Raw genomic sequence first — 57,671 nt, 5'->3', positions numbered from 1 at the left:
ACGGCGCCGTCGAGTTCAGCAGCGACGGCTCGCGCTACGCCTACTACACGACGGCCCGCAACGGCCGCGACTGGGACATCCACCTGGCCGACCTCGCCACCGGCGAGGACCAGCCCATCCTCCAGCGCGAGGGCACCTGGTATCCCTACGACTTCGACCCTGCGGACGAGAAGCTCCTCGTGGGCCAGTACGTCTCCATCACCGAGTCCCGCGCCCTCGCCATCGACCTCGCCACGGGCCTGACCACGCCCATCGCTGCGAGTGAGGAGGCGACCTCTATCGGCCAGGCCATGTGGACGGCAAACGGCCGCGTCCTCCTCACCTCGGATGCGGACAGCGAGGTGCGTCGCCTCCGCCTCTACGACCCGGTCACCGGCGGCGAGCGCGTGCTGAGCGACGACATCGCCTGGAACGTCACGGGCATGGCCCTCGATCCGAAGCGAGAGCGCCTGGCCTTCGTGGTCAACGAGGACGGCATCGATCGCCTCTACCTGCTCGACCTCGCCACCCTGATCCGACAGGCTATCACCCAAGTGCCGACGGGCACCGTCGACAACATGGTGTTCGATCCCTCCGGTGAGCGACTGGCGATGCAGATCAACACGGCTAAGTCGCCGAGCGACGTTTACGTGCTCGCGCTGGACTCCGGCCAGATCACCCAGTGGACCTTCAGTGAAGTCGGCGGCCTCGACCCCGAGGGCTTCGCGGCGCCGACGCTCGTGCGCTTCCCCACCTTCGACCAGGTGGGCGACGCCCCGCGCACCATCCCGGCCTTCTACTACCGCCCGCCGGGCGACGGCCCCTTCCCCGTGCTCATCTCTATTCACGGCGGGCCCGAGGGGCAGTACCGGCCGCGCTTCTCGTCGACCTTCCAGTACTTTGTGAATGAGTTAGGCATCGCGGTGATCGCGCCCAACGTGCGCGGCTCCTCGGGCTACGGCAAGACCTACGTGAAGCTCGACAACGGCTACCTGCGCGAAGACTCGGTCAAGGACATCGGCGCGCTCCTCGATTGGGTCGCCACCCAACCGGAGCTCGACAGCGCGCGCGTGGCCGTGCGCGGCGGCTCCTACGGCGGCTACATGAGCCTGGCGTCGATGATCCACTTCAACGACCGCCTGGCCTGCGGCGTCGACGTGGTGGGCATCAGTAACTTCGTGACCTTCCTCGAGAACACCAAGCCCTATCGCCAGGACCTGCGCCGCCCCGAGTACGGCGACGAGCGCGACCCCGCCATGCGCGCCTTCCTCGAGCGCATCTCACCGACGGCGCGGGCGGAGGAGATCACCCGGCCCATGTACATCGCCCAGGGCCTGAACGACCCCCGCGTGCCGGCGAGTGAGTCGGAGCAGATGCTGGAGCGCATCCGCTCGAACGGCCAGGAAGTGTGGTACTTCCTGGCCAAGGATGAGGGGCACGGCTTTAAGAAGAAGCGCAACCGCGACTTCTACCTGGCCTCCCAGGCGTACTTCCTGGAGCGCTGCCTACTCGGCGCCGACGAGGCGGATAAGGCTGCGCGCTAAGGGATGACTTAGTCGGCGACGTGCTTGCCGCCGGTCCAGTGGGTCTTGCCCTTGAGCAGGCGATCGCCGAGGGACTTCGGTCCGTCTTCGAGATCCGTCGCCATGCTGTCGTTCCAGCGGTTAAGGAATCCGTAAAGACAGATGGCGGCGAGCATCTCGACGATCTGGTCGTCGTCCCAGTGTTTGCGTAGGGGCTCCATCACGGATTCGTCCACGCCGTTCGGCACGGCGCCTGCGGCCATGGCGTAGTCGAGGGCCGCGCGTTCGGCCTCGGAGAAGAGCGGGCTCGTGCGGTACTCCCACACGGCGGCCACCTTCTCGTCGGGGATGCCCTTAAGGCCCGCGGCGATCAGCGAGTGCGCCTCACAGTACTGGCAGCCAGCGGCGTGGGAGGCCATGTGGGCGAGGAGGCGCTTGAAGCCCGGATCGACGGTTCCCGAAGGATCCATCACGGCGCGGGTCAGGTCGCCGAAGCCCTTCACGATGGCGGGGCGACGCTGCATCGTCAGCAGGCTGTTCGGCACGAAGCCGAGGATGGTCACGAAGTGGTCGAACTCGTCGGCCAGCTCCGGGGTGGTGTCGGCGGGGAGGGGCTTCATGTGTGCCATCGTCGTGCGGCTCCTGCTTGAGTGCGCTTTAGCGGGGCCGGGAGTGTAGCAGTCGGTCGGGACGGGCCCTAGGCGTCTTCGGCGTGGAGCCTCGCGTGGGCGCGCAGCAGGGCGATCACCGTCTTTGCGTCGCTGATCTCGCCGCGCAGGGCGCGCTCCACCGCATCGTCGAGGGCGAGCCAGTGGATCTCCATCACCTCGCCGGGCTCGGGATGGCGCTCGCCCTGGTCCAGATCGCGCGCAAGGTACAGGTGGATCTGCTCGGTGAAGATGCCCGGCGAGCTATAGATGGTGCCCAGGGATTGCCAGTGGCGGGCGCTGAGGCCGGTCTCCTCGGCGAGTTCGATGTGGGCCGTGCGGTCCGGGGCGCCGTGATCCAGCTTGCCGGCGGGAATCTCCCAGAGCCACGCGTCTGCCACGGGGCGGTAGTGGCGCAGGAGGCACACGCGCTGTTGTGCATCGACGGCGACCACGCCCGCGCCGCCCGGGTGCTGGACGATTTCGAAGGGGATGATCTGCCCGTCGGGCATCTGCACGTCTTCGAGGACCACGGAGATGATCCCGCCCTCGAAGGCGGTGCGGGGGCCGCGCCGCGGCGAGTCGCTCACCGTCCGCTGCTGCTGGCGGCGCCGTCCGACACGACCACTTCGAACAGGTGGTAATCGAGCACGTTGCCGGCGTCATCGAGCAGCTCGATGCGCCAGTCGCCGGCGCTCGCCGTGTTGAGGAGCATGCTCGAGTGCAGCGGGTACTCGTATTCGTTCGGCTCGGCGAGGGCGAAGGAGGCGACCTCGCGGCGCTCGTGACGCCAGCGGTGAGTGAGGCGGCGGCCGATCATGTTGCGCACTTCGGTGAAGTAGTAGATCTGGCGGGTCTCGTTGCCGAGCAGCTCGATCGTGTCGGGCAGCTCGGTTTCGGGCTCGCCGTTGACGACGTTGCTCGCCAGCATCTCGCGTGAGACGGCCATGAGCGCGGCTTCCAGGGCGAGCTGCTCGGCGGACGGCGGCGCGGCCGCGGCGGGCGTCTCCGTCGTGGCGGCGGAATTTTCTGCTGGCGGTGTCTCGGACTCGCTCGTATCGCCCGTGGGCGCGGGTGTTTGCGCACTGGCTACTGCCGGGGTGGTCGCCGACGCGGCCGGGCGACTGGCCACGGGCGGCGCCGGGGCGTGCTGGGTGGTGAGCGTGGCGTAGGCGAACATGCCGCCGATGGCGAGGGCCGCACCGGCCGCGCCGGTGGCGAGCGTACGCGTTGCGCGAATCGCCAGGGACGGCTGCTGGGTGGGAGTCGTTGGTGCCGCGGCGACCCGCTCGCGGCGCTCCCCGTCGTCGTCGCTGCCGCCGCGCAGGACGGCCTCCGTCAGGCCGCGGGCGATGAGGTCGTCTTCGGCCTGCTGCAGCTTGCGGGCGGAGAATAGGGCCTCCCGCGCGTCCGTGAGGCTCATCTCCGGGTAGGTGCCGAGCGTGCGTCGGCGCCGGTAGCCCTCCACCTCGTACACGAACAGCCAGGTTTTCAGCCCGTTCGGGAAGGTGCACACGTAGAAATCATCGCCGAGGCGCGTGTCGTAGCGATCGTCCCGGGGCACCAGGGACTCTACGTACTGCTCGGCGAATTCCTGTACGGAATGCTGTTCTTCTTCTTGAGACGCGCTACTCACGTGGCCTCACTCCGCGTTGAACGCTCGATTATGGAGCAGCGGAGGCGAAGACGGCACCTACCGGTTATCGGTTTTCACAGTGTCGCTGGCGTTGTCCGGCGGACAAGGCGCCAAGGGGCAAGGGCGAGCCCGGAGGGCACGGTTCCCATGATAACGGTCACAAGGGGGGTACACCGGGGCTTGAATCGCGCGGATGCGAGGTCGCCGCCGCTGCGGCTGGCCAGTGAGGGGCCGCAGGGGCACTAGCGGCCGCGGGACGCCAACTTGTCCGCGAGGCGGGTCGTCTCCGGCAGGCGGTAGCGCGTGCAGCAGGCGAGGGTGAGGGAGAGCGCGCGGGCGTGGCTCATGAGGTGGCCGGGCGAGACGTAGAGCGGGTTCACCCCGTCGCGCGTGCGCAGCACCGAACCGATCCGTTCGCCTTTGTGGCGCAGGGGCGTGTGGTCGCCCCGGGCGGGCCCCGGTTCGCCGTGTTCGCCCACCAGGCGCGACTTGGCCACACCGATCGCCGGGATGCCCGTGAGCAAGCCGAGGTGGCAGGCGAGGCCGAAGCGGCGCGGGTGGGCGAGGCCCTGGCCGTCACACAGGAGCACGTCGGGCGTGATGCGCAGGGCGCCGAGGGCCGCTAGCAACACGGGCGCTTCGCGAAAGGAGAGCAGGCCCGGCACGTAGGGGAAGCGCGTAGGGATCTCCACCACCGCTTCGTCCACGAGTTCGAGCGCGGGGAAGCTCAACACGACCAGCGCACCGCGCGTCACGCGACCCTTCTCCGGGAAGCCAACGTCGGTGCCGGCGACAAAGCGCGGCGTCTTGCGCGAGGCGCGCAGCACGATCTGTTCGCGCAGCTCGCCTTGCAGGGCGATGGCTTCGCGCGGCGTGATGTCCCACCGATGGCTGACGGCGGGGGAGGGCTCGCTCACCCGCCGGCCACCGCCCGCAGCATCAGCCCGCAGATCCACGCCGCGTAAGTGCCGAGGGCGTAACCGAGCACGGCCAGCAACACGCCCACCGGCGCCAGGGATGGGTGGAAGGCGGCCGCGATGATCGGCGCCGAGGCGGCCCCGCCCACGTTGGCCTGGCTGCCGACCGCCGCGAAGAACACGGGGGCGCGGATCAGCCGTGCCACCAGCAGCAGCAACCCGCCGTGGATGGCGATCCAGATCAGGCCCACCACGAAGAGCCCCGGGTTGGTCACCACCGAGCGCACGTCCATCTGCAGGCCGATCGTGGCGATGAGCACGTACAGCAGCAGCGACCCGGCCCGCGACGCACCCGCCCCTTCCAGTTGACGCGCCTTGGTGAAGGAAAGCACTAGGCCGCCGGTGGTGGCGACGACGACGATCCAGAAGAAGGTGCTGGTGAGGCTGAGGCGCGCCGTCCAGGGCGCGTGCTGCTCCAGCGTGGGCACGATCACGCCCGCCAGGAAGTGGCCAAGGCCCGTCATGCCGAAGCCCAGGGCCAGCATGAAGATGAGGTCGTGGAAGGTGGTGTGGCGCGCGTGCTTCTTCTCGAAGGCCGTGACGCGCTCTTTCAGATCTTCGATGGCCGAGGTGTCCGCGCCCGTGCGCGCGTCAATGGCGTTGGCGCGGGTGGCCGTGAACAGCAGGAGGGCCAGCCACAGGTTTGCGCACAGCACGTCGACGGCCACCATCGTGCCGAACACCTCGTTGCCGGCGTCGAACACCTCTTTCATGGCCGCCTGGTTGGCGCCGCCGCCGATCCAGCTGCCGGCGAGCGTCGACATGCCGCGCCACACCGCGTCCGGCCCGTCACCGCCCACTGTTTCCGGGCTCACGGTGCCGACGATCAGCAGCGCCACGGGGCCCCCGATCACAACGCCGACGGTGCCCGTGAGGAACATCACGATGGCCCGATAGCCGAGGCGCATGATGCCCTGGAAGTCGACGCTCAAGGTCATCAAGACCAGGCACGCGGGCAGCAGGTAGCGCGAGGCCACGTAGTAGAGGCGGGACTGCTCCGGGTCCACCACGTTGAAGGTGTTCAGCAGCGAGGGCACGAAGTAGCACAGGAGGATCACCGGCACGTAGCGGTAGAAGCGCTGCCAGAAGGGGTTCTCGCTCGCCGCCGTGTAGAAGATGCCGCCGAGGATGAGGCTCAGGAGGCCGAGGGTGACGGCGTCGTCGGTGATCAGAGGTGCTGCTTCCATGGTGCCCGTGGCTCTGCCTTAAGCGTTTGACGCCCCGGATGGTAGCAGGGCTGCGATCTCGCGCTACGGGGGTCGAGTGCGCGCTGGCGGTGCCACGGATACTATGGGGCGTTATCGGTGCCAGAACGCACCGTGCTCGTTGGATTGATCAGGACGATGTACGCATGGCCATTTCCGCCAACCCCTTCGCCGGTGAGCTGCTGGAGGTAGGGGCCCAGGGCTACGCGGCCCAGGCCGCCGAGGAACTGCTCGCGGCCCATCCCGACGTCAAGGCCACCTTCGCGCCGCGGGCCGAGATGCGTTGGCGCGACAACCTGCAGCTGCGCGTGCGCGAGCTGGCGGCGGCCGTGGCCACGGGGCAGGCCGATCTGTTCTTGAGTCGCGTCGTCTGGTCCTGGCAGTCCTTCGATGTACGTGGGGTGAACGCCAAGGCGGTTCGCGCCAGCCTGGTCGCCTTGCGGCACGTGCTGGAGGCGCGACTCCCGGACAACGCGCGCGCCGAACCCGTGGCCTTGCTCGAAGAGGCGTCGGTGCTGATGGAGGGCAGCGGCCCCGAGCAGCCCGAGAGCCACGTCGATCTGCACTCGCCCCTCGGTGCGCTCGCCATCGAGTACCTGCAGCGCGCGCTCGAGGGTGATGTGCGCGACGCCATCGCCGTGCTCACCAAGGCCGTCGCCGATGGCGTGGACCCCCGGGTGATCATCGGCGAGGTGCTGATGGCCGCCCAGATCGAAGCCGGCCGCCTGTGGCACCTCAACCAGCTCACCGTGGCCGAAGAGCACCTGATTACCAGCACCACCCAGCGCGCCATGAGCGTGGTGGCCGACCACGCCACCCCCGAGGTGTCCGCCAACGAGCGCTCCGTGCTCGCCGCCACCATCCCCGAGGATCACCACGACCTCGGCATGCGCGCGATCGCGCATCTTCTGGAGCTCGACGGCTGGCGGGTCTACTTCCTCGGCAAGGACGTGCCTGTGGACGACCTCGTCTCCGCCGCCAGCTACTTCTCCGTGGACGTAGTGATGCTCGCCGCGTCCATGAGCATCCAGCTGCGCACCCTGCGCGAGGCCGTTGGCGCCCTGCAGCAGCACGGCGGCGTGCGGGCCAAGGTGCTGGTGGGCGGCCACGCCTTCGCCGCCGCCCCCGGGGCCTGGAAGACCTGTGGCGCCGACGGTTTCGCCGGGTCCGCGCGCGAGGCCGTGAGCGCCGCGGCAGATCTCCTCGAGAAGCGCTAGACCTCAGGCGCCTGCGCCCCCATTCGGCCTGCGCGCCGCCCGCGCGCCCCGCCATGTTTCGGCCGCGGCGCGAGCGTGATCGTCGTCGCATTCCTGGCCCCTCCGGCACCTTTCCGGCAGGGCTGGGGCATCGGCTGTCGGTTTCAAGGGGTTGACAGTGAAAACCGCGGGCCTATCATCGCTGGCACTCACTCAGGCAGAGTGCTAACAGCTGGTTCGAGCCACCGCTCCGCCAGCCCCAAATTCCCAGAATGAAGGAGACGTTCACCATGAACCTTCGTCCCCTGCACGATCGCGTCATCGTGAAGCGGCAGCCCGAGGAAACCACCTCTGCGGGCGGCATCGTGATCCCCGACTCCGCCGCCGAGAAGCCCATCAAGGGCGAGGTGATCGCGGTCGGCAACGGCAAGCAGCTCGATAGCGGCGACGTGCGCGCGATCGACGTCAAGGTCGGCGACACGGTGCTGTTCGGCAAGTACTCCGGCACCGAGGTCAAGGTGGATGGCGAGGATTACCTCGTTATGCGCGAAGACGACATCATGGCTGTTTTCAGTTGATCACTGCGCCGTAAAACGCTTCTAGATCAGTTAGTTATTTCGGAGGAATGCAGTAATGGCTGCTAAGCAGATCATCTTCTCTGAGGAAGCTCGTCAGGAGATCCTCAAGGGCGTGAACATTCTCGCCAACGCCGTGCGCGAGACGCTCGGCCCCAAGGGTCGCAACGTGATCCTCGACAAGAGCTTCGGCGCTCCCACCGTGACCAAGGACGGCGTGTCCGTGGCCAAGGAGATCGAGCTCGAGGACAAGTTCCAGAACATGGGCGCACAGATGGTGAAGGAAGTCGCTTCCAAGACTTCTGACATCGCCGGTGACGGCACCACCACCGCCACCGTGCTGGCCCAGGCCATTCTGCGCGAAGGCCTGAAGTCGGTCACCGCCGGCATCAACCCCATGGACATCAAGCGCGGCATCGACGCTGGCGTCGCCGCTGCCACCGCAGCGCTGAAGGATCTGTCCGTGCCCTGCAGTGACCGCAAGGCCATCGCCCAGGTCGGCACCATCTCCGCCAACTCTGACAATGACATCGGCGACATCATCGCCGACGCCATGGAGAAGGTCGGTAAGGAAGGCGTGATCACCGTCGAGGAAGGCTCCGGTCTCGAGAACGAGCTGGACGTCGTCGAGGGTATGGAGTTCGATCGCGGCTACCTGAGCCCCTACTTCATCAACAACCAGCAGAACATGAGCGTTGAACTGGAGAACCCGTTCATCCTCGTGTACGACAAGAAGATCTCCAACGTGCGTGATCTCCTGCCGACGCTGGAAGGCGTGGCCAAGAGCGGCCGCAGCCTGCTGATCATCGCCGAAGACGTCGAGGGCGAAGCCCTGGCCACGCTGGTGGTGAACACCATGCGCGGCATCGTGAAGGTTGCTGCCGTGAAGGCACCGGGCTTCGGCGACCGTCGTAAGGCCATGCTGCAGGACATCGCCGTCCTGACCGGCGGCCAGGTGATCGCCGAAGAAGTTGGCCTCTCCCTGGAGAAGGTCACCTTGGACGACCTCGGTTCTGCCAAGAAGATCCAGATCACCAAGGAGAACACCACGGTGATCGACGGTGCCGGCGCCCACGCTGACATCGAAGCTCGCGTGACCCAGATCCGCCAGCAGATCGAAGAGACCAGCTCCGACTACGATCGCGAGAAGCTGCAGGAACGCGTGGCCAAGCTGGCCGGCGGTGTGGCCGTGATCAAGGTGGGCGCTGCCACTGAGATCGAGATGAAGGAAAAGAAGGCTCGCGTGGAAGATGCTCTGCACGCTACGCGCGCTGCTGTTGAGGAAGGCATCGTTCCTGGCGGTGGCGTGGCCCTGCTGCGTGTTCGCGAGCAGGTCGCTGGCGTGAGCGTGGCTAACGATGATCAGGGCGTGGGTGTTCGCATCCTGGCCCGTGCCATCGAGGAGCCGCTGCGTCAGATCGCTCGCAACGCGGGTGAAGAGCCTTCGATCGTGCTGAACAAGGTGGTTGAGGCGTCCGGCAACAACGGCTGGAATGCTGCGACCAACGAGTTCGGCGATATGCTCGAGTTCGGCATCCTGGATCCGACCAAGGTGACCCGTTCGGCTCTGCAGCACGCGGCATCCGTCTCCGGTCTGCTCCTCACCACTGAGGCGATGATCGCTGAGATTCCGAAGGATGATGCGCCTGCCATGCCTGGCGGCGGCATGCCCGACATGGGCGGCATGATGTAAGGATTGCTTGGCCTACCGTCGCTGAAAGGTGGCGAGGTTGAGTGCTAAGGCGGGGGCTCCGGGTTCGGGGCCCCCGCTTTTTTTGCTCCGTTAGCCTGAAATCGCGGAGCCGCGGCGGCACACGCTAACCGCAGGCGAGATTTCCGGGAAAGCCCTCATGGTCGAAGTCTGACGGAAGCGATTCGAAGGCCTGCTCGTAGTAGTACCGCCAGTGCTGCCATTGCCGTGCGTAGTGCTTAGGGTCGCCGAGCATGCTGCAAGGGGTGTGATGGATGAACCGACCCACCACCTCCGTACAGAACTCGGCGTACGCGCGGGTATGGAGTATGTGCGTATGCCAGATCGCATCCGCGCGTTCGGAGTACATGCCCCAGAGCCTGTCTGGGTCATAGTCTCGGCGCGGGTGATGAAAGCGTCCTTTGAAGAACAGAAATCTCCGGTACGCAAGGAGGTACTCCGCGAGCGAGTCCTCACTTTCGAACAGCCCTGTCTCCATCACTTTCGGGGTCAGGAACTCGAGGGGCCAGACCTCCAGCGCCTCGAGCAGACGTATGTCTCCTCGCCGCAGGCTCGACGAGAAGCGTGGACTCATCCCGAGGGGGAGCGGTTCGTTATCGAGCGAGGCGGACATGGCTTCCTTGCGCAGTTCTCGCTGGTGAGCGGCAAACTCCTTGGCGTCGTCCATCTCCCTGGAGAGTGCATCGACCCGCGCGTCCAGCGTCTTGCACTGAGCTACTGATTCCGCCAATTTTTTCTCGGCTTGCTCGGTCGCTGCGCGCTGTCGTCGCCACTTACCGGAGAAGACGAGGGCGAGAAATGCGTTGGTAACTACAAGCACGTTCACGAGTGCATCAAGGGTCACGGTGTTATCACCACTGGCAGAGGTTATCGATCACTGGCCCTACCAAAAGTCAAAGCCAGCAGCGACAGGCTCCGCCCACTCCACAGTCCCCACCTCATCCAGAGCTTTGCTGAAGAACTTCCGCTGCCCCTTACTACGAGCCCAATTCAGCAATCCCTCCAAAATCACCCGCGCCTGCGCATCCTTCCCCGCCTTGGACAACAACTTCGCCTTGATAAGCGGAATAATCTGAGTATCCGCATTCAGCCCCCGCGCCTGATCGATCGCCAGCAGCGCTCTATCCGACACCTCGATACCCGGCAACAGATGAGCATTGGCGTATCCGGTAAGCGCCGCCGCATCCCCCGGCGCCAGCTCCAACGCCTTCTCGTAATCCTTCAGCACCAACTGCACCTGCGCCCCATCCATGTCTTCACCGCCATCACCGCTCGGCCCACCCAGGCGCACAGCGGCTCGCGTGTAGTAGCTGCTCCCCGCCTGCGGCGCCAGGCGCACCAATGCCTCGGCGTACTCCATGGCTCGCTCTGGGCTTCGACGTGACAAGGCGACACCTGCCAGGTAGCGATGCATATCGTCTTCGCGAATCCCCGCCTTCAAGGCCTTCTTGAAGGCCTTCTCATAGCGAGGCTGTGAGCCCTTCATATTCCCGGACAGAAAACGCGCCTCGAGGGCTTGAAACGCACTTTCCTCAGGATCGAGCGTTCGACGAGTCAGTTCGATCTCCACCTTGGGCATGGTGAGTTGCACGTACTTGAGGCTGCCGCCGTTCCAGTAGTCCTTGAGTTGCTCGTTACACTCGATGCTCCCCCAGCCGAAGGCATCCTCGAAGGCGGCCATGGGATCGACCCCGGGCTTGTTCACAGCGGCGATGAACTCGTTGAGCTTGCCGCCGAGCTCCGGCTTCGAGCTGAACATGTGCGACATCAGCCAGCCTTGGGCGTACTGCATGGAGGTATTCGAGATGCTCATGCGGCTGCCCGCCAGGTACTGCCCGTTGGACTTGACGATCTCGGAGCAGGGGATCCACGGGTAGCCCTGCACGACGGCGGCTCGTGTCGGCAGATCCCCGAGCAACACGAGCCCCTCCTTCTCGCGGAACTGGATAGTGGAGACGTATTCGGCGAAGCCCTCGTCGTACCATACGGGGTAGCGGTAGTTGCTGAAGTGATGCAGCAGGTGATGGGTGTACTCGTGGAACAGGACCGCGCGGGCATCGACGCCACGGCGGGAGATGTCCTCGGCGGCGAGAAACATGCGCGCACCCAGCAGGGGGTTTTGGTAAAAGCCGAGCGTGCCGCCCGCCTGCATCTCCTTCTGGTACTCAGAGACGGTGGTGAACAGGTAGATCAGTAAGGGCGGGGTGGGGTCTTCCATGAGCTCTACACCGGCGAGGAAGGCCATCACAACGCGAAAGCGTTCCAGGTCGCGGATCAGCGTCTGAACGGTATCGAAGTCGGCGTCGCTGCGTACGGTGAAGTTGTCGTTCGAGACCTCTATCCAGGTGGCTCGCTTGGCGAGCGCTGGGGCGCTGGCGGTCGTGATAAGTAGGACGAGAGTAAGAATACGGGGAATCGAATAAAGAATGCGCATGCGTGTAGCTACCTGAACCCTACGCCTATCCAAGGCGTAATGTGCTGATCCGAGGCGTAAGTGGTAGCAGCCAGGTCATCTCATGTCCAGGCTTGGGCGGGCGCCACCGTTATGCTAAATAGTCCGTGCGCCCCGCAACGTCAGCTGGGTGCCTGTGTGCTCGGCCCACGCTCGCATTCCCGCATCTGTCGTGCATCGTGAGCCGAGGCCCGGTTCAGGGTTCCCACTCGGCGTGTCCATCCAGGCGCCGAGCGCCGAGCAGCCTCGGCGGAGAGCGGGTTGCGTTGGAAATCGTTAGTGCTTTCGAGCAGTCGCCGAAGTCGTCCTTTGGCTGGGATCCGCTGGCGCTGGTGCTCACGGTCTCAGATCTCTACTTCGTGCGCTCGATGATGTGGAACCCAAACTCGGTCTCAACCACCTTCCCGTGCACCTCCCCCACCTGCGTTGCCTTCACTGCCGCCTCAAAGGCCGCGACCATCTTGCCCTCTTCGAACTCGCCCAGCGCGCCTCCACGCGGACCGCTCGGCCCGTCGCTGTACTGACGAGCGAGAGACCCGAAGTTCGCCCCCTCGTCTAGCGCCTGCACAAGGATTTCGCTAGCCAGGCGCGCTGCATCCCCTTTGCTCCGCGTCGCCTTGCTACGGCTGGCACCTTCGTAGGCGATCAGGATGTGGTTGGCGCCGAGCGGCTGGGGCAGCGGCATGCGCATGATGAGGTGATACCCGAAGGGGGTCTCGATGGGGGAGCGGGTGAAGTCGCCTATCTCCAGTGACTCCACCGCAGCCTGGAACTGCGGCACCACCTGCCCCGAGCGGAAGCCGCCGAGGTAACCCCCACGCGGGCCGCTGGGGCCGTCGCTGTACTGCCGGGCCAGCTCGGCGAAGTTGCTACCGTCAGCAGCGATTTGCTGCGCGAGCTCTTCCGCCCGGGCGCGCGCCTCTTGGCGGGTGCGTAGCTGAGTGGCCTGGCTAGCATCCGCGTGACTGACGAGGATGTGGGCGGCGGCATACTCCGGCGCCCGGCTGCCACATGCGCTAAGCCACAGTGTGGCGATGATCAGAGGGATTAGTACGAGTCGTTGCATAGCCTTCCGCCTAGCCGAACACATCATTCGGAGAGTAGCAGCTGCAACAGCACGTCGTGCGCGCGGGGTTTGCAAAACCTAAGCCGGCCAATTGCTGATTGGGTGTACCCTTTGCCTGTGGCGTACGGGCGTCACCGAAATTGGACGGCGAGTTTGCGCAACGGGCTACGGCCCACAGCAGGACAGGAGGTCCGCCATGCATTCGACCGATGGGATGTCACGACAGGGTCGCCTCGCAGTGCAGCGTGGGCATGGTCGCCGATTGTTGGCGCGCCTCCTCAGCACGGTGCTCGCGGCGAGTCCGCTCCTAGGCGCCCAAGCCCAACCGTTCCCGGCGGTCATCGAGCTCTCCTCCCTGCTCCCCAACGCGGGCGGCGATGGCTCCGAAGGGTCCGTCGTGTCGGCCGCCGTCCAGGGTGGCGCCCAGAGCCTTGGGGCGTCGGTGGCCTGGGTGGGGGACGTCAACGATGACGGCTTCGACGACGCCCTCATCACCGCGCCGTCGTCGCGGGTCGATGGCCTGCCCGACGCGGGGCAGGTCTACCTGCTCTACGGCACCCCCGACGGCTTGCCAGCGCAGTTCAGCGTTTCCCTGCTGGATCCGGCGGCGGGCGGCGATGGCAGTCGCGGCATGATCATTCCCGGGCTATTGCGCGAGGGGCGCCTGGGCACGGCTGGCCGCATCGGCGATGTCAACGGCGACGGCATCGACGACCTCGCCCTCGGCATGACCGAACCTAACCCAAGCCCTGGTCTGACCTTCGTGATCTACGGGCGTAGCGACTTGCCAGCCGTATTCCCCCTGCGCAGCCTGCTCGTGGGCGACGGTAGCGATGGCGCCGTGTTGGTGGGCGCAGGCATGGCACCGCGTGCGGCCGCGGGTAGCACGGTTGGCGGTGACTGCGACGTCAACGGCGACGGCATCGACGATCTACTCATCGGTGACTTCGACATTGAACCGAGCGGAGTTGCTAACTCTGGTGCAGTGTTCGTGGTCTTTGGTGACGAGAATGGACTCGGCCGCTTTCTGCCCTTGGCCACCCTGTTACCCCAGAACGGTGGCGACGGAAGCCGCGGATTCGTGATCGTCGGGGGCGACGGCGACAGTCTCGGTTTCTGGGGCGGAGCGGCGGGCGATGTCAACGCGGACGGGATCTGCGATCTGCTCTACGGCCCCTACCTCGTGTTCGGCTCCCTGGCACCGTTCCCGCCGCTGCTGGACGCGGTGTCGCTGAACCCGGAAGTCGGCGGCGATGGCAGCGTCGGTGTGGTGTTGGAAGGCCGCATCCGTGCCGGCAGTCGTGCCGGCGACGTCAATCACGATGGCATCGAAGACCTCGTGCTCGGCGACGAACTTGCAGAGGTCGGCGGCCGCACGGAAGTCGGCCAGGCCTTCGTGCTGTACGGTCGCGACACGGGTTGGCCAGCGCGTGTAGATGTCTTGGACGTCACCCCCGAGCAAGGCGGAGATGGCACCATCGGCTTCGTGCTGCGCGGCGCGGCGCGCGCCAACGGTGAGCGCACGGGCGACGCCGTGAGCGCGGCGGGAGATGTCGACGGCGACGGCATCGACGATCTCATGATCGGCGCCAGCGACCTGGGCCCCTTCGGTCGCGCCGGTGGGGTCTATGTGGTGTTCGGTCGCGACGGCGGCCTTCCCGCCGAGTTCGACCTGGGCACCCTGCTGGTCTCCGGCGGGGGTGATGGGTCGCAGGGGGTTGTGCTGCAGGGCTTTCGGGGCGTCAGTGACACGGGTGCTACGCTGGCTGGCACCGGCGATTTCAACGGCGACGGTGTGCCTGATCTGCTCGTCGGTGCAGCAGCGGCGAATACGCAGGTGGGGCAGAACGCGGGTGAGGCCTACATCGTCTACGGGCGGCAAGCACCACCGCCGTAGCTCGCAGCAATGTCGCGCGCGCCCTATCGCCGCTCCTGAGCACCCTGCCTGCTCGTGCCAACTGGCAAGTCCCGCCATTGGTCGAACGCTCCCGCGGCGGGGTCCTCACCACGCAGATGGGCGATGACGTGCGGCACGCTGTCCTGGCCCCAGAACACCTCGTCACCCACGAGGTAGGACGGCACCCCGAACACTCTGTGGCCGATAGCCCAGGCTGTAGCGCCCTTCAGGCGCTGCTTGGTGTCCTCGTTGGTGGTCGCAGTGACGAGCGCTGCGCCGTCGAGGCCCGCCGCCGCCAGCAGATCTCGTACGTTGGCAGCATCCGTGATCGCCTCGCCCCGCTCCCACGCCGCATTGAAGATCGCGTCAATGGCTCGTACACGCTGATCAACGTTTTCGATAGCCGTGACTGCCCGCAGCGCTAGCAATGGGTTGAACGGGTGCGCCGGCGGCGGTTGAATCCGCCTTTTCTGCTCGTGGGCAAGGCGCACTACGTGCTTCCACGTGTAGATGCGCTTGGCGGGAATCTCGGCGGGCCCCTTGGTGGCATTGGCATCGAGCATGGCCGCGAATAGCACCGGGCGCGGCTCAAGCGTCACGCCCAGCGGCATGAGCTCCTGCTGCGCTCGGTGCCAGCCCAGGTATGCGTAGGGGGAGATGAAGTCGAAGACGAATACGACGCGAGCAGTCATTGCGTAGGCGCTCCGTAGGACCCGATCTCGCGAGCGTAGCACCGTACGCTACCGGTGGCACTCGTCGTCGAGTGCGGCCAGCTGCTCGAGTACTGCGACGAATCGCTTGAGTACCTTGGGGCGTGCATCGCCTGCGCAGGCAATCGCTCTAGCGACCTCGCTCGCTTGAGTTCTTCGCCGAACACGCCATTCGCAGTAACCCGTCAATGCACGGTGCGGGGCTCCGCCCGTACGTTACTTCGGTGGCCTGAAGCTGGTTTCGCGCCATGAATGTAATCAATAACTAATAAAAATATTCACCTCTTCGATGGATTCGGATCCGTCGGGGGCAATCACTCGCCCGCGGTACTCCGGATGTGTTGAGCCGAGATCACCGCGACGGTCTTCGCTCTCCAACTCAACCCAGGCGGCCCGGATGCCGCCCGACCGAACAGAGGATGTCTCCATGCACAAGCAACAACTACTAGCCACCACCGTGTGCGCCTGCGCCTTCGTCCTGGCCACCGTGGTCATCGCGGCCACGATCCCCCTGCCGACCAAGAAGCTATCCGGAGGGACCACTTCGGTGGCGAAGCTGGATCCGGCCGCCATCCCCACGTCGGGGCCCGACGCCGCGGGCAAGCTGTGCAACGACCTGCCCGGTGGGGCGGGCATGGACGATGTCACGATCACCATCGACAACGGCACGGCAGGCAACGTAGAGGTTGGCGGTAAGGCAGCTACAGGAACTGACTCCGGCGGCTGGCACGTACAGTTCGACAACAACGTCGATAGCGATGATTGTGTAGACCTCAAGATCACGAACATCCAGCCCGATGACTCGGGCAAGGACGTGGAGATCAAGGCCACCCCGTCGATCGAGTCCTCCGTTGACGGTGTGGTCATCGAGGTGAACCCATTCCCGCGCTTTGGCTTCGAGGCCAACGTCGATCTGATGCGCACCAGCATTACGGCCATGGACCACGGCGGCGGCCTGGCCTTCGTCCACAACGACGACGGGGAACAAGCTATCAACGGTCTGGAAGGCCAGGTCAGCTTCCCTGAGGGGGCCAACCGCTCTCTGCTCATGGTGGAATTGCAGACGCAGCGCGGCGAGAAGTTGCCGGCGGTGATCACCGTCACCGGCAATGGCTTCACCATCGACCGCATGACGCCCATCGCGCGTGGCGAGGGTCGCTTGATCGTGCTGTGGTTCGACAACGGCGCTGGAGATGCGAACGCGCGCCTGCAACTCTCCGCCACCTACGCGCGCTGAGGGTTGGAGGGGCTCGCCCGCCCGGGAGTTAGCGGGCGGGCCCTTCGAACGACCCCCTGACCCCTCCCGGCCTCCAATCGCGCAGGAATAGCCAAGTCGCACTGCGCAAGCACGCGACGACCCTGCACCCGCCGTGACCCGATCACTCGCTGGTGCGATCGACACGCTCTTCCTGGAGAACGACCATGAACCGCCCGACCATCGCCAAGGTGGCTGCGATCGCGGTGCTGTCCCTGGTGGCCCTTGCCGCCCAAGCGCACCACAACGATGAACTGCTCGACGTCCTGAGCACCAACACCTTCGACTACGACATCCGCTTCAGCAGCGACCCGGCCTGGAACTGCGGCGGCACCACCGACATCCCCACCGGGGATGATCCGCGGGGTGATTTCTTCCCGATCAATCAGGTGCTCAACGTCGCCAACGCCCTCGACGACATCGATGGCGTGGGCATGTTCGGCGCTCCCCTGGGTTACCACCCGGGCTACACGGACCTCGGCTTCCGAGCGCCCACGTTCGACGGTCGCGACGACGAGTTCTACATCTGGAACTGCAGCCCCGGCGGCCCCCATGACGATGCTGATTGTGACAATGGCAATGCCGAGAACATCCGCATCAACCTGCCCGCCATCACCTGGTGTGCCAAGCCCGAGAACGACGTGCGGCGGGTGGTGGGTCACGAGCTGTTCCACCACATCCAGTACGAGTACGCCGAGAATCGCATGGCCGACTATCTGCCGTGGGGCCGAACCCTGTGGGAAGGCACGGCGCGCATGATGGAAGACCAGGTCTACCCCGATCTCGACGCTTGGCAGAACTCTGACTTCATGGGGCATGCCCGCTCGGCGCTCGAGGATCCGAACCGCAACTTCTGGAACCTGTCCTACTGGGCCGCCCTCGGCTGGAAACACATGGCGGAGTCCTACGCGCCGACGCCGATGAACACCACGAACGCTGGCTCGGACTTTATCCTCGAACTCTGGAAGGAAGTCTCGCGGCGAGAAAAGCCCGACGTGCCGGGTGTGGTGCAAACCACCATCGCCACCTTCGGCTCCGATGACTCCCTCGAAGACTGGTTCCGAGACTACGTCATCACCAACCTGGTGAAGGATTACGACTACACCAACTACGGCAAGGCCTATCGCTACCTCGACGAGGAGGACAGCAACGGCACGGTGTTCGCCGCAGTCGGCACCATCGAATCTGCAGGCAACGTCATTCCCGTGCACAGCACCAACAACGGCGTCGACGCCTGGTCGTCGCGCTTCGCCAAGATCACCGTGCCGTCCCAGTGCCTGCCCAACGATGTGGTTGGCGTGGCTGTGCGTGAGAACGAGCTGGTGGACATCGCCGTGGTGCCGGTGCTCGCCGACGCCGAGGTGATGGACGTGATCGTACGCGGGGACGAGGACGCGACCGTGTCGTTCCTGCAGCAATCCGGCGCAGCGCGCATCGAGGAGATCGGTATCGCCTTCATCGGCGGCAACGAGACCGACTGGGTGGACTGGGACGTGGTCTGCGGCTCCGCAGGCCTGGCCGTACATCACCCGAACAACGTACAGCAGGAACTCGTAGGCCCGAACGATGCGCCCCGCGCCATGCAGGTGCGCCTCACCGTTTCCGGACCCGAGGAGCTGGGCGGCGCCCTGGTCCGCGGTCTGCGCGCGGAGGAATTCACGGTGTACGTGGGCACCAACCTGTGGTGGGAGGACGAAGCGACCATTCTCGGCGGCGCCTACATGGGCGATGAGTTCTGGCTCACGGTGCTTCCCCCGGAGAAGCCTGACGAGAACACCTACGACTTGCATGTGAATTTCGGCGCCCTCGCCTCCGTGGTGAAGGTGGATGCGGTGAGCTATCAGACGCGTAAGCTGGATCAGATGCTGGTGATCGACACCTCCGGCAGCATGACCAACGGCGATCCGAGCTCCAAGCTCGAGGCGGCCCAGAACGCCGCGTCGCTGATGGCGGACATCACCCGCGAAGATCTCGACTACATGGGCCTCGCGAGCTTCGCCGACGATGCCACCCTGCACGTCGACCTGGGCCAGGCGACAGACGGGCAGCGCGACAGCCTGCAACAAGCCATCAGCAACCTGGGCACGGGCGGCTACACCTCCGTCGGCGACGGCCTGGACATCGCCTGGCCGCAATTCGGTCTGAACGGCTCGGTGGAGGGCGAGGACTGGATCGTGTTGCTGAGCGACGGCGTGGAGACGGCACCGTCCTACTGGGATGACGTGCGAGCCCAGATCGAAGCCCTCGGCACCCGGGTCAACACGATCGCCCTGGGCGACGACGCGGACCAGGTACTGCTGCAGGAGATCGCGAACAGCACCGACGGCGTCTACTACAAGGTGGACGACGAGGACAGCACGGGCAGCAGCGCCCCGGCGCGCTTCGGTCCGATGCAGCAGGGTCAACAGCTCAACCCCTCACGCCTGGCCAACCGCCTTGCGAACACGTTCCTGATCTCGGCCGAGAAGATGCTCGACCACGAACGTTTCTGGCAGGCCAACCCGGTGGTGGATGGGCTCTACAGCGCGGTCTACCGCGTCGAGAGCGAGGGCGTGGAAGAGACTCGCTTCGTCTTCAACTGGGCGAGTGCGGATGACGAACTCGACGTGACCGTGCTGCGCCCCGACGGCAGCATCGTGAGCGACGGTCAGGCCGACGCGGAGATCCTGATCCGTGACACGCACGTGGTGGTCCACGTCGGCGCCATGGAACCGGGCCTGTGGCAGATGCAGGTGCAGTCGAACGGCAACCCGGTGGAACTGCTGGCGGTGCTCGCCGGCGCCGATCGTCGCAGCGCTCAACTCGACCTCGAGTTCGGCCCGAAGGTGGACGACCCGGCGGCGGCATTCTACGGCGCCGACTACCTGCGCGGTCTGCCGATGCCCCTGATCGTGAGCCTGTACGACCAACACGCCTTCATCACCCAGGCGGAGCTGACGGCCAGCGTGCGTCACCCCGACGGCACGGTGATCGAGCTCCCCCTCTACGATGAGGGCAGCAACGGCGACGGCGATGCCAACGACGGCGTATACGCCAACGCCTACCCCCGCACCACGGCCTACAGCCTGGCCGACGGGGCTGACCTGCCGGGCAGCGGCCTCGACGGTTCTTACCAGGTCACCGTGGAGGCGAGCGGTGTCGATAACCTCGGCGTGCCGTTCACCCGTTCGGTCACCCGATCCTTCCAGGTGTTCGAGGTGCCGGCCAACCCGGACTTCCCGCCGGCGGACACGGACGGCGACGGCATGCCGGATCGCTACGAGCACCTGCACGCCTGCCTCGACCCGATGGTGGCCGACGATGGCGAAGACGCCGACGGCAACGGCCTGCGCAACGGCATCGAATGGGAGGCGGGCCTCAACCCCTGCTACCTCGACAGCGATCGCGGCGGCGAGGTCGATACCTCGGAGCTCGACCGCGGAGCCAACCCCTTCGCCCGCGAGGACGACGCGATCCGCCAGCCCATCGACGTGGAGGTGATCAACTACCGTTACGAGCACATGCCCATGCCCGAAGGCATGCTGTTGCCCAACGCCAACCTGCTCCGCTACCAGGTGGCCGAGGCCTACCAGGAGGTGATCTTCCTGCGCAGCCTGAACGAAAACGGTCCCTTCAACGAAGTGGCGCGCGAACCGGCCCTCAATGGCCTGTGGCACGACCTCGGTCTCACCAACGGCCAGACCTACTACTACCGGGTGCAGCCCGTCGGGGCCAACGGTGTGCTGGGGATGCCGAGTCGCGTGGTCTCCGGTACGCCCAACGCGGACCCGATGCCACCCATCGGCAGCGTGCTGATCGAGGCCGGCGCCGATGTGGTGACGAGCGCGAACGTCACCCTGCGCCTCACGGCCAACAGCGACGTGACGCAGGTGCGCATCGGCAATCAGTTCGATCTGTCCGCCGAACCATGGCAGCCCTACAGCCAGGTGCTGCCCTGGGTGCTGGCGCCGGAAGACGGCTACGCCCAGGTCTACGTGGAGTACCAGGACGCCGCCGGTAACCGGTCGTCGTCGATCTACCAGGCCAGCACCCGCGTGGTGGCCGTCAACGAGGTCGCCTACGTGAACGGTTTGGTGACGCTCGAGGACGCAGGGCACCAGGCGGGCGTGATGGTGCAAGTGGCCGGACACTCTTCGGCCGCCCCCGCCTTCACGGGCAACGCAGGCAGCTTCTCGCTCAAGCTCGACCCCGGCACCTACGATCTCGACGTGAGCTATCCCGGCTACGAGTCACTCCACCTGGAGGAGGTAACGGTCGTGATCGGCGATGAAACCTGGTTGGGCGAGATTGAGCTGGCGGCCATCCCGGACGCCGACGGCGACGGGGTGCCCGATGTCCACGACAACTGCACGCTGGTGGCGAACCCGCATCAGCGCGACAGCAACGCGGACGGCTTCGGCAACTACTGCGATGCCGATCTGGACGACAATGGGCTGGTCGAGGCCGCCGACGGGCAGATCCTGCGTGACCGCTACGGCAGCGCCGATCCTGATGCGGATCTCAACGGGGACGGCGTCGTGGGGCGGAAGGACTGGCAGTTGTTCCAGGGCATGCTGGGCGGTGTGCCGGGGCCGGCTGGCGAGTTGTAGGGTTTAAGCGCGAGAACTGGGGCGTCGGCAATCGTCGGCGCCCTTCATATCGCTTCTGGGGCATCAAAAAGTTTCACCGATGCGGCGCAACGTCAGCTCCCATCTTGGGATTCCGAGAGGCCTAGAGCACGGGTTCTGGCAGGGTGGGAAAGACTGGCAGGGGCGGCGGCAACCGCCCCTACCCAGATTGGCGTGCAATCTGCTGTCAGTGTGTATAACGCGCGACACCCCCAAATGTCGCACTTGACATCGAAATTATCCCAGACGTAGTGTTCTAAGGGTTCGGTGCAATGGTGCTAACCCAAGAACCCGACCCAAGCTCTCGCGCGCAGGCGGCAACCTGATCGCGAGAGCGGATTGGCGTGTCGCAGTCTGCTGTCGTTTTCTGCTCCCCGCCTCCCTGGTCTCGGCCACGAACGTTCGGGTATATCCTGCTCGTTCTCTGTGCACTGTTGCGTCTATCTCACGCCGTAGCGAAAGCTGCGGTGAGCGTCGAGGGGCGGGCAGATGAGTGATAAACGCGAGCCTGAGGCCGAACCCGAGTCGACCCGGTCTAGTGCCGAGGTGCTGTGCGACCTCGCCGACCGGATAGCCAGTGGCGATGGTGGAGCCGAGAATCAATTCATTGCGATTGTCTATCGGCCTACTCTGCAACTAGCTCGTCGCTATGCTGGGGACAAAGATCTCTCGGCGGACGATCTCGCCCAAGAAGCGCTAATGCGGGTTCTACAGCGCCTGCGTACCGGGTCGCTCCACAAGGGCTCCAATCTGACTGCCTATGTTGCCGCGGTTGTAAGAAACGTCGCGATCAACCAGCACAGACGACATGCTTCAGCTCAGACATACAGCGATGTCGACGAACAGCTAGATCCTGGTCCCGGTCCTCAAACAACCACAGAGCTGATTGAGGAAGTGGAGCGGTGCCTATCAGCACTTCAAGAAGCGACGTCCCGAGATCGAGAGATTCTCAGGCGCCTTTACCTGCACGAGGAGGGAAAGCAGTCAATCTGCGCATCCTTAGGTGTGACCAGTCGCCAATTCGATCGATTGCTGTACCGGGCCAGGAGTAGGTTTCGGGCCATTTTTGATCGTGCTGTCGGCGAGCCTACACGATGAGTGCGCAGTCTCCGCTCTGGCTCATAGGTGACGTGCTCGTGGACACCGCAGCCATGACCTTGCGGCGACCGGGTGAGCCTGAGCGGCAAATTCCGCTGAAGCCCCTTAAGTTGCTTCAACTCTTGATCGAGTCACCGGGAGAGGTCGTACCATATACGGCGATCGACACTGCCGTTTGGAATCAATCAGCCATGCTAAACAACTCGGTCCACTCGCTGGTCCGTCAGCTACGCAGCTTGTTCCAATGTTCCCGCCAGGCTAGGTACATTCACAACGCTCGAGGCGTTGGTTATCGACTCTGTCAGCCTGTTTCAAGAGTAGAGCGGTCGCCGTTCGAGGAGAGAACAGGGGTTGGGGCGCGGGCAGCGCTGCCCTCGGTATCGGTAGGTCCCATCGAGTCACTATCCCAAAGTGACCAAGTCGTAGACTCACTCGGCAGTCTTCGCGCGCTACTGCTTCACGCGCTCTGGGGTCAGGGCAATTCTCCATTTAGGGTGATTGATAGCGACTCAGCAATAGACCCACAGTCTGACCTTATGATAACGGGAACTGCACTGCTCTCTGAAGAAGGTCTTAGGGTTCTATTCAAGCTTCGGACGCGCGTCGATGGTCACCTGATTGGCTGTTGCGACTTCGAGTTGCCTCTGGACACATGGAAGTCAGTCTTGCGTCAGCAAGAGCTAGCGCAGAAGGCCGCTACCGCGCTGGCTCGGTTTCTCAGTAAACCCCACTAGTGCACCTCGGGCTGCGGTAGCAGTGCGGGTCAGCATCCAACTGTAAGCTCCTCGTCAGACTCTTGTCAGAAAACTCCACTTCGAATGGAGACTCGGTTCAGTTGCCCGTAGTCCCCTGGAGACTGCATGTAGATATCCCATAGAAGATCATCAGCTCATCTCCGCAGCGGTTGGCGAAGATCGTATTCGCTTGATTCACCGCTGATGGAGGACGCGATGGAAGAGAGTTCTAGAGCTGATTACGCGGACGGAAAGGTCCTCGTCGCTGGGTGCGACTCCGCAGGTTCGAGTCGTGCGGGGGAACGAGGAGTATCACCGCATGATCCGTCGGCGACTGGCGGTCCATTCGAGGACGAGGGTGGGCTGTTGAGAGAGCTAATTCCTCGACTCAGAGGGTATCTCAAACGATTTGATTTGGATCCAATGGCCGAGGACGACGTGATGCAGGAGACGCTAGTCGTCACTATCACCAAGCGTCGTGCAGGTGAGATCTCGGGTCCGTGCGTTGCCTATGCGATCGCTGTCGCGAGGAACATGGTCTTCAAGATCTGGAGGAGGCGGGGAAGGGAGAGTCATCTTTCGACTTCGCAGCTAGACCAGCTGGAGTCGAATGCGAGGAGTGCGGAGGATACAGTCTTCCATGAGCAAGTGCATTGCCACCTAAAGTCGCGTATCAGTACTCTAAGAATGGAACGAGACCGACGCCTCCTCATTTCTCAGTTGTTGGATGCCGAGAAGAACGACGTCTGTGAGGAATTGGCACTATCCCCAGATCAATTCGACAAGACTAAGTATCGCGCTATTCGGAGGCTTAGGCTTGCCATGGGCGATCATCAATTGGGTTGAAGGGCTCAAGGGGGGCTCTCCGGTCAACGGTGGTTGACCGGAGAGCCGTTCAGCGATGCAGTGGCGCCCATTCGCGCCGACGACGTCCCTACTCCGGCCTATCCCTAGCGCTACGCACCCGATACGCGGGCGAACTCGACCCAATAGACCACTGCCGCCCGGTTGGATCGAACAGGACGTCCGGGTTGATCAGTCCGAGCACCCCAACGCCCGTCGTCGTATTCAGCGTGGCGAGATGCTCCGCCAACTCCTGCTCGCTGTAGCACCGCTTGCCCGTGGCACTCGGCAGGCAATGCGCACGCGAGACCAACCGGTTCTTGCGCGCGTGTAACGAGGGCACCATGACAGGCAGCTCCAACGCGGCCCCGCTATCGAGATGCCCTGGGATGAAGCGCCCCTGAGCCAGCGCCCGGTAGGCAGCCTCGTCGATAGCGCTGGACGGCTCAGCTGCGCCCCCAAGGAAGTCCGCCACCGCGCCATCACCCGCCACCCGCACGATCGGGCGCATCTGGTAGCCCCGCAGTCCGTCGCAGCCCGGGTCGATACCCTTGTGTATCTGGCACGCCTCACTGCGCAGCAGGCGCTCATACCAGGTCACCGAGTCGATGATCTCCTGGGGTGCCACGTAGGGCTCACCCAACTGCCCGCGGAGCATGCCGAAGTTGGGTGTCACAGTGCGTTCGCAGCGGCCCTTGCGGCACACGACGTGAACGCGCAGGGGCATCGCCACAGACATCGGTGCGCCCTCGATGCTCGCCGGCAGGAACTGCGCGGCGTTCAGCGCGCGCTGCACGGCAAGGGACGGGCTCCAGCTGTTCGGGAAGGTGTTGCCCTGCTCTGTGAAGCACTTGCTGGTCTCGATTCGGCCTTTGGTGTTCACCTCCACCTGGCAGAGCACGCTGGCCTCGCCGTCGCGGGCGTTGCGGATGTCGGGGGTGCCGATCAGCTTCGTCAGCGGTCGCCGGCCGGCATCGGGCATGGCGGGGTAGTAGCAAAGGCCCTCGATTTCGGTGCCGAAGGGGAAGTTGGGACAGGGGCTCGGTCCTGCCGGGGCCGATGGTGGCGCAGGTGCCCCCAGGGTGACGGCGACGGAAGCTTCCCGCGTCGGCTCGTCCATCGCGCTGGGCGGGAGCCGCATCCAGCTCACCAGTTGCTGCTGGTCCTCCAGCGCGACGGGGCCCGTGCGGTCGTAGCAGTCGACGTCGGGCATACGACCCCCGTCCAGGGGCTCCTCGACGCACACTTTAGTGAGGAGTCGTTTCACCGACTTGTGGTGCAACGCCAGCAGTACGCTGCGCGTGCCTAACGCCTTGCCGTCGAGGGTGGCGGGGACAAACTTCGTGCCGAGCAAGCCCCGTGCCGCTTGACCCACCACGTCGGACGGGCGCGCCTCCTGCGCCCGTGCCGCCATGCTGACCGAATCGACCTCGCCCCTCTCGTCCACTTCCACCACGAGGGTCATGCCGTAAGCGAGATCTCCGCGACAGGCCCGTTGCATGTCCTTGCCCTTGCAGGCGGGGGCGCGCAGGAGGCGATCCGCCCAGGTGCTGCCGTCGGGCAGGATCTCCTGGGGTGCGGTGTAGTGCTGGGCCTCGGCGTAGTCCGGATGCAGGCCGAAATTCGGCCGCAGACGCCAGTCGCACTCACCGGCCTCACACGTCGCGTCCAGGCGCAGGGTGGCGACCACGGCGCGATCGTCGCCCAGGAACTTGGCAGGTGTGAAGCGGGCGTGCGCCAGGCCTCGGTGCAGCGCGGCGATCAGCAGCGCGGCGTCGCTGCGCGTGTCGGGGTCGAAGCTCGCGCACTTGGCGGTGCCCGTGCGCCCCGAGGACTTGATCACGACCTGGCAGGCCACGCTGACGTTCGCACTGTAGCCAGGGGGGAGGTTGCGCTCGGTGAGGCGTAGGAGCGTGGCTCCATCATCCACGGGGCGGGCCGGGATGGCGGCATGGCCCACCGGCATGCCGTAAACCATCCCGCATAGCAGGAGCGTTAGGCAGCGCTGAATACTCATAAAATCATCACTCTCGGCTCTTCATCGTCAGCGCGGCGCCGACGATCTAGAGTGAGTATAGCGACTGCCGCGGTACGGTAGCTATTGAATGTGTTGTCGTGGCTACGCCGGGCTAACTTCCCACGCCGTGGCGTCGACGTTCACCAGGCGGCAGAGTCGCCCGAGCTCGGCCTCCAGCTTGTCGAACCGCGCGGAGGTCCACTTGACCCGTGGTTCTGGCCAGAAATTCAGCACGCGCAGCTCACCTGCCTTACGATCCGCCTTGGCTTCGAGCCGCCCTACGAAGCGATCTCCCTCCAGCAGCGGAAACACGTAGTAGCCCCATTGCCGCTTTGCCGCCGGGACGAAGATCTCGATCCGGTAGTCGAAGCCGAATAAGCGCTGTAGGCGAGCGCGATCCCGGATGACAGGGTCGAACGGGTTGAGGATGCGAAGTCGGCTGGTCGGCGCAGGTGCCTCAGCTATGCGTTGTTCGATGTCGGGTAAGGCAAGCGCCTTGTACGCCGAACCATCGGCACACCCGACACTCACCTCCACGAGCTCCGCTCGGTGAGCCTCCACCCACGCCTTCACCTCCGCGGAGGACACCGCATCCCAGAATCGTTGAACATCCCCGGGTGTGCCGAATCCAAGCCTCACCAGCGCTTCGCGGCAAAGCCAGTCGATTTGCTTCTCATCCGACCACGCCTCGCGAAGATGCTCAGACGGGATCACCCGCTCCGTCAGGTCGTAGAACTTCTTGAAGTTCACCCGGTGCGACGTCGAGAGCTCGCCGGCGTACCACATGTAGTCGAGGGCCAGCTTGTGCGGTGGTCGCGACCACATCTCCCTATCACCGCTCGCCTTGGTGTCAAAGGCCTCGGTGGAGAGCGGTCCTTCCGCCGCGATACGATCCCTTAGCGCACGCCGTCCCTTGGCATCGAGCATCGCGCGGTGCCACTCCCAGCCGCGCACCTTCGCTTCCATGCGCCGAAACTGCCGACTCCACGCGGGATAGAAGGCCATTGGTAACACCGACGCATCGTGGGTGAAGTGCTCGAAGATCAGTCGATCGCGGGCGAGGGCGCGATTCAGCATGGGCTCGCGGTAGTGTTGATTTCGACTCCACAGGATGTGGTGATGGGCCCGCGAGACGGCGCGGATGGAGTCGAGCTGCACGAATCCGAGGGAGGTGATCAGTGCGTCGAGGTCGAGCTTACCGGTGGGTGTGCGCGAGAGGCCCTGGGCGTCGAGCCACAGCCGCCGGGCATCGCGATTGGAGATGGTTAGCGCCATTCGGGGGAGCCTAGCATCCAGTCACCGAAAGCCGCTGCTAGTGCTCGGCCCTGTTAGGGGCTGGGCTTTACGCGCGCACCCCGAAGCGCTTCGCCGATCTTGCCCGCGCCTTCGCTGCCTCCACCTCACGATCGCGCGGGGGCTGAGAGGTCACCAGCGCCTCGAGCAGTTCCTTGGCCACCTCCGCCACGCCGTCGACTGCATGCTCGAAGGCCTGCGCGTTGGCTTGGGAGGGGCGGGTACTGCCACTGAGCTTGCGCACGAACTGCAGGGCCGCGGCGCGGATCTCCTCGTCCGTGGCGGGCGGCTCGAAGTTGAACAGGGTCTTGATGTTGCGGCACATCCCTAGGCTCCTTGGGCGGTAGCGCTGTCTGCAGGCTTCAGTCTCCCCCAGCACCGCCGGCCTGTCACGGGATCGCCACTTTCTTCGCGCTGCGATGTCAGGAATTCCTCGCTTCTTGCGTAGTAGGAGATCGAGGGCGTAACGGCGCCCCTAACTCACCACCGCACAGGAGAACAACATCATGGCCCTCTACCCCCGCGCCGCTGCGCCCATCCACCGTCGCCGTCAGGCCGCCGGCTTCACCCTCGTCGAATTGCTCGTCGTGATCGCCGTGGTCGGCGTGGTCGTCGGGCTCCTGCTACCGGCTGTGCAGGCAGCGCGCGAGGCGGCGGCGAGGAGTGACGCCACCACTACCTTGAGAACATTCGTCTGCCCGTCGGACAACTTCGCTCAAGCCTTTGGCCGTGGCCCTAAGGACCTGGCGGAGCTGGCCGAGTGGTGGCGCACCGACGGCGACGGGCTCTGCCCCCTCGACGAGGACGCCCTCGACGGCAGCGACGCCGGCTACTACTTCACCCTCGAGCCCCTGAGCGAGCGCCGCGCCTTCTTCGAAGGTCTCTTCGCCGAGGCGGGCTTGCCGTTCCCGGATCCTGCGCCCTTCGTGGCGATCGTGGCGGAGCCGGCCATCCCGGGCCCGGCTGTCGACACCTTGTTCCAGGTGGGCGAGGCGCTGGTGGAGGTGCAAACCCCCGGGGCACGCGAGCGCCAGGAGGAGGCCACGGCGAGACTGCTACGCGCCTTCGCCGTGGAAGCGGCGGCGGCGGTGCAGGGCACGGGCGTCGACATCGCGGACTTCATTCGCTCGGACGAGTTTCCGGAAACCCGCCAGCTGCTCGGCAACCTGGACCTCGACATCGACGGTCTGATCAGGGGCGACGAGCTCTTCAGCGAGCGCTGGATCGACGGCACCTCCGATGATTTCCTCGGCGGCCTCGGCAGCCGCATGCTGCAGGCGGCCCGTGGCGAGCTCGGCGTCGGTGCCGCCGGTGAGGACGTCAGCGGGTGGTTCCTGGTGGCGGACGATTTCGCCTCGGACGACTGGCGCGATGGGTTCACCTACCTCTCGATTGCCGATGCCGTCTCGGCCATGGGCGATACCGCGGGGGTGCAGAACGCCATCGCCGGTCAGGCGGCGGCCGCCGACCAGGCGCAGCAGGCGGGGGACACCGTGAGCGAGCTCCAGGCGGCCCAGCGGATCCAGCAGATCTCGATTCGAGTCAAAGACTTGTTCATCACCTCGATGGATGTCAACGGCATCGAGTTCCTCCTCGACACGGTGGCCACGGAGCAGTAGCGGCAGCCAGGGTGGGGTGCGTCACCGCGCCCCGCCCTGGCAACAGTCGGTTGTTCTACCCTCAGGAGATATATATGATGAAATGATGAAGTGTTGAAACGTTATGAAGGCGATCCGCTTGCCCACCTCCCCCTCATCTACCCTCCGCGCCCAGTCGGTCCTCGACCGTGCCGCGGGGATGCTCCGCGCGGGCGGTGACCCGGCGCGCCTGCGCATCCTGGAACTGCTCCTGAACGGGGAACACCAGGTGACGGAGATCGCGCAGCTGACCGAGGCCGAGATGTCCACCACTTCACAGCGCTTACGAGTCCTCCTGAAGGAGGAACTCGTCGCCCGCCGCCGCCAAGGCCGGGACATGTTCTACCGGCTGGCGGACTCCCATGTGGAGACCCTGGTTCGGAACGTTCTGGACCACGCGGACCCCGGCGGACACCCCTGATCGAGCAACGCCAGGAGAGACCACAGACCATGGCCCACGACATCCACGAGAACCATCCCCACAAGCACGGCCCCGACTGTGGCCACGTCGCCCTCCAGCACGGTGACCATGTGGGCTACCTCCACGACGGCCACCTTCACTGCGCCCACGAAGACCACTACGACGAGCACGTGATCGAGGTGTCCGATGCCAACCCCGACGGCTGCGCCGCTCACAGCTGCAAGGGCCATGACCCTGACCATGTGCACGGCCCCGGCTGCGGACACCCGGCGGTGCCCCACGGCGATCACGTCGACTACCTGGTGGACGGTCATCTGCACCACCCGCACGGCGATCACTGCGACGACCACGGGCCGGTGGAGCTGGTCTGACGGCAACGATGCTGCCTGACGAGGACATCCCAGGCAGCTAATGAAGGCGTTGCTAGTAGCGGCGATCAGCGCCAGTGCATCCCTATGAGATAGCGATCATCGGCGGCGGCATCGGCGGGCTGGCCTCGGCGATCGCGCTGGCGCGCCGCGGTGCCAAGGTGACGGTCTACGAGCGAGCCGAGTCGCCGGGCCCCGTCGGCGCCGGCTTTCTGCTCCAGCCGCCGGGGCAAGCCGTGCTCGGCAAACTCGGCGTGCTAGATGACGTGCTCACCCACGCCGTGCCCATCACCGGGCTGCAGTCGAAAACCACCGCCGGTTACGCGATCCTCGATCTGGACTACCGTGACCTGAGAGGGCCCCCGCGGCACGGGCTCGGCGTCCAGCGGAGTACGATCTACTCTGCCCTCTACCACGAGGCGCTGCGTTGCGACGACATCGAGTTCCGTTGGGGGCATACCGTCGATACGGTCGCCACCGATGAGGCTGCCGCGTCTGTGCGGGTGGGCGGCGACTCCGCGTCCTACGATCTTTGCGTGTTGAGCGCAGGAGCGAACAGCGACCTCACCGATCAGCTGTTCCATCGGCGAACAAACAAGGCCTACGCGTGGGGCTGTGTCTGGACGACCATCGATCTCCCGTCGGGCTTTGCCCCGGACCTTTTGCACCAACGCTGCCGTCGCGCGGATCGCATGATGGGCATCCTGCCCGTGCTGAAGGAGCACGGTGGCTATAAGGCGGCCCTGTACTGGAGTGTGAAGGTCGCCGACGTTCGCCGAGCAGATGTCGCGCAGTCCGCGCAGATCAAGCGAGCGCTGATTGACTTCTGGCCCGAGGCCGCGTCGTCGATCGAGCCCCTCGAGCAGGGCGATCTCATCTCGGCGACCTACCGCGACGTGTGGACGCCGAAGCCCTACGCCGGGCGCCTGGTCGCCATCGGCGATGCGTGTCACGCGACCAGTCCCCAGTTGGGGCAGGGCTGCACGATGGCGCTGTTGGATGCGTATCTGCTCGCGTGCGGTCTCGAGCAGGGCGCCGGTAACATCGATGCGGCCCTCGAGCGATGGTGGCGTCGCCGGCAGTGGCAGTTGCAGTACGTGCGGCAACTCAGCCGCTTTCTGACGCCGCTCTACCAGTCGGATCACGCCTCCTTCGGAGTATTCCGCAACGCGGTGGTGGCGCCGACGGGGCGACTGCCGGGGTTCTACTCGTTGCAGTTGAAGACGTTGGCGTCCGAGGTGTTCCTGCCGAGTATCGACTAGGCGCTATCGACGGAAGGGGAGCCCTGGTCTCACGGACTCCCCTCCAAAGCGAACACTGTGTTGGATCAGTGCCACGTCCCGAGCAAGGCCTAGTCCTTCCGGCACGCCTGCATTTGTAGATACGGCGCGCGCGCATCGGATGGCAAGGAGTGGTCGTCGTAGGCGTAGGTCTTGTGCTTCGCATAGCCGCCCCCACAGCACCCTCGGATGACGGCAGGCTTGTACTCGTCCGGCTCGAAGGCGCCACTGAAGGCGTGCGTATGTAGCCGCACTTCCTGATTCGCCAGGGCGTCACCGCCGAAGGTGGCGCCGGGTGATCCGCCGGCCGGCAGGCCCACCATGAGGCGTCCCGCCTGCGAGTCGTCGATCACACTCCAACCCGTCGGGCAGCTGCCCACTTCACCCACCGGGAAGAACCCGATCATGCCGCTCGGCAGGGGCGCAGGCGCTGGCGGTCCCGAGCGCAAGCACATCAGCAACTGCACGTAGGGGATGCTGGCGAGCGCGCCTTCGCTCAAGCCGTTGATGCCGACATCGGTCTTACGCGCCAGGGAGTTATTGCAACAGCCGGTGATAGCCGCGTAGCTGCGATCTTCGAGCGAAATCGTGCCTGTGAGGCGATGCTGGTGCTGCGGCACCTCGCCCGACGCCAAGGCCTGTCCACCCGCGGCGCCGAGGTTATTGCCCGCCGACGCCAGGGGCACGATGAAGCGACCGGACGCGGCCTCGAAGGCGGTCCAGCCCGTGGGGCATGAGGTGGCGTTGAAGAAGCTGGCCTGGAAGGGCAGCAGGGCATCGGCGTTGTTGCCGTCATCGGCACGTTCGCAGGCGATGAGTTGGACGAAGGGCAGATCGACGGACTCCGTCGCGGTGTTCCCCTTCAGGGTGTAGGTGCCTCGCTTGGCACCCCCGCTGGTGGAGCCCGCGGCCGCTGAGATCGACTTCGGCGGCAAGCGGATATCGATCTCGTAGTGATGCTCGTGGTGGCGCACTTCGTTCGCGGTCAGGGGATCGCCGACCTGCACACCCACCTCGTCACCCGCGGCACGCGCGACCAGCAGGCGCCCCTTTGCGTACTCAGCTTCCACCCAGCCCGTGGGGCACGTGGAGGTATCGAAGAACGCCACCGTGTGCGCAGGCACGTCGGCATTGGCGGTGGGCGCGGTGACGGCCGCGACGGTGACCGTGAGCAATGCGCCTAGCGTGATTGGTAGGAGGGAGACGGGAGCATTCCCGTTCAGTGGTAACCGTTTCATTAGACACCTTCCAAAGTTGATCGTCGGGGTGCGAGCCCCCGAGTGAGTGAGGATTCGAACGTCGCTGGAACATAGGAAGGTGACGGGAATGTCCGCAATAGGGCGGCAACCAGTCGGCGTGCCTGTTGCTTAAGGCTGTGCTAGCAAGTGCCTGAGTTGTAGGTGGTTTGCAAAAATGTTGTATCCGCATTCATTGCTGAATTCGGCGCTATCGGCTGAGTTCGGGCGCTTGAGAGAGCAATAGCGCGCGTCCCGTCGCTCGTCAGCCAGCAGGCCGCGGATGAGTGCGAATTGGTCAGGCGGTATCTTCTCGGGAGTGGGCGGTTCGACACGTACCTGAGCGTGACGCCCCGTAGACCTACTGCGCCGTCCACCCACCGTCGACGTTGAGCACGGCTCCGTTGATCGACGCCGCCTCGTCGGTGCATAGAAACGCCACCATCGCCGCCACCTGATCGATCGTGACGAAGCGCTTGGTGGGCTGCGCGGCCAGCATGACCTTCTCGACCACCTCGTCCTCGCGCATGCTGCGCGCCTGCGCCGTCGCGCGGATCTGGTTCTCCACCAGCGGTGTCTTCACGTAGCCGGGGGCGACGGCATTGACTGTCACGCCCTTGGTGGCCAACTCCAGGGCGACGGTTTTGGTCAGTCCTGCCACACCGTGCTTGGCTGCCACGTAGGCGGACTTGTAGGGCGAGGCGACGAGCGCGTGGGCGGAGGCGATGTTGACGATGCGGCCCCACCCCGCCGCCAGCAGATGGGGCGTGGCGCAGCGGATCGTGTGGAAGACGGCGGAGAGATTGAGGCCGATGATGGCGTCCCACTTCGCGGTCGGGAACTCCTCCACGGGGGAGACGAACTGCATGCCCGCGTTGTTCACCACGATGTCGAGGCGGCCGTGGGCCTGCACCGTGCGCGCGACGAGTTGCTCGATCTGCTGCGGGTCGAGCAGGTTGGCATCGTCGTAGCGTACGTCCGCCGAGGCGACGCTGCGCACGGCGTCGATCGCGGTATCGATCTGCGCGCGATCGCCGAGGCCGTTCAATACGACGCGGGCTCCGCCGCGGGCCAGGGTGGTCGCGATCCCCAAGCCGATACCACTGGTGGATCCGGTCACGATCGCTACCTTGCCCGAGAGGCTGTCCGTCGAGTCGTTCATCTCAATCCTCCCAATCGCGCGCAAGCGAGCGCGATGCGATGGTGAACAACACGGCGGCGATCAGGTAGAAGCCGGTGCCTGCCAGGATCGCGTAGCGCAGGGACTCATCGCCGAAGCGCACCTGCAGGGCGTCCGAGAGCCATCCGAGGACCGCCGTGCCCGCGCCGATGCCGATGAGGTTGTTTACGAACAGAAACACCGCGGCGGCGGTGGCGCGCATGTTCGCCGGCACCACGTGTTGGATCGCCGAGAGCACCGGCCCCAGCCAGGCGAGGCCGAGGGCGGTGGGTGGCAGCAGGGCGAGAAACGCGATCGCGAGGTTGGGCGCGAGTACGGCGCCCGCGTAGAACGGGATGGCGCCGATGAAGGCCGCCGCGGGGATCAGCACGTACACCGAGCGTCGCCCACCGGCGCCGAAGCGATCCGCCATGGCGCCGCCCAGCCAGGTGCCGATCAAGCCGCCCACCAGGAGAATCGCGCCGAAGAACAAGGATGCGTCGAGCAGCGTCAACCCGAAGCTGCGCACCAGGAACGATGGCAGCCAGAAGAAGATCCCGTAGCCCATCATCGATGAGGCGGAGGCGCCCAGAGACATCCACCAGAAACTCGGCTTGCGCGCCAGCGTGCGAAGGATCTCACCGAGGGGCGCGGGGCGATCGGGCTTACGCGCGTCGTAGGCGCCGCGCTCAGGTTCGCGCACCGTGAGGCGAAACAGGGGGGCGAGCACGATGCCGGCAGCGCCCACTACGAAGAACGCGAAGCGCCAGTGCACGCGCGTGGCGATGAACCCGCCGATGACGATGCCGAGGGCGCTGCCTATCGGAATCCCGAAGGAGTACACGGACAGGGCGCGGGCGCGCTGGTGGGGCGGGAAGTAGTCGCTTATCAGTGAGTACGCCGGGGCCACGCCGCCGGCCTCCCCAACGCCCACGCCCAAGCGGCCCAGAAACAACTGCCAGAAGTTCTGCGCCAGGCCGCAGACCGCGGTCATCGCGCTCCACACGGTGAGCGCCACGGTCATGATCCACGTGCGGCTCTTGCGATCGGCCAGCATGGCCACGGGGATGCCGAGGCCCGTGTAGAACAGGGCGAAGGCGAGGCCGCCCATCAGGCCGAGCTGGGTGTCGGAGAGGCACAGGTCGGCCTTGATGGGCACGGCGAGGATGCCGATGATCTGGCGATCGATGAAGTTGAGGGTGTAGACCACCACCAGGATGAACATCACGTAGGCCCGATAGCCCACGCGCTGCTCCTGCTTCATCGTGTCGCCAGCAGCGCTCATCGGAAGTTGTACTGCACCGTGCCGAGGATCTGGCGCGGGTTGCCGTAGAACGCGGTGACGTTGTTCTCGAGCCCCAGGTCCGGGAAGTTGTAGCCGGCCACGATGTACTCCTCATCGCTCAGGTTCTTGCCGTGCACCCCCAGGCGCCAGCGACCCTCATCGTCTTCCCACACGAGGCTTAGGTCCAGCAGGGTGAAGCCTTCCTGGTCGAGCAGCTCGTTGCGGAACTCGAACTGGCTGGCTTCGCTGCGAAAGGCCGCCTGGGCGATCGTGTAGAAGGTGCCGCGGGTGCCGAACACACTCAAGGGCCACTCGAGCGTAGCACCCACGTTAGCCGTCCACTCGGGGGTGTTCTGGAACACCGCCTCGTCTGAGACGTCCACGCCGGTGGCGTCGATGAACTCGTTGTACTGCGCGTCCAGCCAACCGACCGCCCAGTTGAAGGAGACGTTGTCGCTGGCGCGCAGCAGGCCCTCGAACTCGACCCCGAAGAGGTCCGCCGAGGCGGCGTTGGTGGTGACGCCGGTGAAGGTGTCCTGGATGCCGTCGTTGTCGGTGTCGAGGCCGATGGAGCCGGGGATCTGCACGTCCGAGTAGTCGGCGTGGAACACGGCCAGGCTCGTGACCAGGCGGTCACCGAATAGATTCGATTTCAGGCCCGCTTCATAAGAGGTGACCGTCTCCGGTAGGAAGCGCAGGAATTCGAACACCTCCGCGTCGCTCACCACGCCATCGCCGTCGAGGTCTGGCGCCGCCGTGGTCTGGCCGCGGGGGTCGAAGCTGCCGCCCTTGAAGCCCTCGCTGTAGGAGACGTAGAGGTGCTGGGTCTCGATCGGTCGCCAGCTGAGCGATGCGCGCGGGGAGAAGTCGGTGAAGGTCTCGCTGCCGTCGAAGTCGGAGGTGACGGCGATCTCCGTCGCCGTGCCGCCGAAGGTGGGCGAGATGCCGCCGATGAAGGTCCGGCGCAGCACGCGCGAGCTCCGCTCATCAGACGTGTAGCGGCCGCCCACGGAGAGGGCCACGGTGTCGCTCACGTCGTAGGTGAAGTCGGCGAAGAGGGACCAGGTGCTGGTGTCCACGTCGCCGAGGGTGTTGGCGTTCAGGCCCGGCAGGCCGATGAGGTCGCCCGTTGGCCCCAGCACCACATCGAACTCGTTGAAGGCGTTGGCGTCGAGGTAGTAGAAGCCGATCACGCCGTTGAAGCGCTCGGTCGAGATCAGCAGCTGCAGTTCTTCGGAGAGTTGATCGTTCTGATAGGTGACCGGCACGTCCAGGTCGTCCTGGGGCAGGGCGTCGAAGTCGATGGGCGAGAAGGTCTCATCGTCGCGGTAGGCGAGGATGTTCTTGAGGGTGAGAGCGTTGTTGATCACGTACTCGGCGGTGAGGGCGATGCCGTAGGCCTCCACCTCCTGCTCGGGCACGTTCAGCCCGGCGCGGGTGTCGAACACGTTGTCGAGGATCTCCGCCCCGGAGGCGGCGCCCACCACCAGGCGGTGGCCCGACTTGGGATTGGAGCGATCCTCCGTGTAGTCGCCGGCGAGGCGCAGGAAGAAGTTGTCGGTGACGTCCCACTCGAGGCTCACGCGGCCGCCGAGGATGTTCTTGTCGTACTGGTCGATGCCGAGGTTGAGGTTGGTGCCGAAGCCGTCGCGGGAGAAGCGCGCGATGGAGCCGCCGATGCGAAAGCCCTCGGCGATCGGGGTGGAGCCGGTCATCACCGCATCGATCTGTTTGAAGGAGCCGCCGGTGAGGCGCATGTTCATCTGCGGCGTGTCGTCGAGGCGACGGGTGACGTACTTGATCGCGCCGCCGATGGTGTTGCGTCCGTACAGCGTGCCTTGCGGGCCGCGCAGCACTTCCACGCGCTCCACGTCGTAGAGGTCCAGCACCGCGGCGTGGGGGCGATTGAAGTAGACGTCGTCGACGTAGAGCCCCACGCCCGCTTCGAAGCCCGCCACGGGATCCTGTTGGCCGACCCCGCGAATGAACGCGGTCAGCGTGGTGTTGGTGCCGCGCGAGACCTCCAGGGTGACGTTGGGGCTCTGCTTGGCGATGGAAATGATGTCCGCTTCGCCGAGGCGCGCGAGGGCCTCGCCGCTCACCACCGAGAGGGCGATGGGCACGTCCTGCACCGTCTCCTCGCGACGCCGCGCGGTGACGGTCACCTCTTCCACGGCCCCGGCGCTGCTGCTGTCCTGGGCCATGACCACCTCAGCGGGCCACAAGGCCACGCAGCTGGCGGCGCCCAAGGCGCACAGGGCTGTCGGCGCCGCGCCGAGCGGATTGCGGCGACTCCGCGAGATCCAATACTTCCAAGCGTTCATGACAACTCCTTGCGTGTCGTCTTCGTGCGTCATCCCCGCGGGGTGCACGGGCCGGCGTCCGCGCCGGCAACTGGGGTTAGCGGCTGCGGTCATCGACCGTGGCCATGAAGGCGAGCAACTCGCGGGTAAATTGCTCGGGCTCTTCCAAATGGGGGGCGTGTCCGGACTGGGCGAAGGCCTGCAGACGGGCATCGGGCAGCTGTGCGGCGACCCACTGGCTCGCCGCGGGCTCGTAGAGCAGGCTCTGTTCGCCGTAGGTCACGAGCGTTGGGCAGTCGATGCGCGCTAAGGCATCGCGTAGGTCCTGCTCGACCATGGACAGCCACAGCTGGGCCATCGACGCGGGGTCGTTCACCTTGCCCATCTCGATGAGCGCCTCGCAGGCGGCCTGGTGTTTGCTGTGGGTGCCGCGGGCGAAGACGCGCGGCACGAAGATGCGCATGAAGGCCGGCCAGTTCTCGCGCATGCGCCTGGCGACCTCGGCGTAGATGCTGCTGTCGCGGCCGTCGCGAAGGCCGAAGTGCCAGTCGGCGTGATTGAGCAGGCGCGGCACCATGTCGATGGAGCACAAGCCAGCCACGCGACCCTCGGCCTCGCCGTTCGCCAGGGCCCACGCGAGCAGGGCGCCCATGGACCAGCCGACCACCACGCTCTCGCGCAGATCGAGGGCGATGAGGAGCTGGCGCAGATCGTCGACGAGCGTGTCGAAGCCCTGGTCGGGGCTCAGGGGCGAGGAGGCGCCGTGGCCGCGCAGATCGGGCACCACCACGTGCCATCCCTCGCCGAGGGCCTGCGCGAGGGGGTCGAAGCAGGCGCCCGCGACGCCCCAACCGTGCAGCAGGAGCACGGATCGGCCCTGCCCGGCTTCGCGGTAACGCAGTTGTGCTCCATCATCCAGGGTGAGGCTTGGCACGGTAACTAACCCGTCAGCGCTGCGACCCTGCGTGTCCCCCCGACCCGCAACCCTTGTCCGCAGCACGATGGGCACGTAGGCTAGTGAAAGATGAATCAGGATTCAAGTTTAGAAAAAACACCAAAAACCAAACGGGGCCGGGAGACGCGCGACAAGCTGCTCGCGGCGGCTGAGATCGAGTTCGGAGAACGGGGCTTTCATGAGACGGCGATCAGCCACATCACCCAGCGCGCAGGCGTGGCGATGGGCACCTTCTACGTGTACTACGACAGCAAGGAGGAGATCTTCCGTGCGCTCGTGGCCCACATGTCCGCCCTCACGCGCCAGTGGATCGCCACCCAGGTGGCGGATGCCCCCGATCGCCTCGACGCCGAACGGCGAGGCATCGAGGCCTTCATCGCCTTCGTGCGCCAGCACGCCGCGCTCTACAAGATCGTGGCCGAGGCGCAGTTCGTGGCCGAGGACGCCTTCCGCGAGCACTACAACGGCTTCGCCCGCGCTTACCGCAAGAACTTGGAAGAGGCGGCGGACAAGGGCGAGATTCGCCAGGGCGACTACGAGGTGTGGTCGTGGGCGCTGATCGGCCTCAGCGTGTTCTTAGGCATGCGCTTCGCCGAATGGGATGGCGATCGCGACCCTGCCGAGCTGGCAGCGACCGTGGCCGACCTGATCGGCGGCGGCTTGCGTCCCGTGCCCGAGGAGTGATCGACGCCGGGCCCGCCTCCCCTGCGAGGGGCGCCCGGTGATCCTGCCTGACCTGTTGGCCCGGCGGGCTGCCCTGACGCCGGATGCCGTCGCCTTCCGCGATCCGCCGCGCGAGGAGGGCCTCACCTACGGGGCGTTCGATCGTCGGGTGGGCCAGGCGGCCAGGGTGCTCTGCGACCTCGGCCTCACGCCCGGCGAACGCCTCGCGCTGCTCTGCCGCAACCGGGTGGAGTTCTTCGAGCTGCTGTTCGCGTGCGCTCGTGCCGGCGTGGTGATGGTGCCCCTCAACTGGCGCATGCCCGCTGCGGAGCTAGCGCATCTCCTAGCCGACGCTACCCCGAGCGCTCTCGCCTTCGGGCGGGAAGACGCGACGACGGCGACCGCTCTCAGCGGTACCGTCTCCACCCTGATCGCGTTGGATCCGCCCATCGGCGAGTCGCCGACGGCCGTGCCCTACGTTGGCGCGCGCGTCGCCGCATCACCCCTCGAGGTGCACCGGCCCTGGCAGGAAGATGCGTGCTGGTACCTGATCTACACCTCGGGGACCACCGGCCGCCCCAAGGGCGTCATCTACACCTTCGGCATGGCGCTCGCGAACTACGTCAACATCCGCCAAGGCATGCAGATCAGCGCCGACGACGTCACCCTCAACTTCCTGCCGCTGTTCCACACGGCCGGCATCAACCTGGTGACCTTGCCGACGCTGTTCGAAGGCGGCTCGGTCGTGCTGATGCCCGGCTTCGATGTCGACCGTGTCGTTGCCCTGATCGAGGCCGGCTCTCTCGACACCGTGTTCGGCGTACCGGCCGTGTTCTCCCAGCTCAGCCAGCATCCGCGCTTCGACGACCTCGACCTCACCCGCGTGCGCGCCTGGGGTTGTGGCGGCGCGCCCTTGCCCACAAGCCTTCTCGAGCGATACCTCGCGCGCGGCGCCAAGGTGTGTAACGGCATGGGCATGACCGAGACGGGACCCACCGCGTTTCTCATGGACCCCGACCACGTGCACGAGAAGATCGGCGCCGTCGGCAAGCCTCAGTTGCTGGTGCAGGCGCGCATCATGGACGCGCAAGGCATGACGTGTGAGGACGGTGCCCACGGCGAGATCTGCTTCGCCGGTCCCGGCGTCACCCCCGGCTACTGGCGACAACCCGACGCCACCGCCGCAGCCTTCACGAACGATGGCTGGCTGCGCTCCGGCGACGTGGGCTACCGCGACGGCGACGGCTACTACTACGTGGTGGGCCGGCGCAAGGAGATGTTCATCTCCGGCGGCGAGAACGTCTACCCGGTGGAGATCGAGAACGTACTCGTCGGCCATCCGGCCGTCCTCGACGCCGCCGTGATTGGCGTGGAGGACGACACCTGGGGCGAGGTGGGCGTCGCGTTCCTGTGTGCCGTGCATGGCCGCGAGCTACCGGACGATCACCAGCTGCGGGACTACTGCCGCGAACACCTCGCCGCTTACAAGGTACCTAAGCGCTTCATTCATGTGACGGAGTTCCCGCGCACGGCGGCGGGCAAAATTCGCAAGCACCTCCTGAGCGTGTCGGACTGATGCTCATCGATATTCAGCAGAGCCGGCGGGTGCACACGTTCTCGCAGGACGACTTCGACGCCTTCGCACGCCTGAGCGGTGACCACAACGCGATCCACCTCAATGGGGAATTCGCCGCAGCTCATACCCCCTTTCGTGGCCCCGTCGCGCACGGCATGTTGCTCTACACGGTGTTCGAGGGAATGCTGACGCACCTCGCGCCAAACGCGCGCCTCGCCGTCAGCACGTTGATGTTCCCGGCACCCACCTACGCGGATGAGGCGATCGAATTCAGCCTCGCGCTGAGCGTCGCTGAGGGCAATCAGGCACGCCGCGCTCGCTTTCAGGCGATGCGTCGCGCCGACGGCATCATCACCTGCGAGGGCGACGCGCGCCTGGTGGAGGGGCACCGATGACGGCGCTGGCGCTGGGCCAGCAGGCCACGGTCACCCGCACCTTCGAGGCCGATGACCTTGCGAGCTACCGCCGCCTTGGCGGAGGCGACGCCCAACGAGAGACGGTACCGGAGCCCCTGATCGGCGCCCTCTTTTCGTACCTCCTGGGGGTGGAACTGCCCGGCCAGGGGACCATGTACCTGAAGCAGGACACCCACTACGAACGCTCCGCCGCTGTGGGGCGCGCAGTGACCGCCAAGGTTACGATCACCGCCCTGAGACCGGACAAGCATCTGGTCGACCTCGACACCGAGTGCCACGACGCACAGTCTGGCGAACGTATCTGCAGGGGACGCGCTCTGGTGCGTTACGACGCCCTGTGAGCGCCACGACCCAACCCTACTGCGGCACCTACACCAGCGAGGACGGTCTGGCTCTCTACTATCGTGATAATCGCCCCTCGGAGAGTGGGGCGCGGACGCCGATCCTGTGCCTGCCGGGGCTCACTCGAAACAGTCGTGACTTCGAGGAGCTCACGGGGCTGCTGTGCCCCGACTACCGCGTGATCGCAACGGATCTGCGCGGCCGAGGGAACTCCGCCTACGATGCCAGCCTGAGCAACTATCACCCCGCACAGTACGTGCAGGACACCTGGCGCCTACTCGCGGAGTTGGACGTGCCCCGGGTCACCGTCATCGGTACGTCGTTAGGTGGATTGATGGCGATGCTCATGGCTCAGGAGCGACCGGAGGCGGTGCAGGGTGTGGTGCTCAACGATGTGGGACCGAAGCTCGAACTCCCCGCCCTCATGCGTTTGATCTCCGCCGCCGGCAGCTTACCCGCCGTGCGCGACTGGCCTGGCGCCGTCGCTGCCCTGCGTCGCGCCAACGGCGCGGCCTACCCCACGTGGAGCGACGCGCAGTGGCAACGCTTTGCCGAGAAGATGTACGCCCCGGGGGCGGGTGGATCGCTCACGCCCCGCCTCGACCCGAACGTGGGTCGCGCCGCCATGCGTGGACTCTCCGGCCTGCGACAGGACCCGTGGATCGTTTTCGCCGCTCTCCAGGAGATCCCAACGCTGCTGGTGCGCGGTGCGACGTCCAGCATCCTGAGCGAACAGGGCGCCGCTGCCATGCGCAAGGCCAAGGCTGATCTGGCAATCGCCACCGTGGCCGATCGCGGCCACGCTCCTAATCTCGACGAACCGGAGGCTATCGATGCCATCAGGCAATTCCTGCGCACTCACGGCTAGGGCACTCGCGGCCATGGTGATATCACTGGTGTCTGCCTGTGGCGGCGACGGGCCGAAGGAACCCGTGTCGGAGACGGATACGACAGTAGTCGCTGACACCGTCGAGGTCACCTTGTCGGGCCTGTCCTCGGGCGGCTACATGGCCGTGCAAACGCACCTCGCGTTGGGCGAGCAGGTAGGGGGAGTGGCGGTCATCGCTGGCGGCCCGTACCACTGCGCCCAGGGCAGCATCGGCCGCGCCCTCGGGGCTTGCCTGACGGGCGAGGGCATCGATCTGCCCGCCTTGCACGCCTTCGCCGAGGAGGCAGCGGGCAGTGGCGAGATCGCCCCACTGAGTAGCCTTGCTGAGGACCGTGTCTGGCTGTTCCAAAGCCCGGCCGATGGCGTCGTGCAGCCCGCCGTCGGCCGCGCGCTCGAAGGCTTCTACGCACGCTACGTCGGGGAGTCCGGTGTGGCGATGGTGGACGATGTGCCGAGCGCCCACGGCTGGCCTACCTTGAGCACGGGGAACGCCTGCGACCAAATCGGCGGGGCCTACCTCAACGCCTGTGGCTACGATGGCGCCGGCGCGGCCCTCGCGCACTTGTACGGGCCGCTCGTCGCCCGCGCCGAGGACGCCGACGCGGCCGGCGCCTTGAGCGAGGTGGAGATCGCCGACTGGCTGCCGCCCGGTTCCTCGCTTGCCCCTGCTGCGTTCGCCTACGTGCCCGACGACTGCGCCGACGCCGCGGCGGGCTGTCGCCTGCACATCAGCTTTCACGGCTGCCAGCAGGGCGCCGATGCGATCGGCGAGCAATTCGCCGCGGGCGCCGGGCTGAACGAATGGGCTGGACCGAATCGTATCGTCGTGCTCTACCCGCAGGTGAGCCCGAGCCTTACGAATCCCCTAGGATGCTGGGATTGGTGGGGCTATACCGGTGGGGACTACGACGTGCGCGAGGGTAAGCAGGTCCTCGCTGTCGCGCGTCTCATCGAGGCCTACGCAAAGGGGCAGCTCCTGACATCCCTGGAGTAGCCGCAGGTCGTCGCTAGCTCGCAGCACGTCGCTTGAGAAATCGGCTCAGCGCTTCCGGAGTCACGCCCGCAAAGGCCGCCACTTGCTTTTGCATGGCCGTCCCGACCACCCGTCGGTAGTGGTCCTCGAGAAATCGATAGCGCTTCTCGAGGTCTAACTGGGTCTTGGCCACGATGACCTCCTTGTCGAAGCAGAGCGTTTCCATCGCTTTGATGCGCAGGTAGCGACCGAAGGCACCCCCGTCCAACATCTGGCGTCGGAACGCATCACCCGCAATCTCCACGCCGATCACCGGTGAGATGGCGACGAGATCATCGCTCGCGTACTGCTTCGACCACGTGCTGGTGAGGTTTCCGCACAACTGGCCGTCTTCGAAGAACCTGGCGATCGTGATGCTCCCATCGGCGTGGGACTGCATCGACGCGGTGACGCCGTCGACCACGAATAGCCAACTGCCGGCGATCTCCTCCATTCGATAGATGCACTCGCCGCGGGCGAACGTTACCTCGCGCAGGGCTGCCTGCAATGCGGTCCAGTCATGGCGCGGCATGGAGATGCCGTTGCGGGCGATATCCTGCGCCAGAGCATCCACGGGCTTCACTCTCGACTCCTTGCGACCGGGACGCGACGTTGCCGCTGGCGTGAGACGACCAAGCCAAGCGTATCCCACGGCGTCCAGAGGGGCACTTAACTCAGATCAAGCGGCCGTTCACCGCCACCCTGCACACTGCGCCGAGAGTGTGTGTACGAGGATGACATTGCCATGGAGATACTCTCGACGCTGCGTGCGGCATGGCCCGTGCTCCGCCGCGCAATCCGCAGCGGGCAGCTATTGCGGCCCCAGTGCGAACTCGTGCAGCCAGATGACGACATCGCCGTCTCCTACGATGTCGAGATCCCGATGCCGGAGGGGTTCGTGCTCACGGCCAACGTGTTTCACTCGCGAAGCCGGCGCGCGGCTGCGGCTGCGGACCCGGTGGTCATGTGCGCGCATCCTTACGACAACCACCTGATCCCAGCCTTGGGCAATACGCCCCTAGGTGGACCACCTCAGCAGTATCGCCTGCTGCCCCAGGCGGGGGGCAAGCCACGCTTCTCGACGCTCGCGAGCTGGGAATCGCCAGACCCCAACTTCTGGGTCCCGGCGGGCTACACCCTCGTGAACCTCAACCTGCCGGGTTTCGCCAACAGCCAAGGCCCTGCCTCGGTCATCTCCGCCCATCAGGGTGAATGCTACCGGCAGGCGATCGACTACGTCGGGGCGCAGCCGTGGTGCAATGGCAACGTGGGGCTGTGCGGTGTGAGCTTTCTCTGCATCAGCCAATACCTCGCGGCGGCGACCCCTGACGGAGAAGCCGCGCCTGAGGCGCTCAAGTGCATGATCCCTTGGGAGGGCGTGTCTGACCTGTATCAGGATTTGGTGTGTCGCGGGGGCGTGGCAGATGTTGGCTTTCTCGATTTCTGGTGGAACACGGAGGTGAAGGAGTCGCTCAACGTATCCCTCGATCAGTACCTGTCGGTAGAGGAAGCGATACCGCTCGACGCGCTGGCGCGCCATCCCCTGTACGACGACTACTGGAAAGCCAAGGCGCCGCCGCTTGAGAACATCCGCGTGCCGATGCTGTTGTGCGCGTCCTTCTCCGACCATGAGCTACACACGATGGGGTCGTTTCGGGCCTTCGAGCAGGCAAGCTCACCCCAGAAGTGGCTGTACACCCACCGGGGCGGGAAATGGACCGAGTTCTACCGGCCCGAGTCGCTGCGCTTGCAGCGAGAGTTCATGGATCACTTCCTGAAGGGTGAGGCGAACGGGTTCGATGCGCGTCCTCAGGTGCGGCTGGAAGTTCGCTCCAGTCGTGAGGAGATCCATGAGGTGCGCTGGGAACACGCCTGGCCCCTACCGAACACGGCCTATGACACGCTGTACCTCGATGCGCGCGACACACTATCGACGCAAGCGCCCGTCGAAGGAACTGAAGTTACCTACGAGGGAAGGGCAGGGCACACCTACTTCGAGTACACCTTCGAGGAGGACACGGAGATCACGGGTTACGCCAAGCTCAAGGTGTGGGTGGAGGCGCGAGCGTCAGCGCGAGACCCGATGACGCCAGAAGATGTGGCGCTGTGCTGCTTTCTCGATAAGCGGGACCGCGCGGGACGATCCGTACGCTTCTACGGGGCGGTCGGGCAGGAGCAGGACATGATCACCCGGGGCTACGGGCGGGCGGTACGACGCGAACTGAACGACGCCGCCTCGCGACCATTTCATCCCGTGCCCCTAGGCGCGAGAGAGCAACCGCTGCAATCGGGCGATGTGGTGCCGGTGGAGATCGCATTTTGTCCGAGCAGCACCTTCTTCCGCCGGGGTGAGCGCCTGCGGTTGATCATCTCCGCGATCGATGTCGTCCACGCGCCGATATTCAGCAAGGACACGAGCGCGAATCGCGGCCTACACGTGCTGCACGTTGGTGGGGACTGTGACTCGCACCTATTGCTTCCGAGGATTGCCCGGAGCGCCACGGGGTAAGGCTATGGGGTGCGCGCTGGCTGGATTGGCAGCCGTAGGGTAAACGTGGTGTTCTGCCTCAGCTCCGCCTGGAGCGAGATCTCACCACCGGACTGCTCCACAAAGCCCCTCACCATCGATAGGCCCAGTCCAGGTTTGACCGCCGACTGGGGAGTGCTGAAAAAGGGCTCGAAGATACGTTCCGCAATCTCCGGCGCGACGCCCGTGCCGTCGTCATTTACCTCGATCACGATCGAGGGCTCCGGCGAATCGCTCTGGCGGACTCGCACCGTCACCACCCGTGCTTGCGCGTCGACAGCGTTGTGCAGCAGCTCCGTCAAGGCGGTGAGCAGTTGGCCCCGGTCGACGGTCACCAAGGGAAGCTCAGGCGACAGCTCGACGCTCAGCTTTACCTCCTGCTGATACGTGTTGCGGTGGTGCGCTTGGAGATCTGCGATGACGTCTGCGAGTTGGCACGGCACGGGGCGTAGAGGGAGTTGCCGCGTGTACGCCAGCAGCCGCGACACGTCTTCGCTCGCATTCTTCGCGGCCTCCATCGCCAGGGTCAGCGCCCTCTCGGTCTCTGTGCCCGAGGTACGCGAGCGGACCAGATCGATACCGCCCACGATGGTGGCCAAGTGGTTGTTGAACTCGTGCGCAACGCCGCCTGCCACGCGCCCCATCGCTTCGAGCCGTTGCGCGGCTTCTCCTCGCCTCGCGTCGCGGTCGATCGTGGCCAGGGTGGAGAAGGTCTCGTGCATCGTCACCGCATGGTAGAACTGCAAGCCCATGACGGTGAGCGCAAGTCCGACATCCGTAGCCGCTCGCTCTCCAGCCAACAGGGTGATCCAGAACAGGCTGAAGGAGAGCTGTATCCCCACCACGTAGATCAGTCCGAGGGAGGGCACCCGCAGGCGGTGGGTGAGGCTGTAGATAAACGCGGCGGCGAGCATGAGCACGGCGATCAGCTGATACTCGTGCTGGGACGATAACCAGAAGTAGAAGACCAGCCAGAAGAAGGGGAGTGCATCGAGCACGTAGGCGAAGAACACCACCACGAAGCGGCGCGGTGTCGGGGACTTCTGGAAGCGGGCAATGCAGACGCCCGCGATGATGGTGGTGGTGACCCGTGCGAAGAACCAGTAGATGAAGGTCCGTTCGCCGAAGGTCACGCTCAGACTGACGACCGCCAGCGCAAAGATGCCCATGCGCAGCAGGGCATCGAATCTGCTGCGCTGGGCGACCAGCATGAGGTTGTCGCGCTCTGATGCAAAGCGCCGTTGAACGAATCGCTTCAAGCTGGTGCTGATGCCTTGGTGACTGACCCGATGCGCCCATAGTAGGGGGGCGACTGCTACCTTCGCTACTCTCCAGCGGTGGACGCCGTGGCCTCGTCCGCTCCACCGACATTCGCCTCGCCGTTGAGTAGGAAGCTCCTGCGGGTGAGGCCGGTAGGCCAAGCTAGAACATCGGTGATCGCGCAGGATGGCTGTTAAGCTTGCCAGTGCGCCGCGCTATGGCGACGAGCGACAGGAGTTGTTCGGCGTTCGGGCTCCGATTGGATCAGTCTGAAAGAAAACATAATCTTCTTGGGCGGCGCCACGCCGTAGTGGCCGACCGCTATCGATGTTCATTCGAAAAAGTCACATGCGAAGCCTGCTAAGCATCCTGATCGTCGTTGCGCCGATCGCGCTCTGCGCGGCGCCGAAGGCAGACGACCTCGATCGAGAGCCCCTGCCTCTCGAGGCCTATGCCCATTGGAGCCCGCTGCGTACGTTGGTCGTCTCCCCGAGCGGCACCCACCTCGCCACCAAGCGCTGGGTGGAAGGGGTGCGCACCGTGGTCGTGCAGCCCCTCGACGATCCATCCGCAGCCGTGGTGATGCCGCGGCCGAGGGCGGCCGAACAGCTGATCGACTTCACCTGGGCCAACGATGATCGCCTTCTGATCACCTACCGCGTACGTCTGCAGAAGGTCATCTACTACCATCAATACAGCTTCGCCCGCGACGGTCAGGATCGCATTCGCATCGCCCCCTTCTGCGAGCACAAGAGACCGTTGGAGACCTTGGCCTGTCATCGAAACGAGGGGGCGGGAGAGTTGCTGGATCTACTGCCCGACGATCCCGCGCACGTGCTCATCTCGGGGTTCATGAACACGGCCGAGGCGCACGTGTGGAAGACTAACGTCTACACGGGCGAATCGACCATGGTGCAGGACAAGCTCCGCGGCATCACCACCTGGCGGGTGGACCAGGAGCACCAGGTGCGGCTGGGCTACGGCACCACGCTCGATTCCGATGGCGAGATGAACACCAAGGCTCGCCATCTCGACGATGCCGATGCCTGGGTCGACCGCAGCCAGGCCCGGTGGGTGCGCGAGCGATGGTGGCCGATCGCCTTGGACGACCCACCCCAAACCGCTTTCGGAGCGGTATGGCCCCGGCCAGAGGACACGTGGAGCATCCTGCGCTTCGATCTGCAGGACGGACAGTCTGTGGAGACGGTGGCTTCCTCTCCACGTCAGGATCTGGCCGGCATTCTGGTCGACAACCGCTTGGTCGGCTACGGCGCTGCCGGCGAGTGGGGAGTACGCCAGGCATTCATCGATCCGCAATGGGCCACGCTGCAACGGAAGGCGCTCGACGCGTTCCCCGGTAAGGCGGTGGCGATCGATCCCGTCAGTGCGAACCACCGCTTCGTGCACATGCGCCTGGATGCGCGCACGGAGAGTTCGGTCCATCTGCTGTGGGACCGACCCACTGGGCAGGCCGTGATGCTCGGGCGTGAGCATCCCAGCGTGGCAGCTCAGCGGGTCTTACCCTCGCGCGTGTTGGAAGCGACGGAGGGGCTCGAGGTGATCTACACCGCGCCTCCCGGCCGTCCCAGCGATCCGCCTCCGCCAGCCGTCATCATCCCGAGAGGAGGCCCTGGCGCCTTGGCCAGCGACGGCTTCGACTATCTCGTACAGGCCATCGCCAGCCGCGGCTACGCCGTGTTGGAGGTGAACCTGCGCGGCCCGAGCTTCGCCGGACGCCGCTTCATCGATACCGTGGCCGGCTCGTGGCGTCGCACGATGCACGACGACCTCACCGACGCGCTGCGTTACGCCATCGACCAAGGCCTGGTCGATCGGGCCCGCACCTGTGCCGTAGGGGTCGGCGCCGCGGCCTACGTCGCTTTGATGGATGCGATCGAGCAGCCTGACCGGTACGCGTGCTTGGCCACCATCAACGGCATCGCAGACCTCGCCATCGAACGCCAGGAGGAGAGCTACGACCTGGCGACCCAGCGTTACATCGAGTCGCGCATGGGCTTCAAGGCCGCGGAGCTCTCGGTCATGTCGCCGCGCAATCGCGCCGAGGAGCTTGTGCCGCCCCTGTTGCTCGTGCACGCAGAGGATGATCGCATCATCGATGTGGAACATGCGCGTCACATGCGTAAGGCGCTGCGCAAGCGTGGTGACGTGACGGTCTTGGAGCTGGCGCGAGGCGGGCACACCGTCGAGAGCACGCCGGACCGCTTGGCGTTACTTCAGTCGCTCGAGAGCTTCTTAGGCGAGCACCTGGGGACTGCGGCGCGCTAGCCCGGACCCGGGCGGGCTCAGCGCAATCGGGCGGGACCGCGCAAGACGATCCCGCCCGACCAGGCGGGTGCTAGTCGCGCACCACCTGGTAGATCGAGGTGGTACCGCTCACCTCGTTGCCCACCACCAGCAGCGGTAGGCCGTTCGGGGAGTTCGGGCCGCTGATGAACACGATGCCCTCAGGGCCGAGATCCCCCACCTCGCCGGCTTCCGCGTCGGCAGCCGGATCGAAGTTGCGGTCGTTGAAGTAGCTCAGGAACTCCGGCTCGCGGGGGCGAGATACGTCGAAGATCATGATGCCGCCGACGCGCTCGAGGGTGACGAAGACGGTGGTGGCGAAGGCGTTGGTGCCGACGGCCACGCCTTCCGGCTCGGGGCCCTTGGCGTCGCTGCGCGAGTCGAAGGAGTCGTTCTCATCGTTGGTGCTGTTGAAGCCGCTGCAGAGCTCTAGCTCGCCGTCGCAGAACAGCGTCTGTTCGGCGGTGACGTCCTCCATGACACTGCCCGTGTCCGAGAGCAGGGTGCCGCCAGCGGTCCAAACGCTGATTGAGCGGGCGCCGAAGGAGTACAGCTCGTCGTAGTCGCCGTCGCCGTCGGTATCGCCCTCGGTGGTCACGGCCAGCAGGCGGCCGAGTGCCTCGTCCGCCTGCAGCTCAGCGGCGTTCGGGAAGGCGGTGGGATCGAGCGTGAGATCCTTGATGCGCGCCTCATCGATGTAGGAGAGACAGCCGTCGTCCTCGTCGAAGTCCAGGCCGCCGAGGTCTTCCAGGCAGGCCTCTTCCGCGGTCTTGCCGGGCGGGATGTCGGCCGGGTCGACGTCGAAGAAGTACTCGCGGCCGTCGCCTTCGTTGGCGGTGACCAGGAAGGTGCGTCCGCGCAGTACGAAGGAGGCGATGGAGTCGGGCATGTAGAGCCCCTGCACCGGCCAGTTGGCGATGGCGATGGCGTCGTCGCGGTCGCTCGGGTCCAGGGCGTTGTCCGGATCCATGTGATCCTTCGCGCCCAGGCCAGCGATCCGCAGCACGGTGGCTGATGGGATGTCGACCACCGCGATCGCGTTGTTTTCCTGCAGCGTCACCCAAGCGATGCGTGAGGTGATGGAGGTGGTGATGAACTCCGGTTCCAGGTCCTGGGCGACAGTGGAGAAGCCTTCCACGGCGCGCGGCACGCGGGCGCCGGCGGGGATGTCGTCCAGATCGAAGCCGCTGAAATCGGCCGTCATGGCGGTGGCGTTGGCGACGCCGCCAGCGAGGTCGATGATGGTGATCGAGCCTTCGGGGTCGTTGCGGTAGTCGTCGCTCGGCTCGCCTTCGTTGGCGGTGAGGGCGTAGCGGCCGTCGCGGGTGATGGCGACGGAGTCGGGCAGGGGACCGGCCTCGATGGCGCCGAGGAACGTGCCCGCGGTGTCGTAGAAGGCGGCCCAGCCGTTGGCCTGCGTGTCATCGTTTTCCACGGCGATGGCCACGAGGTTGCCGTGCGTGGCCACGCTGTTGACGCCGCCGGCGGCTTCGCCGGGGAAGGCTTCGGCGATGTCCGGGGCGACGTCGATGAACGAGGTCAGGACGGGGTCTTGCGGGCTGGAGATGTCGATGATGTCGACGGTGCTCGCGGCGGCGTTGATGACGAACAGCGACTCGATGGTCGGGCTGTAGGTCACGATTTCCGCGGCGCCATCGTCGAATACACCCGTTTCGACGGTGCCGATGCGAACCAGGCTGACGTCGGCAAGCGCGGAGGCACTAGACGCTGCGGCAACCACAGCAGCGACCAGCAATCGATTCGTAGACATGGGTAAACGCTCCTTGTTGTTGTGAAGCGCGCGAGTCTTACCCGATGTTTGTTAACCGCGCTAGCCGAGAAATATGAAGATCCTGTGACGGTTGGCAGGGGTATGCCTTGACGGTTGATGCCCAGATAGCGCTCCATTGCGGGGTGGCGATCTTCTCAGCGCGATTGGAGCTCAGGCGATGACCATCACACTCCCCCAGCTAGCGCTCTACATGGGCGCGCTGTTCATCTTGTTCGCAACGCCTGGCCCGGTGTGGGTGGCGGTCGCGGCCCGCGCTGTCTCCAGCGGCGCCAAGTCCACGCTGCCCCTGGCCCTCGGCGTGGCCCTGGGGGACCTCCTCTGGCCGTTGGTGGCGGTGTTCGGCGTGACGGCTATCGTCGCCGTTTGGGCTGACTTCCTCATCGTCCTGCGCTATGCCGGCGCCCTCGTGCTGATCGTGATGGGTCTCGCGCTGATTCGTCACGCGGACAAGAACCTCGCCGAGGCGTCGGGGCTGTCTGCCCGGGGCGCATGGGCGAGCTTCATGGCCGGCTTCCTAGCGGTGACGGCGAATCCAAAGGCCAGCCTCTTCTATATGGCGCTCCTCCCCACCTTCTTCGACTTCACGTCGATCACCGCGTTGGACGTGGCGGCGATCTGTGTGGCCAGCTTCGTGGTGCCGCTGGTGGGCAACATGGTGTTGGCCCTCTGCGTCGGCCGACTGCGCCGCCTCCTCAGCAGTCCCAAGGCGGTGCGGCGCACGAACGTGGCCGCGGGCAGTGGCTTGATCGGCGTGGGCGGTGTGATCGCCGCCACCTAGGGAATCTCTGCACAAGTCCGCCCACCATCCCCGCTGGACGGACGGGGCTGGCGACCAGACTTATGCAGAGCTTCCCTAGGGGGGGGCGCACCTTCGCTTGCGACCATGCTGCTCTTCCTCGACTTCGATGGGGTGCTGCGACCGAGGCGTGCCCCGCCCGGCTGCTTCCACCCCGCCTGTCTGGCGAACTTCGAAGATCTCTTGCGTGAGTTCGCAGAAATAGACGTGGTGATCTCGTCCGATCGTGCGCTGGATGCGTTCGAGACGGAGCGCCTTCGCGTGTTTGTGATCGACACCTTGCGCGGTGGATCGCCGAGCGCGGACGCGTAGCGCCAAAGAGAAGGCCGCCGCAGGCTCACGCCCACGACGGCCCTCGTCGCTCACCTGGCGGTGAGGATCAGAACTGCGTGCTATCCAGGTTGCTGATGTCGCAACCGGGGGCTTGCAGGTCCAGACCCTGGGCCAGGAGTGAGCGACCGCCCACCGCCGCAGGCACCACGGTGCACAGCGTCGCGTTGCCCTCGGCGTCCGCCACCGCGCTGCCGCGGGGGAAGGGACGACCGATCTCGAGCGGCGCGTCGCACGCGGGGATCTGCAGTTCCCCGGGCTGCACGCCGATCAGCAGGCGCACGGCGTTGCCGGGCGTCGCCCCGCTCACGTCGTAGCAGTTCTCGACGCCAGCGATGCCCGGGGTGGGCGCGCTGATGGTCATGCCGTCGTTACCGCCCAGGCATTCCTCCGGCAGGTCGAAGGACTCGACGCCGTCGGTCACGCTGTTGACGCTGCCCTGGCTGGCGCCCACGCCGAGTCCGCGGCGGGCGAAGGCGTCCCAGATCAGGCACTGGTTAGCGCCGCCGTTGTTCACCTGGTCGGCGAGGAGGATGGCGTCGCGGCCGTCCACGAAGCCCGGCGAGCAGGATTGGAACTTGAGCCCGTCGGTGACCAGTTGAATGGCGAGGTTGTTGCCGCCCGTGCCGTCGTAGAGGTCCGGGTCGAAGCCGTACTCGTCCACGAGGTTCCAGTACATGTCCCAGAGCATGGTGGCCCAGACCGAGCCGACGCCGTGGGGGATGGACTGGGTGGCGATGTCGCCGTAGCTGAAGGGGTTCACCTCGAGGCTGCGCGAGTACGGGAAGGAGCGGATGCCCGTGCCGTCGGTGGGCTGATAGATCAGATAGGTGCCGACACCGCGCGGCATATCCGCCGTGTCACCCACCTTGCCGGTCATGGCCACCGCGTACCAGTCGGACCAACCCTCGCCCATCTGCTCCGTGTTGCCGAGGCAGAAGACGTTGGAGGGGCCGCCCGTGAGGCGGTTGGAGAGGCCGTGGCCGTACTCGTGCACGATGACACCCGCGTCGAGGTCAGAGTCACGGTCCACCACCGGTGGGCCGCCGCGGAAGACGCCTGCCTCGGGCAGCGTGGGCTTGATCACATCGCCGTCGGCGAGGCTGATCATGCCCGACGGGATGGCGATGTCGCCGCCCGTACCGTCATCGCCGAGGGTGATCGGCGAGCCGGACACGTTGTTGACGATCACCACGCCGGTGGCGCCCACCTGCTGGGCCTGGCGCACCTTGCTCACGAAGGAGCAGGTACCGCGGTTGATCACGGCGATGTTGCCGGCGATCTCGGCGCCGTTGGTGACCGGCTCGCAGATGTCGTTGACATCATCACCGGTGCCGTCGGTGGCGATCACCAGGCTGCCGGCGATACCCGACTGGTCGAGTGCCGGACCAAAGCCTGCGCCAGTGGCGGTGTAGACGCCTGCGGCGGGCCCTGCCTGCACGTCAAGCTCGTTGGCGGCGCCGCCGGTCCACACGAACATCTGCATGCGCGGATCGGAGCCGTCGGACGGGGTGGAGAAGTTGGCGTTGTTGGTGCCGGAGCCGTCCTGGGCGTCTGCCTGCACGGGGTCGCCGGCGATGCCGCCGCGGCCGTAGTTGTTCTGCTGGAAGTTACCGGACGCCTCATCGAAGCCGTAGGCATAGAGGATGTCGTGGATGATGTTGTTCCAGTAGAAGAGGTTGGCGGTGGCCGCCGGGATGTAGGTGTCCGGCTCCTGGTTCAGGTCCAGGGGGAACTGGAAGTCGAGGCCGGCGCCACAGTCCGGGCGATCGCCGCCGGAGTTGTTGGCGTCGCGGTCTTCCTGGGCGAAGACGTTGTTGCCGCGCGTGTCCGTGAACTCCGCGCCGGCGATGCCGTCCGTGTCATGCCAGCCGAAGGGCGAGGCCGTCGACTCGGCGGCATCCACCTCGATCGTTCGCGGCCCTTCGTCCGGCGACACCAGCGGAATCGGGTACACCTCGTAGGTGTCGTTAGCGATCATGTTGACCTTGCCGAGCACCTCGCCGTTGGCGGCGTCCACCCACAGCACCCACCAATCGCGTTGATCGGGCGTGCGGATGTCGAGCTGCCAGGCGAGACGGGCCTTGCGTGCACCGGCGTCCTCGACCGCGTAGTAGGCGAGGGTGGCGGGGATGTCCTGTAGGGAGATGCCGGCGCCGTTGAAGCGCACGTCGCGCGTGGCGCTGGCGGCCTGCGGGCCCTGGGCTTCGAGCGGCGCGTTCGCCTGCAGGCCGAGGTGGCTGGCGGCAGCGCGCACGGCGCGCTCGGCGTCGAGGGACGGCGTGTCGAGCGCGGCGTTGGTGGCCAGGTCACTGACGAGTCGGCCCGCCGTGTTCACCAGGCGACCGTCCGCGGTGACGTTGACGGCGAGCGTAGCGTTGACCACCGGGATGCCGCGCCACTGCTGGCGCAGCTGCAGATGGGTCACGCCGTTGTGGGTGGAGCGGTAGCGATCGGTGACCGTCAGGGCGTCGACGTCACTTGCCGTCAGGCCTTGGGCGCCACTGCGCAGGTAGTCGCGCGCGATGTCGAGGGGATCAGCTGCCGACGCTTGCGTCGTGAGGAAGCTGGGCGATTGAGCGAAGGTTGGCGTGGCCGTGGTGGCCGCGACGCCCAACGCAGCGCAGATCGCGACGCTCGTGGCGACGGATAGGCTTTGCCTGCGTAAAGACGCGCTTCCGGCGCGTGGCTTGGTATCCATGGAATGGGCAACTCCCTGTTATAACCTAACAAAATGGCCCGCCCGAAGGTGTTGTTGGTGTTATCGGACAGCAACGCATTGTTCCGGGATGTGCGCCGCTCGGTCAATAAATTTGACGCTTCTGGTTATATGGAAAAGACGCGCTACCGCGCTCCTACGACTGCATGCCTACGGGTTCCCGAGGCTAGTCAGCACCCGAAGAAGCGCCTTGGTTCGCTCGCCCGGGCGCAGGTATGAACTCGCCGTTCAGGTTGGCGAGCACCGCCGCATCACGCCCGTACACGTCGGGGCGGAAGAGCACCTCCTCGGTTCCCATGGGCACCCGTGCGGTGAAGTACGTGATGAACACCCGCATCGGATTGTCCAGGTAGATGCGCTTGGTCTCCCCGGACGCCAACAGTTGATCGATTCGCTCCCGCGTCCACCCCTGCGGCGCGAGCAGGCGCTGCGCCAACACGAAGGGGTTGCGCACGCGAATGCAGCCGGAGCTGAAGGTGCGCTGGGTGCGGTCGAACAGCTCCTGGTGGTTGGTGTCGTGGAGGAACACGAAGTGGGGGTTGGGGAAGATGAACTTCACCTGGCCGAGGGCGTTGTCGGGCCCGGCGGGTTGGCGCACCAGGTACGGGAAGCCCTCGAGTGATGCCCAATCCACGGTGTCTGGATCCACCTCGTCTCCCGCTTGCGTGAGGAGCAGATAGCCCTTCTTCTGCAGGTATTGCGGGTCGCGGCGAATGCCGGGGATGATCGTGCGCCGGAGGATGCCGGGCGGGATGGTCCAGGTGGGGTTGAACTCGAGGTAGCTGATCCGACCACCGAACACGGGCGTTTGCGTGTACTCCTTACCCACCTGCACGTCTTCGACCCATACGGGCACGCCACTGTCGAACCAGGCGGCTTGAAAGTCCGCGATGTTGACGATGATGAACTCGTCGTAGCGCTCGTGCAGGATCCAGCGCAAGCGCTCCAGGTTTATCCGAAGCTGATCTATGCGGGACTCAACAGATACGTTAAGTGTCCGCAGTGTATTGGGTCCCACGCGGCCGTCGACGGCCAGGCCATGGCGCCGCTGGAAGTGTCTGACGGCCTCTTCGAGGAGTTGGTCGAAGACGGGCGGGGAGGCCAGGGCGGCGGGGTCGAGGTCTTCCGAGGCCACCAGGCGAAGGCGAAGCGCCTGCACGCGTTCGCCTTCGGTAGCGAGCTCCAGGGTCGGGCCGCTCGGTACTGCCATCCACCCTCCAGCGTCGGCGTAGCCCTGATAGCGCGCCAGCGCACCGCGCATGCGTGCGTAGGCGGGCGCATCGGCGCGTGCCCAGTCGAGGGCGTCGACGAGCGTGCCCTGGCGAATCGCGCCGAAGAGCCGGGCGACGGCATCGCCGTCGGCGTCGGCGCGAATGAAGTTGATGTTCGGGTCGACGTGTTGCGGATCTACCTTGCCAAAGTAGAGTTGATAGGCGGCGCGGAGGAACGCTTCGGTGAGAAGAATGTCCGCCTCGGCGCGCTCGATTGCATCAAGGGCCTCGAGATCCGGTGCGTCCAACTGAGCGGCGATGCGTGAGAACCGATACTCCAGTGGGTCGAGGCCATCCTCGCGAAGGGCTTCGATCGCTTGGGCGAGATCAGCGGTGGCAGCGTCGCTCCACAACGGCTCGTAGGCGCTGCCCAAGTACATCTCGCGCAGTACGTTGGCGCTGAACACGGGGATGTCCGTCACCACCGGTGGCGTGCCCGTGTCCGTTGCGCCGAGCTTGCCGATGACTGCCTGCGCGAAAGGCGACGATTGCGCGTGCGCCGGGATGGGGGCGACGATGAGCAGGCTGCTCGTCGCGAGCGCGAGGAGCAACCGGCGAGCGGTAGCGGGGAAGCAGTGGCTGAACACGGTCGTCTCAATACGCAGATCGGCGGTCCAGTATACTGGCCGCCCCACGCAGCACGAGAGCTTGCATGAAGAGATTTCTAGCCCTGGGGGCGCTGGCGTTGCTCGTCCGTCCAGCAATTGCCGACACCCGCTCAATCGAGTTCGTGCACACCCACACGGGGAAGACGATCGAGGCGGCGTATCAGGTGGATGGCGTGCTGGTGCCCGACGTAGTCGAGTCTTTGAACGAGTTCCTGGGCGACCACCGCAACGGCCAGGTCATCGCGATGGACCCGGCGCTGTTCGATCTGCTGTGGGAGTTACGCGAGCGGGCCGGAGTCGAGGGGCCGTATCATCTCGTCTCTGGTTATCGGTCGCCGGAGACTAATGAAATGCTCAGGAAGCGTGGCCGCGGGGTCGCGAAGAAGAGCCTGCACATGCGTGGCCAGGCGATCGATGTTCGCCTGCCCGGCGTGTCCACAGCGAAGCTACGCGATCTCGCAAGACAGCTTGGCGTGGGCGGCGTCGGCTACTACAAGGACTCGGATTTCATCCACGTCGATACGGGCCGCGTACGCTTCTGGTGAGGCGCGGCGCTGGCGGTAGGATCGTGTCCTACTCCCGAGCCTGCAGCGTGGAGGAGTGGATGCTCAGCATCTTCCAGCCGCTGTCGAAGCGCTCGAGCACGGTGGTCAGCAACCCCTCGAAGTAAAAGTACCCCGGATCGCCAACCTCTCCGAAGGCGGTGGAGAAGGGGGCGGCAACCTGCGCGTGGTCGTCGCCCAAGACCAAGACCTCCAGTTTCCCGTAGCGAAACACCCCCTTGCCGTAGGTGGGGAGCTGCTTGAAGGCGGCGGCAAGGTCAGCGTAGGAGCTGTAGCGCGTCTGGCCGTCCTCGTAGGCGACGAAGCGAGGGTCGTCAGCGTAGAAGGCGAGCGCGGCGGCGTAGTCGCCCCGGTTGAGGTTGGTTTCGAAGCGACGGAACGCCTCCTGCACTTCGTGCGCTCTGACACAAATCCCCCGTTCCACGTTTCGTGCCGCGCTCGTGATCACCGACCCAGGCCGAGTGCAGTCCTATCAGGTGCCGTACGCCGCGGACATGAACATATGCGATCGAGGCCTCAGTCCTCCGCCTCCACCCTCT

General features: G+C 65.6%; 46 protein-coding genes (1 of these 46 running past the window's edge). 23 read left to right on the top strand and 23 right to left on the bottom strand.

The window, feature by feature from the left end:
* Positions 1-1,523 carry the 3' portion of a prolyl oligopeptidase family serine peptidase gene (locus tag AAF184_05955; protein MEO0421859.1) on the top strand. Its footprint begins 463 nt before the window's first position, so 1,523 of the gene's 1,986 nt are visible here — the last part of the coding sequence; its start codon lies off the left edge, out of view; it ends in the stop codon at positions 1,521-1,523.
* 8 nt (positions 1,524-1,531) lie between these two features.
* Here AAF184_05955 and AAF184_05950 read toward each other — a convergent pair whose 3' ends face one another.
* The 5 genes from AAF184_05950 to AAF184_05930 all read right to left on the bottom strand — a co-directional run bounded on the left by AAF184_05950 (position 1,532) and on the right by AAF184_05930 (position 5,949).
* Positions 1,532-2,131 (bottom strand): carboxymuconolactone decarboxylase family protein, encoded by a 600-nt coding sequence (locus AAF184_05950; protein MEO0421858.1) that lies wholly within the window; start codon positions 2,129-2,131, stop codon positions 1,532-1,534.
* 68 nt (positions 2,132-2,199) lie between these two features.
* Positions 2,200-2,739, bottom strand: a complete 540-nt coding sequence (locus AAF184_05945) for an NUDIX hydrolase (protein ID MEO0421857.1) — start codon at positions 2,737-2,739, stop codon at positions 2,200-2,202.
* Entirely contained in the window at positions 2,736-3,785 is a 1,050-nt protein-coding gene (locus tag AAF184_05940) for a DUF2914 domain-containing protein (protein ID MEO0421856.1), read from the bottom strand. Before AAF184_05940 ends, AAF184_05945 begins: the two co-directional genes overlap by 4 nt.
* A gap of 242 nt (positions 3,786-4,027) precedes the next feature.
* Positions 4,028-4,702 carry a deoxyribonuclease V gene (gene nfi, locus AAF184_05935; protein MEO0421855.1) on the bottom strand — a complete coding sequence of 225 codons (675 nt, stop codon included), beginning with the start codon at positions 4,700-4,702 and terminating at the stop codon, positions 4,028-4,030.
* Positions 4,699-5,949 (bottom strand): DUF819 family protein, encoded by a 1,251-nt coding sequence (locus tag AAF184_05930; GenBank protein MEO0421854.1) that lies wholly within the window; start codon positions 5,947-5,949, stop codon positions 4,699-4,701. The genes nfi and AAF184_05930 overlap by 4 nt, the downstream gene beginning before the upstream one ends.
* Positions 5,950-6,113: 164 nt before the next feature.
* Here AAF184_05930 and AAF184_05925 point away from each other — a divergent pair, with 164 nt between their 5' ends.
* From AAF184_05925 to groL, 3 genes are all read left to right on the top strand, one after another.
* Positions 6,114-7,184 carry a cobalamin-dependent protein gene (locus AAF184_05925; protein MEO0421853.1) on the top strand — a complete coding sequence of 357 codons (1,071 nt, stop codon included), beginning with the start codon at positions 6,114-6,116 and terminating at the stop codon, positions 7,182-7,184.
* Between the two features lie 269 nt (positions 7,185-7,453).
* The gene (gene groES / locus AAF184_05920; GenBank protein ID MEO0421852.1) at positions 7,454-7,741 is read left to right on the top strand and encodes a co-chaperone GroES; all 288 of its coding nucleotides are present in this window, start codon (positions 7,454-7,456) and stop codon (positions 7,739-7,741) included.
* Between the two features lie 55 nt (positions 7,742-7,796).
* Positions 7,797-9,431, top strand: a complete 1,635-nt coding sequence (gene groL / locus AAF184_05915; protein ID MEO0421851.1) for a chaperonin GroEL — start codon at positions 7,797-7,799, stop codon at positions 9,429-9,431.
* Positions 9,432-9,555: 124 nt separating this feature from the next.
* Here groL and AAF184_05910 read toward each other — a convergent pair whose 3' ends face one another.
* From AAF184_05910 to AAF184_05900, 3 genes are all read right to left on the bottom strand, one after another.
* Positions 9,556-10,293: a hypothetical protein gene (locus AAF184_05910; protein ID MEO0421850.1), complete on the bottom strand. Its 738-nt coding sequence runs from the start codon at positions 10,291-10,293 to the stop codon at positions 9,556-9,558.
* Between the two features lie 39 nt (positions 10,294-10,332).
* Positions 10,333-11,883 (bottom strand): hypothetical protein, encoded by a 1,551-nt coding sequence (locus AAF184_05905; GenBank protein ID MEO0421849.1) that lies wholly within the window; start codon positions 11,881-11,883, stop codon positions 10,333-10,335.
* A 370-nt stretch (positions 11,884-12,253) separates the two neighbouring features.
* Entirely contained in the window at positions 12,254-12,967 is a 714-nt protein-coding gene (locus tag AAF184_05900; GenBank protein ID MEO0421848.1) for a peptidylprolyl isomerase, read from the bottom strand.
* A 196-nt stretch (positions 12,968-13,163) separates the two neighbouring features.
* Here AAF184_05900 and AAF184_05895 point away from each other — a divergent pair, with 196 nt between their 5' ends.
* Positions 13,164-14,864: an integrin alpha gene (locus tag AAF184_05895; GenBank protein ID MEO0421847.1), complete on the top strand. Its 1,701-nt coding sequence runs from the start codon at positions 13,164-13,166 to the stop codon at positions 14,862-14,864.
* A 23-nt stretch (positions 14,865-14,887) separates the two neighbouring features.
* Here AAF184_05895 and AAF184_05890 read toward each other — a convergent pair whose 3' ends face one another.
* A complete protein-coding gene (locus AAF184_05890) occupies positions 14,888-15,556 on the bottom strand; it encodes a DsbA family protein (protein MEO0421846.1) in 669 nt (222 codons plus the stop codon).
* 445 nt (positions 15,557-16,001) lie between these two features.
* Between AAF184_05890 and AAF184_05885 the strand changes: the two genes are divergently transcribed.
* The 3 genes from AAF184_05885 (at position 16,002) to AAF184_05875 (ending at position 22,534) form a co-directional block, all read left to right on the top strand.
* Positions 16,002-16,811: a hypothetical protein gene (locus AAF184_05885; protein MEO0421845.1), complete on the top strand. Its 810-nt coding sequence runs from the start codon at positions 16,002-16,004 to the stop codon at positions 16,809-16,811.
* Between the two features lie 185 nt (positions 16,812-16,996).
* Entirely contained in the window at positions 16,997-21,418 is a 4,422-nt protein-coding gene (locus tag AAF184_05880; GenBank protein MEO0421844.1) for a VWA domain-containing protein, read from the top strand.
* A gap of 507 nt (positions 21,419-21,925) precedes the next feature.
* Entirely contained in the window at positions 21,926-22,534 is a 609-nt protein-coding gene (locus AAF184_05875; protein MEO0421843.1) for a sigma-70 family RNA polymerase sigma factor, read from the top strand.
* 1,668 nt (positions 22,535-24,202) lie between these two features.
* On the opposite strand, the gene AAF184_05870 is transcribed toward AAF184_05875, so the two are convergent.
* The 3 genes from AAF184_05870 to AAF184_05860 all read right to left on the bottom strand — a co-directional run bounded on the left by AAF184_05870 (position 24,203) and on the right by AAF184_05860 (position 27,746).
* Complete coding sequence (locus AAF184_05870) at positions 24,203-26,128, bottom strand: hypothetical protein (protein ID MEO0421842.1); 1,926 nt, start codon at positions 26,126-26,128, stop codon at positions 24,203-24,205.
* 102 nt (positions 26,129-26,230) lie between these two features.
* Complete coding sequence (locus AAF184_05865; GenBank protein ID MEO0421841.1) at positions 26,231-27,403, bottom strand: crosslink repair DNA glycosylase YcaQ family protein; 1,173 nt, start codon at positions 27,401-27,403, stop codon at positions 26,231-26,233.
* Positions 27,404-27,470: 67 nt separating this feature from the next.
* Positions 27,471-27,746: a DUF2277 domain-containing protein gene (locus AAF184_05860; GenBank protein MEO0421840.1), complete on the bottom strand. Its 276-nt coding sequence runs from the start codon at positions 27,744-27,746 to the stop codon at positions 27,471-27,473.
* Between the two features lie 181 nt (positions 27,747-27,927).
* Here AAF184_05860 and AAF184_05855 point away from each other — a divergent pair, with 181 nt between their 5' ends.
* From AAF184_05855 to AAF184_05840, 4 genes are all read left to right on the top strand, one after another.
* Complete coding sequence (locus tag AAF184_05855; protein ID MEO0421839.1) at positions 27,928-29,040, top strand: prepilin-type N-terminal cleavage/methylation domain-containing protein; 1,113 nt, start codon at positions 27,928-27,930, stop codon at positions 29,038-29,040.
* Positions 29,041-29,158: 118 nt separating this feature from the next.
* Positions 29,159-29,479, top strand: a complete 321-nt coding sequence (locus tag AAF184_05850; GenBank protein MEO0421838.1) for a metalloregulator ArsR/SmtB family transcription factor — start codon at positions 29,159-29,161, stop codon at positions 29,477-29,479.
* 29 nt (positions 29,480-29,508) lie between these two features.
* The gene (locus AAF184_05845) at positions 29,509-29,850 is read left to right on the top strand and encodes a hypothetical protein (GenBank protein ID MEO0421837.1); all 342 of its coding nucleotides are present in this window, start codon (positions 29,509-29,511) and stop codon (positions 29,848-29,850) included.
* A gap of 74 nt (positions 29,851-29,924) precedes the next feature.
* On the top strand, positions 29,925-31,109 hold the full coding sequence (locus AAF184_05840; GenBank protein ID MEO0421836.1) for an NAD(P)/FAD-dependent oxidoreductase: 1,185 nt from the start codon (positions 29,925-29,927) through the stop codon (positions 31,107-31,109).
* Positions 31,110-31,198: 89 nt separating this feature from the next.
* On the opposite strand, the gene AAF184_05835 is transcribed toward AAF184_05840, so the two are convergent.
* From AAF184_05835 to AAF184_05815, 5 genes are all read right to left on the bottom strand, one after another.
* Positions 31,199-32,365 carry a hypothetical protein gene (locus tag AAF184_05835; protein ID MEO0421835.1) on the bottom strand — a complete coding sequence of 389 codons (1,167 nt, stop codon included), beginning with the start codon at positions 32,363-32,365 and terminating at the stop codon, positions 31,199-31,201.
* Positions 32,366-32,723: 358 nt separating this feature from the next.
* Positions 32,724-33,524: a 3-hydroxybutyrate dehydrogenase gene (locus tag AAF184_05830; protein MEO0421834.1), complete on the bottom strand. Its 801-nt coding sequence runs from the start codon at positions 33,522-33,524 to the stop codon at positions 32,724-32,726.
* 1 nt (position 33,525) lies between these two features.
* Positions 33,526-34,806 (bottom strand): MFS transporter, encoded by a 1,281-nt coding sequence (locus AAF184_05825; protein MEO0421833.1) that lies wholly within the window; start codon positions 34,804-34,806, stop codon positions 33,526-33,528.
* Positions 34,803-37,130: a TonB-dependent receptor gene (locus tag AAF184_05820; protein MEO0421832.1), complete on the bottom strand. Its 2,328-nt coding sequence runs from the start codon at positions 37,128-37,130 to the stop codon at positions 34,803-34,805. The genes AAF184_05825 and AAF184_05820 overlap by 4 nt, the downstream gene beginning before the upstream one ends.
* A 76-nt stretch (positions 37,131-37,206) precedes the next feature.
* On the bottom strand, positions 37,207-38,043 hold the full coding sequence (locus tag AAF184_05815; protein ID MEO0421831.1) for an alpha/beta hydrolase: 837 nt from the start codon (positions 38,041-38,043) through the stop codon (positions 37,207-37,209).
* Positions 38,044-38,133: 90 nt separating this feature from the next.
* Here AAF184_05815 and AAF184_05810 point away from each other — a divergent pair, with 90 nt between their 5' ends.
* Genes AAF184_05810 through AAF184_05785 form a run of 6 tightly spaced genes read left to right on the top strand, consistent with a single transcriptional unit; the run spans position 38,134 to position 42,944 of the window.
* Positions 38,134-38,748: a TetR/AcrR family transcriptional regulator gene (locus AAF184_05810; protein ID MEO0421830.1), complete on the top strand. Its 615-nt coding sequence runs from the start codon at positions 38,134-38,136 to the stop codon at positions 38,746-38,748.
* Positions 38,749-38,785: 37 nt separating this feature from the next.
* The gene (locus AAF184_05805) at positions 38,786-40,303 is read left to right on the top strand and encodes an AMP-binding protein (GenBank protein MEO0421829.1); all 1,518 of its coding nucleotides are present in this window, start codon (positions 38,786-38,788) and stop codon (positions 40,301-40,303) included.
* Positions 40,303-40,698, top strand: a complete 396-nt coding sequence (locus AAF184_05800; protein ID MEO0421828.1) for a MaoC/PaaZ C-terminal domain-containing protein — start codon at positions 40,303-40,305, stop codon at positions 40,696-40,698. Before AAF184_05805 ends, AAF184_05800 begins: the two co-directional genes overlap by 1 nt.
* Positions 40,695-41,060, top strand: a complete 366-nt coding sequence (locus AAF184_05795; GenBank protein ID MEO0421827.1) for a phosphate acetyltransferase — start codon at positions 40,695-40,697, stop codon at positions 41,058-41,060. The genes AAF184_05800 and AAF184_05795 overlap by 4 nt, the downstream gene beginning before the upstream one ends.
* Positions 41,057-41,929 (top strand): alpha/beta hydrolase, encoded by an 873-nt coding sequence (locus AAF184_05790; GenBank protein MEO0421826.1) that lies wholly within the window; start codon positions 41,057-41,059, stop codon positions 41,927-41,929. The genes AAF184_05795 and AAF184_05790 overlap by 4 nt, the downstream gene beginning before the upstream one ends.
* A gap of 13 nt (positions 41,930-41,942) precedes the next feature.
* Positions 41,943-42,944: a PHB depolymerase family esterase gene (locus tag AAF184_05785; protein ID MEO0421825.1), complete on the top strand. Its 1,002-nt coding sequence runs from the start codon at positions 41,943-41,945 to the stop codon at positions 42,942-42,944.
* Between the two features lie 13 nt (positions 42,945-42,957).
* Here AAF184_05785 and AAF184_05780 read toward each other — a convergent pair whose 3' ends face one another.
* Entirely contained in the window at positions 42,958-43,545 is a 588-nt protein-coding gene (locus tag AAF184_05780; protein MEO0421824.1) for a cyclic nucleotide-binding domain-containing protein, read from the bottom strand.
* Between the two features lie 162 nt (positions 43,546-43,707).
* Between AAF184_05780 and AAF184_05775 the strand changes: the two genes are divergently transcribed.
* Positions 43,708-45,471, top strand: coding sequence for a CocE/NonD family hydrolase (locus AAF184_05775; GenBank protein ID MEO0421823.1), 1,764 nt, complete (start codon positions 43,708-43,710; stop codon positions 45,469-45,471).
* Between the two features lie 2 nt (positions 45,472-45,473).
* Here the strand turns inward: AAF184_05775 and AAF184_05770 are convergent, their stop codons facing one another.
* Positions 45,474-46,748 carry an ATP-binding protein gene (locus AAF184_05770; GenBank protein ID MEO0421822.1) on the bottom strand — a complete coding sequence of 425 codons (1,275 nt, stop codon included), beginning with the start codon at positions 46,746-46,748 and terminating at the stop codon, positions 45,474-45,476.
* A 349-nt stretch (positions 46,749-47,097) separates the two neighbouring features.
* On the opposite strand from AAF184_05770, the gene AAF184_05765 reads away from it, so the two are divergent.
* Positions 47,098-49,035, top strand: coding sequence for a prolyl oligopeptidase family serine peptidase (locus AAF184_05765; protein MEO0421821.1), 1,938 nt, complete (start codon positions 47,098-47,100; stop codon positions 49,033-49,035).
* Between the two features lie 70 nt (positions 49,036-49,105).
* On the opposite strand, the gene AAF184_05760 is transcribed toward AAF184_05765, so the two are convergent.
* Positions 49,106-50,824 (bottom strand): choice-of-anchor I family protein, encoded by a 1,719-nt coding sequence (locus tag AAF184_05760; protein MEO0421820.1) that lies wholly within the window; start codon positions 50,822-50,824, stop codon positions 49,106-49,108.
* A 178-nt stretch (positions 50,825-51,002) separates the two neighbouring features.
* Here AAF184_05760 and AAF184_05755 point away from each other — a divergent pair, with 178 nt between their 5' ends.
* Positions 51,003-51,623 carry a LysE family translocator gene (locus AAF184_05755; GenBank protein MEO0421819.1) on the top strand — a complete coding sequence of 207 codons (621 nt, stop codon included), beginning with the start codon at positions 51,003-51,005 and terminating at the stop codon, positions 51,621-51,623.
* Positions 51,624-51,728: 105 nt separating this feature from the next.
* A complete protein-coding gene (locus tag AAF184_05750; protein ID MEO0421818.1) occupies positions 51,729-51,953 on the top strand; it encodes an HAD domain-containing protein in 225 nt (74 codons plus the stop codon).
* A gap of 67 nt (positions 51,954-52,020) precedes the next feature.
* Here the strand turns inward: AAF184_05750 and AAF184_05745 are convergent, their stop codons facing one another.
* A complete protein-coding gene (locus AAF184_05745) occupies positions 52,021-54,672 on the bottom strand; it encodes a M36 family metallopeptidase (protein ID MEO0421817.1) in 2,652 nt (883 codons plus the stop codon).
* Between the two features lie 184 nt (positions 54,673-54,856).
* The gene (locus tag AAF184_05740; protein MEO0421816.1) at positions 54,857-56,548 is read right to left on the bottom strand and encodes a L,D-transpeptidase family protein; all 1,692 of its coding nucleotides are present in this window, start codon (positions 56,546-56,548) and stop codon (positions 54,857-54,859) included.
* 65 nt (positions 56,549-56,613) lie between these two features.
* Between AAF184_05740 and AAF184_05735 the strand changes: the two genes are divergently transcribed.
* Complete coding sequence (locus AAF184_05735) at positions 56,614-57,114, top strand: DUF882 domain-containing protein (protein ID MEO0421815.1); 501 nt, start codon at positions 56,614-56,616, stop codon at positions 57,112-57,114.
* A 28-nt stretch (positions 57,115-57,142) separates the two neighbouring features.
* Here AAF184_05735 and AAF184_05730 read toward each other — a convergent pair whose 3' ends face one another.
* A complete protein-coding gene (locus AAF184_05730) occupies positions 57,143-57,523 on the bottom strand; it encodes a nuclear transport factor 2 family protein (GenBank protein MEO0421814.1) in 381 nt (126 codons plus the stop codon).
* Positions 57,524-57,671 lie beyond the last annotated feature (148 nt).

This window comes from Pseudomonadota bacterium, from assembly GCA_039815145.1.
GTDB lineage: Bacteria > Pseudomonadota > Gammaproteobacteria > Steroidobacterales > JBCBZW01 > JBCBZW01.
Note: the sequence above shows the minus strand (reverse complement) of the source record. Positions and strands in the feature narration are given on the sequence as shown.

Excerpts from the sequence above, each read along its gene's own strand:
- AAF184_05950 (MEO0421858.1), bottom strand. The coding sequence starts at position 2,131 with ATGGCACACATGAAGCCCCTCCCCGCCGACACCACCCCGGAGCTGGCC.
- AAF184_05930 (MEO0421854.1), bottom strand. The coding sequence starts at position 5,949 with ATGGAAGCAGCACCTCTGATCACCGACGACGCCGTCACCCTCGGCCTC.
- AAF184_05925 (MEO0421853.1), top strand. The coding sequence starts at position 6,114 with ATGGCCATTTCCGCCAACCCCTTCGCCGGTGAGCTGCTGGAGGTAGGG.
- groES (MEO0421852.1), top strand. The coding sequence starts at position 7,454 with ATGAACCTTCGTCCCCTGCACGATCGCGTCATCGTGAAGCGGCAGCCC.
- groL (MEO0421851.1), top strand. The coding sequence starts at position 7,797 with ATGGCTGCTAAGCAGATCATCTTCTCTGAGGAAGCTCGTCAGGAGATC.
- AAF184_05905 (MEO0421849.1), bottom strand. The coding sequence starts at position 11,883 with ATGCGCATTCTTTATTCGATTCCCCGTATTCTTACTCTCGTCCTACTT.
- AAF184_05900 (MEO0421848.1), bottom strand. The coding sequence starts at position 12,967 with ATGCAACGACTCGTACTAATCCCTCTGATCATCGCCACACTGTGGCTT.
- AAF184_05895 (MEO0421847.1), top strand. The coding sequence starts at position 13,164 with ATGCATTCGACCGATGGGATGTCACGACAGGGTCGCCTCGCAGTGCAG.
- AAF184_05890 (MEO0421846.1), bottom strand. The coding sequence starts at position 15,556 with ATGACTGCTCGCGTCGTATTCGTCTTCGACTTCATCTCCCCCTACGCA.
- AAF184_05885 (MEO0421845.1), top strand. The coding sequence starts at position 16,002 with ATGCACAAGCAACAACTACTAGCCACCACCGTGTGCGCCTGCGCCTTC.
- AAF184_05880 (MEO0421844.1), top strand. The coding sequence starts at position 16,997 with ATGAACCGCCCGACCATCGCCAAGGTGGCTGCGATCGCGGTGCTGTCC.
- AAF184_05875 (MEO0421843.1), top strand. The coding sequence starts at position 21,926 with ATGAGTGATAAACGCGAGCCTGAGGCCGAACCCGAGTCGACCCGGTCT.
- AAF184_05870 (MEO0421842.1), bottom strand. The coding sequence starts at position 26,128 with ATGAGTATTCAGCGCTGCCTAACGCTCCTGCTATGCGGGATGGTTTAC.
- AAF184_05865 (MEO0421841.1), bottom strand. The coding sequence starts at position 27,403 with ATGGCGCTAACCATCTCCAATCGCGATGCCCGGCGGCTGTGGCTCGAC.
- AAF184_05860 (MEO0421840.1), bottom strand. The coding sequence starts at position 27,746 with ATGTGCCGCAACATCAAGACCCTGTTCAACTTCGAGCCGCCCGCCACG.
- AAF184_05855 (MEO0421839.1), top strand. The coding sequence starts at position 27,928 with ATGGCCCTCTACCCCCGCGCCGCTGCGCCCATCCACCGTCGCCGTCAG.
- AAF184_05845 (MEO0421837.1), top strand. The coding sequence starts at position 29,509 with ATGGCCCACGACATCCACGAGAACCATCCCCACAAGCACGGCCCCGAC.
- AAF184_05835 (MEO0421835.1), bottom strand. The coding sequence starts at position 32,365 with ATGAAACGGTTACCACTGAACGGGAATGCTCCCGTCTCCCTCCTACCA.
- AAF184_05830 (MEO0421834.1), bottom strand. The coding sequence starts at position 33,524 with ATGAACGACTCGACGGACAGCCTCTCGGGCAAGGTAGCGATCGTGACC.
- AAF184_05825 (MEO0421833.1), bottom strand. The coding sequence starts at position 34,806 with ATGAGCGCTGCTGGCGACACGATGAAGCAGGAGCAGCGCGTGGGCTAT.
- AAF184_05820 (MEO0421832.1), bottom strand. The coding sequence starts at position 37,130 with ATGAACGCTTGGAAGTATTGGATCTCGCGGAGTCGCCGCAATCCGCTC.
- AAF184_05810 (MEO0421830.1), top strand. The coding sequence starts at position 38,134 with ATGAATCAGGATTCAAGTTTAGAAAAAACACCAAAAACCAAACGGGGC.
- AAF184_05800 (MEO0421828.1), top strand. The coding sequence starts at position 40,303 with ATGCTCATCGATATTCAGCAGAGCCGGCGGGTGCACACGTTCTCGCAG.
- AAF184_05795 (MEO0421827.1), top strand. The coding sequence starts at position 40,695 with ATGACGGCGCTGGCGCTGGGCCAGCAGGCCACGGTCACCCGCACCTTC.
- AAF184_05785 (MEO0421825.1), top strand. The coding sequence starts at position 41,943 with ATGGTGATATCACTGGTGTCTGCCTGTGGCGGCGACGGGCCGAAGGAA.
- AAF184_05775 (MEO0421823.1), top strand. The coding sequence starts at position 43,708 with ATGGAGATACTCTCGACGCTGCGTGCGGCATGGCCCGTGCTCCGCCGC.
- AAF184_05765 (MEO0421821.1), top strand. The coding sequence starts at position 47,098 with ATGCGAAGCCTGCTAAGCATCCTGATCGTCGTTGCGCCGATCGCGCTC.
- AAF184_05760 (MEO0421820.1), bottom strand. The coding sequence starts at position 50,824 with ATGTCTACGAATCGATTGCTGGTCGCTGCTGTGGTTGCCGCAGCGTCT.
- AAF184_05755 (MEO0421819.1), top strand. The coding sequence starts at position 51,003 with ATGACCATCACACTCCCCCAGCTAGCGCTCTACATGGGCGCGCTGTTC.
- AAF184_05750 (MEO0421818.1), top strand. The coding sequence starts at position 51,729 with ATGCTGCTCTTCCTCGACTTCGATGGGGTGCTGCGACCGAGGCGTGCC.
- AAF184_05745 (MEO0421817.1), bottom strand. The coding sequence starts at position 54,672 with ATGGATACCAAGCCACGCGCCGGAAGCGCGTCTTTACGCAGGCAAAGC.
- AAF184_05735 (MEO0421815.1), top strand. The coding sequence starts at position 56,614 with ATGAAGAGATTTCTAGCCCTGGGGGCGCTGGCGTTGCTCGTCCGTCCA.